Below are 57,671 nucleotides of genomic sequence, written 5' to 3'. Positions count from 1 at the left end.
GCGATGCATCCCTGCCTGGACGCGGCGGGCCCCTTCACGGGGATCGCTGCAGCACCATATGCGAACGATGCAACCGGCGCTGCCGGCCTACGGGACCGCAGCGCGCAGCACAATCCGGGTGTCGGGCGAGACAGGCTCCAGAACCGGCATACGAGTGAGCGGGCGGTTTCGTTCCGTGCGGATGCACCCGGACCCGCCGGAAACAGGGAGTACGGAATGCCGAACTACCGCATCGACTTCGCCAAGGAGATCCTCGGGGTGCCGTTCACGGTCGGCTCCGTCGAGATCGCGCGGGCCCGTGATCCCGAGCGCGCCCGCCGCGCCGCCGAGCTCCGCTTCGCCCGCCAGCACGGCGTCGGCGACTGGCGGGAACGGGCCGACCTCGCCACCGTCGCCGAACGCATCTGACCCCAGAGGCTTCGATCCGTCACACGACCTTTGCACCACTTTTGCAAGATCGCCCTTCGCACTCTGCAACCGGTCAAGCTCTGGTCGCGGCGGCCGCGCCGCCGTAAGATGTGGGGCAGGATCGGGGTGCCGGTCCGACCGCCCCGACGGGGCGGCTGCGCACGCATCCGATCGACGAGCCGGCGTCGCGGGGCGGGACGCGCGTCGTATTCGGGTCGACAGGGGTCAGTGCGAAGGTCATGGCGGCGATCTCCTTCTTCGGCGACCTGCTTCAGACCATCAGCGAGCGCGGCCGCGACCTGATCGGCATCGGCCGCGGCGACTTGGCGTCCCGGGCCAATGCGGGCGATCTCGTCAAGCTGTGTGAGGATCTGATCTCCCGGCGCGGCGAGGCCTCCGGCGTGGCTTTGGCCCGCCTGATCCTCGACCGCTACGCGAGCTTCGGGCAGGCCGAGCGCCACGCCTTCCTGCGCGCCATCGCCCTCGATTTCGACGCGGACCACGCTGCCGTCGACGAGGCGATCGCCGCCTATCGGGCCGCCCCGTCGCGGGCGCGGCTCGGCACCCTGCACGAGGCCGCCGAGCCGCGCAGCCAGGAGCTGATCCGCCGACTCAACCTCGCCCGGGGCGGGACGCTCAGCCTCGTGCGGATGCGCGAGGATCTGTTCGACCTGCGCCAGAGCCTGCGCTCCGGCGAGACGTCGGATCCCGCCCTGCTCGACGCGGTCGACAGCCTGGATTCCGACTTCGAGCACCTGTTCGCCTCGTGGTTCAACCGCGGCTTCCTGGTGCTGCGCCACATCGACTGGACCACGCCGGCCCACATCCTGGAAAAGATCATCCGCTACGAGGCGGTGCACGCCATCGCCGATTGGGACGACCTGCGCGCCCGGATCGAGCCGCCGGACCGGCGCTGCTTCGCGTTCTTCCACCCGGCGCTCGCCGACGAGCCGCTGATTTTCGTGGAGGTGGCGCTGACCGGAGAGATCGCACCCGCCATCGCGCCGATCCTGTCGCGGGAGCGCAAGCCGCTGCAGCCTCAGGCGGCGATGACCGCGATGTTCTACTCGATCTCGAACTGCCAGAAGGGGCTTGCCGGCGTCACCTTCGGCAACTTCCTGATCAAGCAGGTGGTCGAGGACCTGACCCGCGAGGTCCCGACCCTCAAGACCTTCGTGACGCTCTCGCCGGTGCCGGGCTTCGCCGCGTGGCTCGCCCGGGAGCGCCGGGCCGACAGCCCGCAGGGGCTGCTGCCCGAGGATGTCGAGACCCTGCGGGCGCTGGACGATCCCGACTGGCACACCGACAAGGCGAAGGCCGACGCGGTGCGCAAGGCGCTGATCCCGGCGGCCGCCGCCTATTTCCTGCGCGCCAAGAACGCGCGTGGGCGCCCCCTCGACCCGGTGGCCCGGTTCCACCTCGGCAACGGCGCACGGCTGGAGCGGATCAATTTCCTCGGCGACACGTCGAGGAAGGGCCTGTCCCAGGCCCATGGCCTGATGGTGAACTACCTCTACGATCTCGCTGCGATCGAGCGGAACCACGAGACCTACGCCAATCTCGGCACGGTGGTGGCATCCCCCGCGGTGAGTCGCGAGCTGCGCGCCAAGCTGCCGCCGCCGCGCGCGGTGGCGCTGGCCGAGGCGTAGCGTTCGGGCCAGCGCCACCGCAGGTCTTTGCGGTCGGCTCATGGGGCCTCCGCCGCCAGCCGGGCGAAGGCCAGGGTGATCCGCTGGGCCGTGTCCTGCGCGGCCTCGCCCTCCAGAGGCACCCGGCGGTCGAGGATCAGCGCGGCGAGCCCGTGCACCAGCGACCAAGCGGCGAGCGTCAGATCCGCGGCCGCCATCCCGGAGCCGGCCAGGGCGGCCGCCCGCCGCTCCAGGATCGCGTAGGCGCGGGACCGGTCCGGTGTGCAGCCAGCCCCCATGAACATGAGTCGGAACAGGGCTGGGTTCCGGCATGCAAAGGTCACGTAGGCCGCCCCCTGCGCGGCCAGGGCCTGGGCGCCCGCCGCCGAGGCGTCAGCCGTCTCCAGGGCGACCGCGAGCGCCTCGAAGCCGCTGGCCGCCACCGCCTCGAGAAGCTCCTCCTTGCCGGCGAAGTGGCGGTAAGGCGCCATCGCCGACACGCCGCAGGCCCGCGCCACCGCGCGCAAGGAGAGCGCCGCCGCGCCGCCGGATTCCAGCTGCTCCAGGGCCGTCGCCACCAGGGCCGCCCGCAGGTCGCCGTGGTGGTAGCTCCTGTCGGGCTCAGATGTTGACATTGTACACAATCCGCGGGATGTTTACACCGCACACAAAGCGCAGGAGACGGCGCTATGCAAGCTGCCCCGGTCCGCCACTCCGTGGATCTCTCCGCCTATCCCGACCTCGTGGTGGTCTATCTCGGCTTCCGGGTCACCCGCTGGCGCGGATTGCTCGCGCTGATGGGGCTCGGGCGGGGCATCGCCGCTTCGGTGCGGTCGCAGCCGGACGGGCTGCTGGCGCACGAAAACATGTTCTTCGGGCTGACTCATGTCGGCATGCGGCAGTATTGGCGCGATCTGAACAGCCTGGAGCGCTTCACCCGCTCCGAGCCGCACCGCACGTGGTGGCGGGATTTCTCCCGGGATTCCAGGGGCTCCGGGTTCTGGCACGAGGCCTATGGCCGGGGCGGCATGGAGGCGATCTATGTCGGCATGCCGGCGCCCACCGGCCTCGGCCTGTTCGCTCCCGAGCGGGCGCCGGACGGGGCCTTCCTGTCATCGCGGCAGCGCCTCGCCGCCTGAAAGGGCTCGCCGGGAGGCCCCTGAGGCGGCTATGGGTGCGGGAGACATGAAGGCCCGCGACAACTTAAGCCGTCCGATGACCAATCACCTCTTCTCCCTGATCCGGGACGGCGTCCCGGATCCCGCCAAGACCGTGATCGAGACACCGGAGGGCCGCCGCTACGCTTACGCGGACCTGATCGCCCGCGCCGGCGCCTACGCGGCGGCCCTGCGGGCGGCGGGCGTGGAGCCCGGCGACCGGGTGGCCGTGCAGGTCGAGAAGAGCCCGGAGGTCATTTTTCTCTACCTGGGCGTAGTCCGGGCCGGCGGCGTGTTCCTGCCGCTCAATACGGCCTACACCCCGGCCGAGATCGGCTACTTCCTGGGCGATGCCGAACCCACGGTGTTCGTCTGCGACCCGGGCCGGCGCGAGGCGCTCGCCGAGGCCGCGGCCGGTGTCCGCACGATCTGGACGCTGGACGCCACGGGCGGCGGCAGCGCCGCCGAGGCCGCGGACCGGCAGGACGGCGATGTCGCCGACGTGCCCCGGGGGCCGGAGGATCTCGCCGCGATCCTCTACACCTCGGGCACGACCGGGCGCTCCAAGGGTGCCATGCTGACCCACGACAACCTCGCCTCGAACGCCCGGACACTCGTCGACTCTTGGCGTTTTACCGCCGACGACGTGCTGATCCATGCCTTGCCGGTGTTCCACACCCACGGGCTGTTCGTGGCGACCAACACCGTGCTGGCGAGCGGCAGCTCCATGCTGTTCCTGCCGCGCCTCGATCCCAAGCTGATCCTGAGCCTGATGCCCCGGGCCACCGTGCTGATGGGCGTGCCGACCTTCTACACGCGCCTGCTCAAGGAGCCGGGCCTGACGCCGGACGTGGCGAAGGGCATGCGCCTGTTCGTGTCGGGCTCGGCGCCGCTGCTCGCCGAGACGCATCGCGAGTGGCAGGCCCGCACCGGCCACGCCATCCTCGAACGCTACGGCATGACCGAGACCAACATGAGCACCTCGAACCCCTATGACGGCGACCGGGTCGCCGGCACGGTCGGGTTCCCGCTGCCGGGCGTGTCCCTGCGGGTGGTCGAGCCGGAGGGCGGTTCGGCCCTCGGCCCCGATACGGTCGGCATGATCGAGGTGATGGGCCCGAACGTGTTCCAGGGCTACTGGCGCATGCCGGAGAAGACGGCGGCCGAGTTCCGGGCCGACGGCTTCTTCATCACAGGCGACCTCGGCAAGGTCGATCCGCGGGGCTACGTCCACATCGTCGGGCGCGGCAAGGACCTGATCATCTCGGGCGGCTTCAACGTTTATCCGAAGGAGGTCGAGACCGAGATCGACGCGCTTCCGGGCGTGGTCGAATCCGCGGTGATCGGCCTGAGCCATCCGGATTTCGGCGAGGCGGTGACGGCCGTGGTGGTGGGGGGCCCGGGCTGCCCGGACGAGGCCGGGGTGCAGGCCGCCCTGGAGGGCCGGCTCGCCCGGTTCAAATGCCCCAAGCGCGTCCTGTTCGTGGACGAGCTGCCGCGCAACACTATGGGCAAGGTGCAGAAGAACCTGCTCCGGGAGGCGCATGCGGAGCTGTATCGGAGCTGATTTCGGCTCGCGGCCGGACAAGCTCCGCGGTCGACGGAGCCTCCTTCGTCGTTGCGCGCGCAGCGAAGCAATTCAGAGTGGCACCCCGCCCTCCGACGTTGTGCGCCCCCTGAGTCACTTCGCTTCGCTCGCAATGACGATGGCCGGCGGCCCCCTGGGGCAACGCCGGCCTTAAATCAAAGATTGTGCTCTTTCCGCTCACCTTCCGGCGGCTCGTGCCCGTCCGGATCGACCACCTTGCGCGCGGCGGCGTTGAGGTTGTCCGGATCAAGGGCGGATTCGACGAACTCGCGGCCGATATTGGTCACCTCGCGGGCATAGCGCAGGCCCTGGTCGCGAACCTCGTCGGCCCAGGGTCCGATGTTCCGGTCCTCCTGGCGGGTCCGCGGCAGCAGGGCGCCGAGCAGCAGGCCGGCGGCGACGCCCACCACGCCCACGAGGAGCGGATTGTCGTCCACGAAGCGCTCGACCGCGGTCCGGCCGCGATGCAGCCCGTCGATGCCCTGGCTGGTCAGGTCGTCGAGCGCCCGCATGTTGCGCCGGTGAAGCCCCTCTGCACGACCCCGCACGTCGTCATAGGCCGCGGAGGCGCGGTCGCGGGCCTGATCGGCCGCGCCGCCCAGGCGGTTGCCGATATTGTCGGCGTAGCTGGAGACGGTCTGGCTGGCCTGACCGGCGAGGTCGGCGGCGCGGTCGCCCGCCGCGCGGACGCCGTCCTTCACGGTGGAGGCCGGATCGGAGGCATGCGAACCGCCGCCCGAGATCCCACCTGAGGAGAGCGGCGTGCCCCCCTTCGGCAGCGGGTCGTGCAGGCCGCGCGGATCGGGCCGCAGGGTGAAATCGCCTGCGGCCGTGCCGGGCGCGCCCGGATCGCCGAGGCCGGCCGGATCCGGGCGCAGGCCGGTACCGCCGGACCCGTGCGGCATGCCCGCCTCGGCGGCGATCTGCTCGGGGGTGCGGGAGGGGGTGGAGGGGGTGCCCGGCTTGTCTGTCATAGGGTTGTCCTCGGATGTCCGTCTCGGCTGCGCGGCCTCACGGGGCCGCGCCGTTCCCTCCGGCCTGCCGGCCGGCCTTATCGTTCGTGTCCGGCGCCGGCCTTCAGATCTCGGTCTTGTCCAGCGGGTCGCGCGCCGGGCGGACCGTTGGAAGGTCGGGATCGTAGCCGCGCGCCGCGCCGGTATTCAGGGCCGGCACGCGCGCGGCCGCGACCTCCGTGCGGCGACGCTGGGCATCCTTCGCCATCCGGTTGAACAGCAAGCCGACGCCGGCCGCGATCAGCAGCACCGGCACCGGGTTGCGACGCACCGCCTCCAGGGCCGAATCGTAGGTGGTGTTCAGGGCCGGCACACGCCGGGCATTGCCCAGCATCTCGTCCACGAGGTTGGGCACCGAGAGCCGCCCCTGGATGCGGTCGATCGTGTCGTCGAGCCGGGCACGGCTCTCCTCGATCTCCTTCTCGAGGTCGTTCATCGAACTCATCCGGACACGCGCTCCGACAGGGCCTGGGCATCCTGGCGGACCTGGCGCGTGGTGCGCTTCGGGGCCAGGGTGGAGAGGGAGAGGACGCTGCGTGCCCACAGGGCCATCCCGAGGGCGAGGGCCAGCAGCACGCCGCCGACGATCAGGGCCGAGAGCCACTCGGACCCCACGATCGTGGCGAGCCATTTCACGAAGGCGCCGATCAGCACCAGCAGGGCGACCACGGCGAACACCGCCGAGCCAACCATGCAGGCGAGGCCGACGACGAGCTGACGGATATTGCCCGCCATCTCGGCGCGGAACAGCGCGATCTCCTTCCGGGCGAGCTCATTGGTCTCGCGGAGCGCGTCGCCGATCAGGCTCTGGATGCTCGAAGCACCGGTGGCACCGTTCTGGCGCGGATCAGTCCCCTGGGCCATGGCGTCAGGCCCGGAAGCTGTCGCGGGCGTCGCCCTCCGGCGCCTCCGGCGGCAGGCTCGACGATTTGATGAACCGGGCGGCGATCAGGCCGGCCACGAAGGTCCCGACCGCCACCGCGACCGGCGCCCGGCGGGCGAGGGACTCGGCCTCGCTGTAGAAATCGCCGAGGCTGCGGCGCTCGATCGAGGAGCCGAGCTGCTCCAGCCCGTCGGCGGCGCTGTCGAAGAAGGCACGCACATTCGGCTTGTCGCCGAGGTCGCGGCCGGAATTGCGGATCGTCTGGGCCAAGTCGTGGACCGACTGCGCCGCGTCGCCCTTGCGCTGTTCGACATAGCTCTGCGCCTGGAGACGCGCCGCGTCGAGGAGGCCGCGGCCGCGCTCCGCCGCCACATCGGCCAGACCCTCGACATCGCCCTGAAGGGCGCGCCACTGCGCGCGCTCATCGGCCGCCGCGTGGGGGGCGCCCTGCGGCGCCTCATGTGCGGCCCCGTTAAGCGGGTCCTTGAGCGTATCCCGCGGTAACTCGTTGCCGGCCATCTCGAAAACACTCCTCGCGACGCGGGGTGGGACACCGCTCGCAGCAGCCGCGACCCCCGCGATGGCTGAGTAACCGACTCAGCTGTTGCCGGTTCCGGCGTCGCGTGCTGCGAACCCGATTCAGGTCGAACAGCCTCCCGCCCGGTGCGACGCGGCGCAGCGGTCAGTCTCCGTTCAGCCAAGGTCTGTCAGAACCGCCACGCTTCGACAACGACCCTTGCTCAGCCCTGGCCGACTCACCCGGCGCGGCGGGGCGCAAGGCCGGGACGGAGCGGCCGCCCTGTCCCGGAACGGTACGGGAACGACTTGACCCGCGCCCGGCTTCACGCTTGGGTCGTACCACCTTGGGTCGCCCCAACTTGGGGCACTCACGACCAACAAAGGATCGCGCAGGGTTCCCGCGCGTTCTGACATAGAGTTGATGTCCCGATGCAGGCGCGGCGAGATCCTCGACTCGACCTGCGCCCCTGATCCGGAGCCGACCCGCGTGGCACGCCTTGTGATCGTATCGAACCGCGTCGCCGTCCCGGAGGAGGGCGGGAAGGCGGTCGCGGCGGGCGGCTTGGCGGTCGCCGTGAAGGAGGCTTTCACCGCCTATGAAGGGCTGTGGTTCGGCTGGAGCGGCACCATCACCGAGGAGCCCTCGGAGGAGCCGACCCTGATCGACCGGGGCCGCGTCCAGTACGCGGTGGTCGACCTCTCGCCCCAGGACCACCTCGAATATTACGCCGGCTTCGCGAACCGGGCCCTGTGGCCGATCATGCATTACCGGCTCGGGCTCGGCGCCTTCTCGCGCTCGGATTACGCCGGCTACAGCCGTGTCAACCGCACCTTCGCCCGGGCGCTCGCCAAGCTGGTCGAGCCCGACGACATCATCTGGGTGCACGATTACCACCTGCTGCCGCTCGCCGCCGAGCTGCGCGGCCTCGGGCTCGACAACCCGATCGGCTATTTCCACCACATCCCCTGGCCCGCCGCCGATGTGTTCAACTCGCTGCCGGCGAGCACCGAATTGCTGCGCGCCATTGTCGATTACGACTTGATCGGCCTGCAGACCGAGGCGGATGTCCAGAATCTGCAGCGCAACCTCGTCGACACCCAGCGGGCGATCCCGCTCGGCGGCGGCTCGCTGATGGTCGATGGCCGCCGGACCCGGATCCGCGCCTTCCCGATCGGCATCGACGTCGCGGGCTTCAAGGAGGCGGCCGAGAAGGCCGGCGCCAACAAGGTGGTGCGCGAGACCATGGCGGGCCTGCGCACCCGCAAGCTGCTGATCGGCGTCGACCGGCTCGATTATTCCAAGGGCGTGCCCGAGCGGATGGAGGCGGTGGAGAGCTTCTTCGCCTCGAACCCCGACCAGCGCGGCAACGTCACCTACATCCAGATCACCCCGAAATCCCGCAGCGAGGTGCCGGAATACGAGCAGCTCGCCCGCGACGTGAACGAAAAGGTCGGCGAGATCAACGGCTCCCTCGGCGACCCGGCTTGGACGCCGATCCAGTACATCACCAAAGCCTATCCGCGGCCCGTGCTCGCCGGCCTCTATCGGGCGGCGCGGGTCGGCATCGTGACGCCGATGCGCGACGGCATGAACCTCGTCGCCAAGGAATACGTGGTCGCGCAGTCCGAGGACGATCCGGGGGTGCTGGTCCTGTCGAAATTCGCCGGCGCCGCCCGCCAGCTGCCCGAGGCGCTGCTGATCAACCCCTACGACAAGTTCGAGGTGGCGGAGGCGATCCGCGCGGCGCTCTACATGCCGAAGGCCGAGCGGCTGGCGCGCTGGAAGCCGATGGTCGAGCGCATGACCCGCGAGGATGTCGACTGGTGGGCGCGCAACTTCCTGGCGGAGCTTGAGAATTTCCGCACGATCGAGCGCGAGCCGCCCACCAAGACCGCCGCCGCGGCCGAATAACCGTCGATGTCCCGGGTTTCCAAAGGGATCATCCCTTTGGCGGGGTCTCGGGGCGGAGCCCCGATGTCGGGCGTTGCCCGGACCCAGCAGGGCGTTGCCCTGCACCCACAAAAGGTCGAAGACCTTTTGAAACCATGATGTTGCGCGGCGACTTTCTGTTCTCACAATCACAGCTGGACCCCACCCATGATCGCCGTCGATGACGGGGTGCCGGCGCCGCTCGGCGCGCATTTCGATGGACGCGGGGTCAACTTTGCCCTGTTCTCCGAGCACGCCACCGCGGTCGACATCTGCCTGTTCGAGCCCGGTGAGCGGCACGAGACCCGCACGGTGCGGCTGCCCTGCCGGACCGACGATGTCTGGCACGGCTACCTGCGCGGCGTGCTGCCGGGCCAGCTCTACGGCTACCGGGTGCACGGCCCCTGGGACCCGGCGAACGGCCACCGGTTCAACCCGTCGAAGCTGGTGCTCGACCCCTACGCCCGGGAAATCCGCGGGAAGATCCGCTGGCACGACGCGCTCTACGGGCACCGTCGCGGTGGGCGCGAGGACCGGATCGACCGGCGCGACAGCGCAGTCTACATGCCGCGCTGCGTCGTCACCGCCCCCGAGGTGCCGAACCTCGCCCTCGATCCGGTGCGCCGGCCGCTCGCCGACACGGTGGTGTACGAGGCGCACGTCAAGGCGCTGACCCGCACCCATCCCGCGATCCCCGAACCCGAGCGCGGCACCTACGCGGCGCTCGCCCATCCGGCGATCATCGAGCACCTCGTGAAGCTCGGCGTCACGGCGCTCGAACTCCTGCCGATCCAGGGCTTCGTCGATGACCGCTTCCTGGTGGACAAGGGCCTCGTCAATTTCTGGGGCTATCAGCCCCTGAGCTACTTCGCCCCAGATCCGCGCTACCTGGGGGAGGGTGGCCTGGGCAGCCTGAAGGCGGCGATCCGCGAGCTCAACGCCGCCGGGATCGAGACCTGGCTCGACGTGGTCTACAACCACACCGCGGAGGGCGATCACACCGGTCCGACGCTCGCGTTCCGCGGCATCGACAACGCCAGCTACTACAAGCTCGACCCCGCCGACCGGCACCGCAACATCGACTGCACCGGCTGCGGCAACACCTTCGACGTGAGCCATCCGCGGGTGATGCAGCTGGTGCTGGATTCCCTGCGCCACTGGGTGACCGCCTATGGGATCGCGGGCTTCCGCTTCGACCTCGCGTCGAGCCTCGGGCGGTCGCCCCTCGCCTTCAGCCCGCAGGCGGCCTTCTTCCAGGCGGTGGCGCAGGATCCGGTGCTCGCCCGGGTCAAGATGGTGGCCGAGCCCTGGGACATCGGAGAGGGGGGCTATCAGCTGGGCGGCTATCCACGTGGCTGGAGCGAGTGGAACGACCAGTTCCGCGACGCGACGCGCGGCTTCTGGAAGGGCGATTCCGGCACCCTCGCCAAGGTCACGCAGGGGCTGACCGGCTCCCGGGAGGTGTTCGCACCCTCCCGCCGCTCGCCGCTCGCCAGCGTCAACTTCATCGCCAGCCACGACGGCTTCACGCTCGCCGACACGGTGGCGTACGAGGCGAAGCACAACGCGGCCAACGGCGAGGACAACCGCGACGGCCACGGCCACAACGTCAGCCGGAATTACGGGGTCGAAGGCGACACCGACGATGCGGCCATCCTGGCGGTGCGCGCCCGGCAGAAGCGCAACATGCTGGCCACCGTGATGCTGGCCCAGGGCGTGCCGATGCTGCTGATGGGCGACGAGCGCTCGCGCAGCCAGGGCGGCAACAACAACGCCTACGCCCAGGACAACCCGACGAGCTGGATGGACTGGAGCGTCGATCCGGACCCCGCGTTGACGGGCTTCGTCGCCAACCTGCTCGCCCTGCGGCGGGCGCAACCGGCCCTGCGGCGGCGGCGCTTCTTCACCGGCGCCGTGATCGATCCGGACCAGCCCCTGCGGGACGTTCACTGGCTGGCGCCCGAGGGCACCGAGATGGGCGAAAGCCACTGGTCCGACGACGGGCTCCAGGCCTTCGGCATGCAGATCGGCAATGACGGTGAGCCGGGCGACCGCCTGCTGATGCTGTTCAACGCCGGGGAGGGGGGTTGCACGTTCCACCTCGCCCCGGTGATCGGAGGCCCGTGGCGGCCGGTCTTCGACACCGGCGAGCCGGAGGGGGCGCTTTCGCCGGATGCTGCGCCTTACGCGGCGGGCGGCGCGGTGCCGCTGGCAGGGCGAACGGTTCTGGTTCTCACCGCCCCGAGGGCAGAGACCGGGCGAGGGGCCGGGTGGGTGCCGGGACCGTAGGGGGCGAGGTCGTTCAAGAACAAGATCAGAGACGATCCCACGTCTCTCCTCCCCCCTCTGCGGGGAAGGGAGACGTGCACCCCTTGTCCCCCCATTGCCACACCCCCCGCCCGCCATAGCTGCGCTGCGGGAACCGGATCGACCCCGGGGCCTTCTCCCACGACAGCTCTTTCTGCCGCGCTTGCCCCGGCCTGCGCGGCCAATGACGAGGACGGTGGCCCGATGCGGCGCGCCCACAGCATGGATTTCGGGGCCGAGATGGTCGGGGGCGGCGTCCGCTTCGCCCTCTGGGCGCCCACTGCGCAGAGCGTCGACCTCGTCGTCGACGGCATCGATCACCCCCTGCCCGAATCCGGCGGCGGCTGGCGGCGCACCGCCCTGCCCGGCGTGAAGCCTGGCGCCCGCTACGGCTTCCGCATCGACGGCGACCTGATCGCCCCCGATCCCGCCTCGCGGTTCCAGCCCGACGACGTGTCGGGCCTCAGCGAGGTGATCGACCCGCGCGGCTTCGAATGGTCCGACGAGACCTGGACCGGGCGGCCGTTCGAGGAGGCGGTGATCTACGAGTGCCATGTCGGCACCGCGACGCCGGAGGGCACCTATGCCGGCCTTCAGGCCCGGCTGCCCGACCTCAAGGCGCTCGGCGTCACCGCCATCGAGCTGCTGCCGCTCGCCGACTTCAAGGGCTCGCGCAACTGGGGCTACGACGGCGTGCTGCCCTACGCCCCCGACGGCGCCTATGGCCGCCCCGACGACCTCAAGCGCCTGATCGACGCCGCCCATGGGCTCGGCCTGATGGTCTATCTCGACGCGGTCTACAACCATTTCGGCCCGGCCGGGAATTACCTCCACGCCTACGCCAAGACCTTCTTCACGGAGCGCCATCAGACGCCCTGGGGTGCGGGCATCAACTTCGACGGCAAGGAGAGCGGTGCCACGGTGCGCCAGTACTTCATCCAGAACGCCCTGTACTGGCTGGAGGAATACCATTTCGACGGCCTGCGCTTCGATGCCGTCCACGCAATCCTCGACGATTCGCCCCGCCACTTCCTGGCCGAGCTCGGCGAGACGATCCGGAAGTTTTTTCCGGATCGTCAGATCCACCTGATGCTGGAGAACGAGGCCAATCAGGCTCGCTGGCTGGAGCGCGACGCGGCCGGGCGCCCGAAGATGCACGACGCCCAGTGGGCCGACGACCTGCACCATTGCTGGCACGTCCTGCTCACCGGCGAGGATGCCGGCTACTATAAGAGCTTTGCCGACAAACCCGTCGCGCACCTCGCCCGCTGCCTCGCGGAGGGGTTTGCCTATCAGGGCGAGCCCTTCTCGACCCTCGACAACCACCCGCGCGGCGAGCCCTCCGGGCACCTGCCGCCCTCGGCCTTCGTAACCTTCCTCCAGAATCACGATCAGGTCGGCAACCGCGCCCTCGGCGAGCGGTTGAACCACCTCGCGGATCCCAAAAAACTCGATCTGGCCCGGGCCGGGCTCCTGCTGGCGCCGCAGATCCCGATGCTCTGGATGGGTGAGGAATGGTCGGCCTCCGCGCCGTTCCTGTTCTTCGTCGACTTCGCGCCGGACGAGGAATTGAACAAGGCGGTGCGCGACGGCCGCCGCCGCGAATTCAAGAGCTTTGCGGCGTTTGCGGACGACACCGGGAAGATCCCCGATCCCACGCAGCGCGAGACCTTCGAGGCCTCCAAGCTCGACTGGTCCGAGCGGGAGCGCGCGCCGCACCGCGAGGTGCTGGCCGAGACGACCCGGCTCCTGGGGCTGCGCCGCGACGTGGTCGTGCCGCTGGCGAAGTCCGGCTACGAGGGCGCCGCCGCCACGCTGCCGCGGGCTGACGTGGTCGACTGCACGTGGCGCTTCGGCACCGGCACCCTGCGGTTCGTCGCCAATGTCGGGACCGAGCCCTTCGCGCTGGATCCGGGCGGTGCCAAGCTGGTCTGGACCAACGCCCCGGACGGGGCCGGACGCGACCTACCCTCCTGGACCGGCGTGTTCTTGACGGAGTCCCACTCGTGAGCGCCTTGAACGTGGGGACCTTGGAACAGCTCGCCGACCTCGTCGGCGTCGCCGGCGGCTACACCGACGCCTTCGGCAAGCCCGTCGAGACGTCCTTAGAGGTGCGCCGGGGTCTGCTGGCGGCCCTGGGCTTCGCGGTGGACGACGACGATGCGGTCGCCGAAAGTCTCGCCGCAGTGGAGCGCCTGCGCCGCGGGCTGATTCCGCCGCTCCTGCCCGTGGAGGCCCGCCGGGCGGCGCGCGTTCCGGTGCGTCTGCAGGACGGCGTGCCCCACACCCTGGTCTGGCGCCTCGTGGACGAGCGCGGCACGGCCCGGGAGGGGCGTGCGAATCCGCAGGGGTCCGATCCCGGCTTCGAGCTGCCGCCGCTGACACCGGGCTATCACCGCCTCATCGTGCAGGCCGGGCAGAGCCGTACCGAGGCCTGGGTGATCGCCGCGCCGCAGCGCTGCTGGCGCCCGCGCCCCTACACGGAGGAGGGCGCCTCCGACTGGGGTCTGGCCGCCCAGCTCTACGGCCTGCGCTCGGCCACCAATATCGGCATCGGCACCTACGCGGATGCCGGCGAGGCCGCCCGCGAGGCGGCCCTGCGCGGGGCGGCCTTCCTGGGCCTCAGCCCGGTCCACGCCCTGTTCGCCTCCGACCGGACCAAGATCTCACCCTATTCGCCCTCGTCGCGCCTGTTCCTGGAGACCCTGTTCATCGCCCCGCGCAGCCTGCCGGGCCTCGCCGGGTCCCCGGCCGAGGCGCTGCTCGCCGAGCGGGAGGGCGCGATTACGGCGCTCCGGGAGGCCGCCCTCGTCGACCACCAGGGCGTGCACGACGTGCTGGATCCGGTGCTTCGCGCCCTTTGGGCGGACTCGCCGGCCCGCGCCGGCACCGATGCCGGCTTCGAGCGCTTCCGCCAGGAGGGCGGCGCGGATCTGGAATCCCACGCGATCTTCGAGGCCCTGTCGGAGCATTTCCGGGGGCAGGGGGCGCACTGGCTGGGCGACTGGCCGGAGGACTACCGCCGGGCCGGCACGGAGGCCGTGACGGCCTTCGCGGCGGAGAACGCGGAACGCGTCGGCTACCACGCGTGGCTGCAATACCTCGCCGATCAGCAACTGGAGGCCGCCTCCGCGGCGGCGCTCGGTGCGGGCATGCGGGTCGGGCTCTACCGGGACCTCGCGGTCGGCGCCGACCGGGGCGGCTCCGAGATCTGGTCCCATCCCGAGCGCTTCGCCGACAAGGTCTCGATCGGCGCGCCGCCGGACCTGCTGGCGCCCAAGGGCCAGAACTGGGGCCTGCCGGCCTTCGACCCGCTGGCGATGGAGCGCGACGGGCTCGCGGCCTTCCGCGCCCTGGTCCAGGCCAACATGCGCCACGCCGGCGCGATCCGGATCGACCACGCCTTCCAGCTCGCCCGGCTCTACCTGATCCCGCTCGGACAGGGCGCTCAGGCCGGCGCCTACGTGGCCATGCCGTTCGAGCCGATGCTGGCCGTGCTGCAGCTGGAGAGCCACCGCAACAAGTGCCTCGTCATCGCGGAAGACCTCGGCACCGCACCGGAGGGTTTCTCCGACGCGCTGATGCGGGCCGGCGTGCTGAGCTACCGGATCCTGGCCTTCGAGCGCGAGGCCGACGGACGGTTCAAGCCGCCCTCGGCCTATCCGCGCGACGCGCTGACCGCCATCACCACCCACGACCTGCCGACCTTCGTCGGCTGGTGGCGCGGGGTCGACACCGACACCCGCCAATCGCTCGGCCTCTACGATCAGGACCGGGCCGAGGCCGAGCGGGCCGAGCGGGTGGTGGAACGCCGCCGCCTCGCCGAGGCGCTGGCGTCCGAGCAGCTGATCCCCTCCGCCGAGCCGCCGGACGCCGCCCCCTTCGAGGCGGCCGCCCGCTACCTCGCCCGGGCGCCCTCGATGCTCACGGCCGTCCAGTACGAGGACGTGGTCTCGGAACTCGCCCAGGCCAACGTGCCGGGCTCGACCGAGGGCTATCCGAACTGGCGGCGCAAGCTCGACCGGGACCTCGCCGACATCGCCGCCCCGGGCGGCCCGCTGGCGAAGCTCGCCGCCGCCCTGTCGTCCGAGGCGCGGGGCCCGCGCTCGGGCACGGCCCGGCTCGCCGCGCCCCCGCCCCGCTCGACCTACCGGCTGCAGTTCCACAAGGACTTCACCTTCAAGGATGCCGGCCGGATCGTCCCGTATCTCAAAAACCTCGGGATCAGCCACGTCTACGCCTCGCCGCTCCAGAAGGCGCGGCCGGGCTCGACCCACGGCTACGACATCGTCGACCACGGCGCGATCAACCCGGAACTCGGCGGCGAAGAGGGCTTCATCCAACTCTCCGAGACGCTGCACGCCCACGGGATCAAGCTCCTCCTCGACATCGTCCCGAACCACATGGGCGTCGGCGGGTCCGACAATCCGTGGTGGCTCTCCGTCTTGGAGTGGGGCTCCCTGTCTCCGTTCGCCGACGCCTTCGACATCGACTGGCAGCGGCTCGGGGCCGGGCGCAACCTCGTGATCCCGTTCCTCGGCGACCGCTACGGCGAGGCCCTGGAGAAGGGCACGCTGGAGCTGAAGTTCGACCCCGAGAAGGGCGCCTTCAGCGTCTGGCACTACGAGCACCAGCTGCCGATCCGGCCGTTGAGCTACCCGACCATCCTCAACCGGGTGATCGCCGCCATCGGGGCCGTGGACGACGACACCACCGCGGAACTGCTCGCCATCTCCGAGCGGCTGCGGGCGATGTCGATCGACACCGACGAGGCGCGCCGAAAAACCTTCCCCGAGGAGGCCGAGGGGCTGAAGCGCCGGCTCGCCGAGATCTACGGGGTCTCGCCGCTGATCCAGGAGGCCACCGCCAGCACGCTGGCGCTGCTCAACGGCTTCAAGGGCCGCCCGGACAGTTTCGGGCCGCTGCACCGGCTGCTGGAGGCCCAGGCCTATCGGTTGGCCCATTGGCGGGTGGCGTCGAGCGACATCAACTACCGCCGCTTCTTCGACGTGAACTCGCTGGCCGGCCTGCGGGTGGAGCTGTCCGACATCTTCCACCGCTCGCACGAGACGGTGTTCCGGCACGTCCGCGAGGGCCGGATCGACGGCCTGCGCATCGACCATATCGACGGGCTCGCCGATCCGCTGGGCTACGCACGGGCGCTCCAGGCGGCGGTCGGGCCGGGCTTCTACGTGGTGGTGGAAAAAATCCTGGAGCCGGGGGAGCGGCTGCGGCCCTGGCCGGTGGCCGGGACCACGGGCTACGACGTGCTCAACCAGCTCGACGGGATCCTGGTCGACAAGTCCCGGCGGGGTAAGGTCGAGCGGCTCTACACCTGGGCCACGGGCTTCGACGAACCCTACGGTTTCCAGCTCCGCGCCGCCAAGGCCGAGATCCTGGAGATCAGCTTCGCGAGCGAATTGGAGGTGCTGACCTCCGACCTCAAGGAGGTCGCCGATGCCGACCGGCGGACCCGCGACTTCACCGTCAACGCCCTGCGCCGGGCGCTGATCGAGATCATCGCGCGCTTCCCGACCTACCGGAGCTACCTGCCGTCGGATCTGGAGGAGGGCGAGGTCGAGCCGGAGGATGTCCGCCTGATCGAGGGGGCGGTCGCCAAGGCCAAGCGTTGGTCGAGCCTGCCCGACCGCTCGGTCCACGACTTCGCCGCCGCGGTGCTGCTCGGGCGGATCGAGACGGCGGGCCCCGGCCGGCCGGATCCGCGGGTGGTGCTGCGCTTCCGCCGCCGGTTCCAGCAGCTCACCGGCCCGGTCATGGCCAAGAGCCTGGAGGACACGCTGTTCTACCGCTACGCGTGCCTGCTGGGCCTCAACGAGGTCGGCGGCGATCCGGGCGAGTACGGGATCGACTCGGAGCATTTCCACGACCTGCAGGTCGCCCGCGCCCGGGACTGGCCGAACGCCATGATCACCACGGCGACCCACGACACCAAGCGCGGCGAAGATGCCCGCACCCGGCTGCTGGCCCTCTCGGAGATCCCCGAGGAATGGGCCAAGGCCTGGGACCTGTGGCAGAAGACCGCCGGTCCGCACCTCGCCCGGATCGACGGCGAGCCGGCCCCCGACGCCAACGACCAGTGGATGTTCTTCCAGGCCATCCTGGGCGCTTGGCCCCTGGAGCTGCTGGAGCAGGATGAGGCGGGCGCGATCGAGGATTTCCGCGATCGGCTGATCGCCTACGGCGAGAAGGCCATGCGCGAGGGCAAGCGCCGGTCGAGCTGGGTCAATGTCGACGAGGTCTACGAAGGCGCGGTCCGGAAGCTGTTCACGGCGCTGATCGCCCCCGGCTCGGATTTCTTGGCACAACTCCGGCCCTTCGCCCGGCGTCTCGCCCATCTCGGCATGCTGGCGAGCCTCGGCCGGACGGTCCTGAAATGCACCCTGCCGGGCCTGCCCGACACTTATCAGGGCACGGAGATCTGGGACTTTTCGTTCGTTGATCCCGACAACCGGCGCCCGGTGGACTACCCGGCTCTGGAGCGGATGCTGGAGCAGGGTGGGGCACCTACGGAGTTGCTCGGACACTGGCCGGACGGGCGGGTCAAGCAAGCGACCCTCACGCGGCTCCTCGCCGAGCGGGCCGAGCGGCCCGACTTCTACGCCAGCGCCGCCCACGAGCCCGTCGACGCGACGGGTCCGCGGGCCGACCACGTCATTGCCTACCGGCGGACCGATCCCGGCCAGGAGGGCGGCGACCTGTTCGTGGCGGTGCCGCGGCTCTTCGCGGGCCTGGTCGGAGAGACCGGCTGGTCGGGCGAGGCCTTTGCCGGCACCCGGGTCGATCTCGGAGCGGGGACCCGCTGGCGGGATCTCGTGTCGGAGCGGATCGTTGAGAGTGGCGGGGAGGGGGCCGATCTCGGCGATCTCCTGCGCGATCTGCCCTACGCGGTGCTGCGGCGGGAGCCGTGAGGGGAGCCGACACATCCGCCACTCCCTCCCCCCTCTGCGGGGGGGGGTGGGGCCGCCGTCAGGGCCGGTCGGGAGAGGGGAGCGACGGAGCAGAATTGAACACGGGCCTTCATGCAGATCGCGCCCCGTCCTGTAGCCGGGTTCCCCTCTCCCGACCCCCTTCGGGGGCCACCCTCCCCCGCAGAGGGGGGAGGGAGTGCGCGGGTGGCAAACGCCTCCGCAGCCCTGTCACGCAAGTCTGCTGAGAGAACACAGGCGGGATCGCGCGGCACGCTGGTGCGGTTCGAGCGTTACGACACAGTGAACGGGAGCCGAAGGGCCGCATGAACGCACCGACCAAAGCCGCCGCAACGTCCGGAGCCGAGGCCGTCCTGCCGGCCTCGCTTGCGCCCCGGGCCGAGGGGCCGCGGATCTACAACCTGTTCCCGCTCCTGGTCGGGCGCGTCTCGGACTGGACCGCCGAGTTGCCGCGGATCGCGAGCCTCGGCTTCGACTGGGTCTACCTCAACCCGTTCCACCAGACCGGCGGCTCGCGCAGCCTCTACGCGGTGGCCGATCCCGAGCGCCTCGACGAGCGGTTCCGCGACCAGGATGGCACGCCCGACGACGAGCAGATCCGCCGCTTCTGCACCGCCGCGGAGGCTTTGGGCCTGTCGGTGATGACCGACCTCGTGATCAACCACACCGCCGACAACGCCCGGCTCGCCACTGAGCGGCCCGACCTGTTCATGAAGGAGCCGGACGGCTCGATCATGCACCCGGCCGCCGTCGATCCGGACGATCCGTCGATCCGCACCGTCTGGGGCGATCTGGCGGAGCTCGACTACCACACGCCGGCCGCCCGGGACGAGCTGACCCGGATCTGGGGTGCCTACGTGGCGCATCTCCAGGGGCTCGGCGTCGCGGGCTTCCGGTGCGACGCCGCCTACAAGGTGCCGCCGGAGACGTGGCGCGTCCTGATCGGGCAGGCCAAGGAGCGCGACCAGGCCTGCCTGTTCGCCGCCGAGACCCTGGGCTGCACCTTCGAGGAGGCCAAGGCCACGGCGGGCGCCGGCTTCGACTACCTGTTCAACTCCTTCGCGTGGTGGGACCTGAAGAAGCCCTGGGCGCTGGAGCAGTACGAGCGCCTGCGGGTGCTGGCGCCCTCCATCGCCTTCCCCGAGAACCACGACATGAAGCGGCTGGCCGCCGAGATCGGCGGCGGCCCGGAGGCGGTGGCGGCGCATCTGCGCACCCGCTACGCGCTCGCCGCCTTCTTCTCGGCCGGCGTGCTGATGCCGATCGGCTACGAATGGGGCTACCGGCGGGCGCTGCACGTGGTCGACACCACCCCGCGCGACCGCGAGAACGAGACCGGGATCGACATCTCCGGTTCCATCCGGGCGATCAACGCCCTGCGGGCGGAGCTGCCGGCCGCCAATGTCGAGGGCGCACAGATCCGGATCTCGGCGCCCGACAGCGATCTCGTGGCGCTCGCCCGCTTCGACACCGGCCACCCGGCCTCGGCGCAGCACGGGCTGATCGTGCTCTACAACCCGACCGACAAGCCCGTGCCGGTGGAGGCCGGGTCGCTCATCACCCGCACCGGCGGCATGCTCGGCACCTTCGTCGATCGGACGCCGGAGGCCGAGCCGATCGCCTTTCACCCCGGCAGCGCCATCGATCTGATGCCGGGCGAGCTGCGCATCCTCGCCGCCAGCGCGCAGGCGGTCGCCCGGCAGCCGACGCGCGGCACCCCGGACGGGGAGGGTCGCGTGGTGATCGAGGCGGTGACGCCCGAACTCGACGGCGGCCGCTCGGCGGTGAAGCGGGTGGTCGGTGAATCCCTGCGGGTCGAGGCCGACATCTTCTCCGACGGCCACGAGATCATCGACGCCGCGATCCTGTCGCGGGTCGCCGGCACCGAGGCGTGGCGTGAGGACCCGATGGTCTTCGTCGACAACGACCGCTGGGCCGGGCAATTCCCCCTGGAGCAGAACGCCCGCTACGAGTTCACCCTGATCGCGTGGCGCGACGCCTTCTCGTCCTGGGTGCGCGATACCCTGAAGAAGCGCGCCGCCGGCGTCGATGTCCGCCTGGAGACGATCGAGGGCGTGGCGCTCGTCGGGACCGCCGCCTCGCTCGCCCGTACCCGGGGCGGTCGTGACGCCGACCGGCTCGCCGCGCTCGTGGCCGCGCTCGTCGCCGAGGCGACGGGCTCGGCCGCCCAGCTCGACCGGATCCTCGCCCCCGACGCCGCGAGCCTCGTGCGCCGGAACGCCGAGCGGGTGAACCTGACCCGCTATCCCGTGACCCTGCCGGTGATCGCCGACCGCCTCGCGGCCCGGTTCTCGGCCTGGTACGAGATCTTCCCGCGGTCCCAGTCGATGGACGTGAACCGCCACGGCACCTTCGACGACGTGATCCGGCGCCTGCCCGAGATTCGCGAACTCGGCTTCGACGTCCTCTACTTCACGCCGATCCACCCCGTGGGCCGCACCAACCGCAAGGGCAAGAACAACACCCTGAAGGCCGAGCCCGGCGATGTCGGCTCGGTCTACGCGGTGGGCGCGGAGGAGGGCGGCCACGAGGCCGTGCATCCCGACCTCGGCACCCTTCAGGATTTCGAGCGGCTGGTCGCGGCGAGCCACGCCTACGGCATGGAGATCGCCCTCGACTTCGCGATCCAATGCTCGCCGGACCATCCCTGGATCAAGAACCACCCGGAATGGTTCGAGTGGCGCCCCGACGGCACGCTCAAATTCGCCGAGAACCCGCCCAAGAAGTACGAGGACATCTCGAACGTCCACTTCTACGGGGGCGCCCTGCCCTCGCTCTGGATCGAGCTGCGCGACATTTTGCTCGGCTGGTGCGCCCGGGGCGTGCGCATCTTCCGGGTCGACAACCCGCACACCAAGCCGATCCCGTTCTGGGAATGGGTGATCGGCGAAGTCAACGGCCAGTATCCGGATGCGATCTTCCTCGCCGAGGCCTTCACCCGGCCGAAGATGATGATGAAGCTCGCCAAAGCCGGCTACCAGCAGAGCTACACCTACTTCACGTGGCGCAACACGAAGCAGGAGCTCACCGACTACGCCCTGGAGCTGGCCGGCGAGATGGGCGAGTACTACCGCCCGAACTTCTTCGCGAACACGCCCGACATCAACCCGTATTTCCTCCAGACCAGCGGGCGCGCCGGCTTCATCATCCGGGGCACGCTCGCCGCGACGCTGTCGTCGGTCTACGGCATCTACAACGGCTTCGAGCTGTGCGAGGCCGCGCCGTACCCCGGCAAGGAGGAGTATCTCAACTCCGAAAAATACGAGTTGAAGGCCTGGGACTACGACCGGCCCGGCAATATCCGCGAGCACATCATCAAGCTCAACACCATCCGGCGCGAGAACCCTGCCCTCTGGGATTTCCGCAACGTCACCTTTACGGGGGCCTGGAACGACACCATCATCGCCTACGTCAAGGCGACGCCGGAGCGCGACAACTGCATCTTCACGATGGTCAACCTCGACCCGAAGAGCCGCCAGGAATGCACCTACGAGGTGCCGCTCTGGCTGTTCGGTCTGCCGGATGACGGGGCCGTGGAGGTCGAGGACCTGCTCCAGGGCTACACGTTCGAGTTGCGCGGCAAGACCCACCGGATCGCCCTCGATCCGGCCGAGCGATCCTGCATCATCTGGCGTCTTCGGGCGCCGCGGCGGGTTGCGGGTTGAGGCTGCCCGTGGCACTCGCTCATGACAGTTGAGGCTGGCGGCGGGCATCCCCGTCACCGGCCCTGGTACCCGCGCGACGGCCGCCAGCCCGCGCCCCGGCTGGTTCCCCCGCCGGTCCCGTCCGATTTGACCGATGAGGCAGCGACGCGATGATCGATCGCAGCGACCCGCAATGGTACCGTGACGCCATCATCTACCAGATCCACGTCAAGTCGTTCTTCGACTCGAACAACGATGGGATCGGGGATTTCGAGGGCCTGACCCAGCGCCTCGACTACGTGCGCGATCTCGGCGTCACGGCGATCTGGCTGATGCCGTTCTACCCCTCGCCGCTCCGCGACGATGGGTACGACATCGCCGATTACGAGGGCATCAATCCGTCCTACGGGACCATGGAGGATTTCAAGGCCTTCGTGGCGGCGGCGCACGAGCGCGGCCTGCGGGTGATCACCGAGCTCGTCATCAACCACACCTCGGACCAGCACCCCTGGTTCCAGGCCGCCCGGGAGGCGCCCCCCGGCTCACCCGAGCGCGACTTCTACGTCTGGTCGGATACCGACGAGCCGTACCGGGACACCCGGATCATCTTCCTCGACACCGAGGCGTCGAACTGGACCTGGGACCCGGTCGCCAAGCAGTATTTCTGGCACCGGTTCTACAGCCACCAGCCCGACCTGAACTTCGACAACCCGAAGGTGCTGGAAGCGGTCATCGCGACCATGCGCTACTGGCTCGACATGGGCGTCGACGGGCTGCGCCTCGACGCGATCCCCTACCTGATCGAGCGGGACGGCACGAACTGCGAGAACTTGGCCGAAACGCATGATGTGATCAAGAAAATCCGGGCGGCGCTGGATGCCAGCTACCCGGACCGGATGCTGCTGGCCGAAGCCAACCAGTGGCCGGAGGAGACCGCCCAGTATTTCGGCGACGGCGACGAATGCCACATGGCGTTCCACTTCCCGCTGATGCCGCGGATGTACATGGCGATCGCCCGGGAGGACCGGCACCCGATCACCGACATCATGCGCCAGACCCCGGAGATCCCCGAGGGCTGCCAGTGGGCGATCTTTCTGCGCAACCACGACGAGCTGACGCTCGAAATGGTCACCGCGGAGGAGCGTGACTACCTCTGGTCGTTCTACGCCGCCGAGCGGCGCGCCCGGATCAACCTCGGCATCCGCCGCCGCCTCGCGCCGCTGCTCGAGAACGACCGGCGCAAGATCGAGTTGATGAAGTCCCTCGTCCTGTCGATGCCCGGTACGCCGGTGCTCTACTACGGCGACGAGATCGGCATGGGCGACAACATCTATCTCGGCGACCGCGACGGCGTGCGCACGCCGATGCAATGGTCGCCCGACCGCAACGGCGGCTTCTCGCGCGCCAACCCGCAGCGCCTGTTCCTGCCGGCGATCCAGGACCCGATCTACGGCTTCGATGCGATCAACGTCGAGGCGCAGACCCAGGCCCAGACGAGCCTCCTGAACTGGACGCGGCGCATGATCGCGATCCGCAACAACAGCGTCGCCCTCGGGCGCGGCACGATCCAGTTCCTGTACCCGTCGAACCGCAAGGTGCTGGCCTGGATCCGCGAGCACGAGGACGAGCGGATCCTGTGCGTGGCGAACCTGTCGCGCGCGCCCCAGGCCGTGCAGCTCGACCTGTCGGAGCTGCGCACCGCGGTGCCGATCGAGCTGACCGGCGGCACCGAGTTCCCGCCGATCGGCGACCTGCCCTACCTGCTGACCCTGCCGTCCTACGGCTTCTACTGGTTCAGCCTGAGCGCCGCCCGGTCGGGGGTGATCGGCCCGCAGCAGGAGCCGCCGGAGCTGTTCACCCTGGTGCTCACCGGCGGCATCGAGACCCTGATGTCGGGCCGCGAGCGCGTCGCCTTCGAGCGCACCGTGGTGCCGCCCTTCCTGATGAGCCGGCGCTGGTTCGGCGCCAAGGGCTCGCGGATCAAGGGCGTGAAGGTGATCGACTGCGCCGCCGTCAAGGATGTCGACGGGAGCGCGCGCTTCCTGCTGCCGCGCCTCGACGTGCTGCTCGCCAACGGCGAGACCCACCAGTACTTCGTGCCGGTGGGCGTCGAGGAGGGCCGCGAGGACGAGACGCTGCTGCCCTTCGCGGTGGCGCGGGTGCGCCGGGGGCCGCGCACCGGCCTGCTCTACGGGGCGGCCGGCTCCAACGACTTCGCGGCCGGCCTGATCGACGCCATGCGCCAGGGCACCGAGCTGCCCACGGAGAGCGGGCGGCTCGTCTTCGCCACCACCTCGGCCTTCGATCCGGAGGTCACGGTCGACGTGGCCGACATCCGCCGGCTCTCGGCCGAGCAGAGCAACACCTCGATCGCCATCGGCTCGAAGATGATGCTCAAGCTGCTGCGCCGCCTGCAGCCGGGCACGCATCCCGAGATCGAGGTCGGGCGCTTCCTCACCGAGCAGGCGGGCTTTTCCAACACCCCCGCCCTGCTGGGCACCCTGGAGCACGTCGCCGAGGACGGCACCCGGACGGCGCTGGCGGTCCTGCAAAAGTTCGTCATGAACCAGGGCGACGCCTGGACGCTGATGCTGGAGGGGCTGCGCCGGGACTTCGAGACCGTGGTGCTCACCCCGGAGAGCGAGGCGGCCACCCCCGCGGAGGCGTTCCAGGCCCATGGGCCCTGGGCGGACCTGCTCGGCCGGCGCACGGCCGAGCTGCACGCGGCCCTCGCCATCGAGACCGACGATCCGGCCTTCGCGGCCGAGCCGTTCGAGGAAGGTGACCTCGCGGTGCTGGCACGCGACGCCCGCCATCAGGCCGAGCGCGCCTTCCGGGCGCTCAAGGGGCAGGCCGACCGCGGCCTCGATGCCGGCAAGCCGGCCTGCACCGAGCTGGCCCAGCGCCGCCGGGAGGTCGAGGCGCTGATCGAGCGGCTCTCCGCCGAGCCGCCGCGCGGCGCCCACAAGACCCGCATCCACGGCGATTACCACCTGGGTCAGGTGCTGGTCGCCGAGAACGATCTGATCATCGTCGATTTCGAGGGCGAGCCCTCGCGGCCGGCCGATGAGCGGCGGGCCAAGTCGATGCCCCTGCGGGACGTGGCCGGGCTGATGCGCTCCTTCGCGTACGGCGCCGAGACGGTGATCCGGGAGATCACCGCCCGGTTCGCCGATTCCGAGGAGCGGGCGCGCAATGCCGCCACGGCGTGGCGCGGCATGATCGAGGCGGCGTTCCTCGCTGGCTACGAGACCGCGATCGCGGAGTCGCGGGCGGCGGTCACCGACCCGGACACGCGGGACCGGCTGCTGCGCCTCTGCCTGCTGACAAAGGCGCTCTACGAAGTCGATTACGAGGCCAACAACCGGCCGGACTGGATCGAAATCCCCGCCCGTGGGGTTCTCACCATTCTGGACACGGACCGAAACGAGCCCGGAGCAACCGAATGACGGCGATCGACGAGACCTTCGCAGGACGGGCCGACCCGGAGGTTGGGACGGCGCGGAACGCGGATGTCCCGGGCTCCGGCGCCAGCGCGGCGGCCCCGAGCGTCCACCCGGACGCGATCGCGGCCCTGATGGGCGCGAGCCACGGCGACCCGTTCTCGGTGCTCGGCCCCCACCGGGTCGGGCCGGAGGCTTGGGAAGTCCGCGCCGTGCTGCCCGAGGCCCGGGCCGCCACCCTGGTGATGGACGGCCGCACCGCGCCGTTCGAGAAGCGCCATCCGGACGGGTTCTGGGTGGCGAGGGTCGAGGGCGAGGGCCGGCCGCTCTACGAGATCGAGGTCGAATCCTGGGATGGATCGAAGCGCCGCCGCTACGACCCCTACGGCTTCGGCTCGTCGATCGAGCAATACGACGTGGCGACTCTTCGCGAGGTCGGCACCAACCTGGTCTACCGGATCCTCGGCGCCCAATCGGGCCAGCTGGACGGGATCGACGGGTTCCGCTTCGCCGTCTGGGCGCCCAATGCCCGCAAGGTCAGTGTCGTCGGCGACTTCAACGACTGGGACGGGCGGCGCCACCCGATGCGCCTCTGGCAGGATGGCGGCGTCTGGGAGCTGTTCGTGCCGGGCCTGACGGCCGGGGTGCGCTACAAGTTCGAGATCCGCGGGCCCGACGGCTCCCTGATCCCGCTCAAGGCCGATCCGGTCGCCTTCGCGGCCCAGCACCCGCCGGAGACCGCCTCGATCACCTATGGGGCGAGCGAGTTCGAGTGGCGCGATTCCGGCTGGATGAGCACCCGTGGTGCCAAGGACCCGCGCCACACGGCGATCTCGATCTACGAGGTCCATCTCGGCTCCTGGGCGCGGGTGCCCGAGGAGGGCAACCGCTACCTCACCTACCGGGAGCTCGCCGAGCGGCTGATCCCCTACGTCAAGGATATGGGCTTCACCCATATCGAGATGCTGCCGATCACCGAATTCCCGTTTGACGGGTCCTGGGGCTACCAGCCGGTCTCGCTGTTCGCGCCGACCAGCCGCTTCGGCACACCGGACGATTTCGCGGCCTTCGTCGAGGCCGCCCACGAGGCCGGCATCGGCATCCTGCTCGACTGGGTGCCGGGCCACTTCCCCCTGGACGCCCACGGGCTCGGCCTGTTCGACGGCACGCATCTCTACGAGCACGCCGACCCGCGCCAGGGCTTCCACCAGGATTGGGGCACCTACATCTACAATTTCGGGCGCACCGAAGTGGCGACGTTCCTCGCCGCCAACGCCCGGTTCTGGCTGGAGCACTACCACCTCGACGGCCTGCGCGTGGATGCCGTCGCCTCGATGCTCTACCTCGACTATTCCCGCCGGCAGGGCGAGTGGATCCCGAACCGCTACGGCGGCAACGAGAACCTCGACGCCATCGAGTTCCTGCGCAAGACCAATGAGGCAACCTACAGCCACGCGCCGGGCACCATCACGGTGGCGGAGGAATCGACCTCCTGGCCGGGGGTCTCACACCCGACCTATACCGGGGGCCTGGGCTTCGGCTTCAAGTGGAACATGGGCTGGATGCACGACACCCTGCATTTCATGCAGGAGAACCCGATCCACCGCCGCTACCACCACCACAACCTGACCTTCGGGTTGCTCTACGCCTTCTCGGAGAATTTCATCCTGCCCCTGTCACACGACGAGGTGGTACACGGGAAGGGCTCGCTCCTCGGCAAGATGCCGGGCGACCGCTGGCAGAAATTCGCGAATCTCCGGGCCTATTTCGGCTTCATGTGGGGGCATCCCGGCAAGAAGCTGCTGTTCATGGGCGGCGAGTTCGGCCAGGAGCGCGAGTGGAACCACGACACCAGTCTGGACTGGCACCACCTCGACGACCCGCTGCACAAGGGCGTCAAGGACGTGGTCCGCGACCTCAACCGGCTCTACGTCTCGACGCCGGCCCTCTACAGCCGCGACGTGGAGCACACGGGCTTCCAGTGGCTGGTGGCGGATGATCAGGACAACAGCGTCATCGCCTGGGCCCGCAAGGGCGCCAAGCCCGGCGAGGTGGCGATCGTGGTGTCGAACTTCACGCCGGTGCCGCGGGAGGGCTACCGGATCGGCGTGCCGCAGGCGGGGTTCTACCGCGAGGCGTTCAACTCGGATGCCGGGATCTACGGCGGCTCGAACGTCGGCAACCAGGGCGGTTGCCACACGGACGATCAGGCGAGCCACGGCCAGGGGCAGAGTCTGTCGCTCACCCTGCCGCCGCTGGCGACGATGATCTTCCTGCTGGAGGGGTGAGACTCACGGGCGCCGCGCGTTTCCCTCCCCCCTTTGCGGGGGAGGGTGGCCCGCGAGGCGGGTGGGAGAGGGGAGCGACGATGCAGGACGGAGCGCCCGGCCTTCAGGTCTGCTGAGACGCATTCTGAACCCGGGTTCCCCTCTCCCGCCCCCTGCTGACGCAGGGGCCTCCCTCCCCCGCAGAGTGGAGAGGGCCGGATCCGCGGAACCGTCGTGCGCCCCTACGCCATCCGCCAGCGCAGCCCGACGCTGTTGCCGATCGCCCGGCCGTAGAGCCCGGCATAATTGTCGGCGGCCTGATCCCAGCCGAAGCGGGCTGACATCGCCCGCCGCCGCATGGCGTTCAGGCGCTTCTTCTGACCGAAGGCCTCCAGCGCCCGCCGGACCGCCGCCCCGAAGGACGAGGCCGAAGGCTCCGCGAAGGTGAAGCCCGTCACCCCGTCCTCGACCGTGTCGGCCAGGCCTCCGGTGCGCCGCACGATCGGCAGGGAGCCGAAGCGCTGCGCGTACATCTGGGCCAGCCCGCAGGGCTCGAAGCGCGAGGGCATCAGCAGGAAGTCGCTGCCCGCGAACATCCGCCGGGCCTGCGCCTCCTCGAAGCCGACATGGACGCCGACCGCGTCCGGGTGGCGCTTGGCCAGCCCCTGCAGCGCCTGCTCGAACCGGCCCTCGCCCTGGCCGATCACCACGAGCTGGCCGCCCCCGGCCACGATGGACTCGGCCGCCTGGAGGCTCAGGTCGATGCCCTTCTGGTGCACGAGACGCGACACGATCGCGAAGAGCGGGCCGCGGGAAACCGCCAGACCGAATTGCTGCCGCACCGCCTCGGCATTGGCGCGCTTGCCCTTCCAGTCGTCGACCTCGAACCGCGTGGCAAGGTGCGGATCGGTGCTCGGATCCCAGGTCTCGTCGATGCCGTTGAGGATGCCGGCGAGCCGGCCCTGCCCGGCGCGGGTGCGCAGCAGCCCGTCGAGGCCGCAGCCCATCTCGGGGGTCTGGATCTCCCGTGCGTAGGTCTCGCTCACTGTGGTGACCTGCGAGGCGTAGAAGATCCCGGCCTTCAGGAAGGAGAGCTGGCCGTAGAACTCGGCGCCGTCCACCTGGAAGGCGGAATCCGGCACGCCGAGCCGGGGCAGGGTGTCCCGGGGAAACAGGCCCTGGTAGGCGAGATTGTGGATCGTCAGCACGCTCGGCACCCGCCGGCCGCGCCACGCGAGATAGGCCGGGGCGAGCGCCGCCTGCCAGTCGTTGAGATGCAGGAGGTCGGCCGCCCAGTCGGGATCGGCGCCGGCCGCGAGGTCCGCCGCCGCGAGGCTGAGGCGGGCGAAGCGCAGATCGTTGTCGCCGAAATCCCCGTGCTGGTCGCCGTAGGGCGTGCCATCGCGCTCGTAGAGGTCGGGGCTCAGGAGGACGTAGATGCGCAGGCCGTCGGCCGCCTCGACGAGGCCCAGATCGCAGGCCGGCACGCCCGCGAAGCCCTCGAGGCGCGCCACGACCGGAATTTCGGGAAACGCCGCCCGCACCTGCCGGTAGCCGGGGATCAGCACGCGGATGTCGTAATGCGGCACCAGGGCCCGGGGCAGGGCGGCCGAGACCTCGCCGAGACCACCGGTCTTCACGAAATCGGCCATCTCGGGGGTGGCGTAGAGGATGCGGCGGCGCAGTGAGGCCGGTCGGGCCGCCTGGGTGAAGGGTCGCGCGTCATCGCCCCCGCCGGACGACCACTCCGCGAGGGATCCACCGCCGCGCGCATCGAGCATCGATCTTGATCCTGGCCGGGCGGGATGCCCCAGTCTGGCAGTCGATCGGGCAGACACGGCTGTCACGATCTCAACCACAGTCAATGCTCCTCCGCCGCGACGGTTCCGCTGCGACGCACAAAATAGGCCACCGGCACCCTTAAACTTTGGTTACGGCATAGTGCAATGCGGCATGAGTCGCACGCGGAAGGCGTCTTTTCGGATCACAAAGCTTCTATTCGGATCGCCGCGGGCGTTCAGGCGCGGCGCAGGATCAAGCCCTCGGCCGGCTCCAGAGCCAGGCTTGCGCGGACCGACTCGCCCGCGCGGCCCGCCCGCGTCGAGAGCAGCAGAATCCAGTCGCCCTCCGGCAGCGGCAGGGTCTGCGGCGTTGCAGCGAAATTCAGCACCACGCGCAGAACCTCATCACCCGCGAACCGCTCGTAGGCAAACACCTCCGCGACCCCGAGCGGCACGCCGCGGTAATCGCCGACGGCCAGCGCCGCATGGTCGCGGCGCAAAGCAAGCAGGCGCCGGTGCAGGGTGAGCATCGAGGCCGGGTCCGAGCGCTGGCCCTCGACATTGCGGGTCGGCCAATCCTCCGACAGGGGCAGCCAGGGCTCGGCCGCGGAGAAGCCGGCGTTCGGGCCATCGTCCCACTGCATGGGCGTGCGCTCCGGGTCGCGGCCGTGCCCGGGCTCGTTGCGCTCCCAGGGGTCCTGCGCGCGGCCCGGCGGGATCGGCACGTGGCCGAGGCCGATCTCGTCGCCGTAATAGAGGGTCGGTGTGCCCCGCAGGGTCAGGAGCAGCATCGCGGCGATGCGGGCCTGATCCGCGCCGACCCGGGCGGCGATGCGCGGCTGGTCGTGGTTGCCCAGCACCCAGTTCGGCCAGCCGCCCGGGGGCAGGGCCGCCTCGTAGCGCGCCACGAGGTCGGACACCGCCTCGGCGTGCCACGGCGTCTGGATCAGCTGGAAGTTGAAGGGCAGGTCGGCACCGGTGAGGTCCGGTCCGTAATAGGCGACCAGCCGCTCCACCGGCAGGTAGATCTCGCCGATCAGCACCCGCTCGCCGTAGGCCCGCAGGACATCCCGCATCCCGGCGATGACATCAAAAATTTCCGGCCGGTCGGCGGAGTAGACCTGCTGGAAGCGGGTGATCTCCGGCGCGCCCGGGGCGTAATCGGGGTTGGCCGGATTGTCGCGGAATCCCGCATCCTTCATCAGGTGCCAGATCACGTCGACCCGGAACCCGTCGACCCCGCGCTCCAGCCAGAAGCGGAGCACGTCGTGCATCGCCTCCCGCACCGCGGGATTGCGCCAGTTCAAGTCCGGCTGCTCGCGCAGGAAGGCGTGGTAGTAATACTGGCCGGTGGCCTCATCGAGCGTCCAGGCCGGGCCGCCGAAATTCGACACCCAGTTGTTGGGCGGCCCGCCCTCGGGGCCGGGATCGCGCCAGATATACCAGTCCCGCTTCGGATTCGTGCGCGACGACCGGCTCTCCGCGAACCAGGGATGCACGATCGACGAGTGGTTGGGCACGAAATCGAGGATCACCTTCAGCTTGCGCCGATGGGCCTCGGCGATCAGCGCGTCGAACTCGGCCAGCGTGCCGAACAGCGGATCGATCCCGCAGTAATCGGCCACGTCGTAGCCGAAATCCGCCATGGGGGAGGGGTAGACCGGCGAGATCCACACCGCGTCCACCCCGAGCCACGCGAGGTAATCGAGCCGCGCGGTGATGCCCGGCAGGTCGCCGACCCCGTCGCCGTTCGTGTCCTGAAAGGAGCGGGGATAGATCTGATAGACGGTCCCGCGCTTCCACCAGACGGTGTCGGTCATGCTGCGCCCCTCGCGTTGCCGCCTCGGACTTAGCGGCGAACCGCTCCGCTGGCGACCGGTGATCCGATCGCCCTATCGGGCCGGTGTGACTGGAATGTCACGAGCGCGCGCTATATCTCTCGTGTCGGGCCTGCCCGCCCTAGTGGAGCGGCGCTGCCACGACTTCGCCGGAAGCTGTCCGCACAGTCGGATGCTTCGGGGCCGGACTGCCTGACCGTTCATGCGGCGGCAATCCATCACAAGAGATAATCGGCCCACGATATCCCCGGCAACGATCCGGGACACAGACTTTGGGGGACCCGCACGTGTTGAATGACGTTCTGATCCGGCATGCGCCGCAGGATGCCGCCCGCGAGGAGCGCCCATCTGAGGTTTCGGCGCCCGCGTCTTGGACCGTCCCGACGCTCTCCGCAAGCGGAGACGCGGTGGTGGATCTGCGGGAATCGATCCGAGCCAAGCTCACCTTCGGGTTGGGGCGTTCCCCCGAGACGGCTCGGCCGCGCGACTGGTTCGCGGCGACCGCGCTGGCCCTACGCGACCGGATCATGGCGGCCTGCCTGGAGGCCCAGCGCGGCGTGCCGAACAAGCGCGTCTACTACCTGTCGTTGGAATTCCTGATCGGCCGGCTGATGTCGGACGCGCTGAACAATCTCGGCCTGACCGAGACCGCCCGGGCGGCGCTCAAGGAACTGGGGATCGATCTCGGCGCCGTGGAGGAGGCCGAGCCCGATGCGGCGCTCGGCAATGGCGGCCTTGGGCGGCTCGCCGCCTGCTTCATGGAGAGCATGGCCAGCATCGGCATCCCGGCGATGGGCTACGGCATCCGCTACGACCACGGCCTGTTCCGCCAATCCTTCGAGGATGGCTGGCAGCGCGAGGCGCCGGAGACGTGGCTCGCCGAGGGCAATCCCTGGGAGTTCGCCCGGCCCGAGGCGGTCTACGCAATCGGCTTCGGCGGTGCCGTCACGATGTCGTCCTCGGAGGAGGGGGTGATCCGGCGTCACTGGCAGCCGGCCGAGATCGTGCGGGCGGTGGCCCATGACGTGCCGGTGCCCGGCTGGCGCGGGCGCCACGTCAATGCGCTCCGCCTGTGGAAGGCCGAGGCCGGCGAGCCGCTCGACCTCGCCCGGTTCAACGGCGGCGACCATGTCGGGGCGGTCGCGGCGCGGATGCGCGCCGAGGCGATCTCCCGGGTGCTCTACCCGAGCGACAGCTCGGCCGAGGGCCAGGAGCTGCGCCTGCGCCAGGAATACTTCTTCACCTCGGCCTCGCTCCAGGATCTGCTCGCCCGCCACGTGGCCGAGCGCGGCGACGTCCGCTCGCTGCCGGATCACGCGGCGATCCAGCTCAACGACACGCACCCGGCCATCGCGGTGCCGGAGCTGATGCGCCTCCTCATCGACGAGCACGGCCTCTCCTGGGAGGATGCGTGGCACGTCACCACCAACACGCTGCACTACACCAACCACACCCTCCTGCCCGAGGCGCTGGAGACCTGGCCGGTGGAGCTGATGGAGCGGCTGCTGCCGCGCCACATGCAGATCATCTACCTGATCAACTGGATGCACCTGGAGGAGCAGTCGAAGCACGGCCGCCAGGGATCGTCGGATGATGCCGCCTACCTCGCCTCGATCTCGCTGATCGACGAGTCGAACGGCCGTCGGGTCCGCATGGGGCACCTCGCCTTCCACGGCGCCCGCCGGGTCAACGGCGTCTCGGCCCTGCACACCGACCTGATGCGCTCCACGGTCTTCTCCGACCTGCACGCGCTCGACACGGACAAGATCGTCAACAAGACCAACGGCATCACCTTCCGCCGCTGGTTCCACAACGCCAATCCGGGCCTCACCCGGCTCGCCGTCGAGACGGTGGGGGCGGGCGTCCTCGACGATCCGGAGCTGCTGCGCGGCCTGGAGGCCCATGCCGAGGATCCGGCCTTCGTGGCGCGCTACGCGGCGGTGCGCCGGGAGCGCAAGGAGGCCCTGGCCAAGATCGTGGCCGAGCGCACCGGCATCGCCATCGATCCGGCCGCCCTGTTCGACGTGCAGGTAAAGCGCATCCACGAGTACAAGCGCCAGCTGCTCAACGTGGTCGAGACGGTGGCGCTCTATCAGGCGATCAAGGCCGAGCCGCACCGGGACTGGACGCCCCGGGTGAAGATCTTCGCCGGCAAGGCGGCGCCGAGTTACGTGCGGGCCAAGCTGATCATCAAGCTCGCCTGTGACATCGCCAAGACGGTCAACGACGACCCCGAGGTCGCCGACCGGCTGAAGGTGGTGTTCCTGCCGAATTACTCGGTGAGCCTCGCCGAGGCGATCATCCCGGCCGCCGACCTGTCGGAGCAGATCTCCACCGCCGGCCTGGAGGCCTCGGGCACCGGCAACATGAAGTTCGCCCTCAACGGCGCGCTCACGGTGGGGACGCTCGACGGCGCCAACATCGAGATCCGCGACCATGTCGGGGCGGAGAACATCTTCATCTTCGGCCTGGAAGCCGACGGGGTCCGCGCCCGGCAGGCCGAGCCGGACTACGCGGCCCGGGCGATCCAGGCCTCGCCGCGGCTCGCGGCGGCGCTCGACATGATCGCCTCGGGGCGGTTCTCGCCGGAGGAGCCGGGCCGGTTCCGGCCGCTGACCGACGACCTGCGCCGGCGCGACCAGTACCTGCTCACCGCCGATTTCGACGATTACTGGCGGGTGCAGCGGTCGATCGACGCCGCGTGGCGCGATCCCCGCGGCTGGTGGGCCAAGGCGATCCGCAACACCGCCCGGATGGCGTGGTTCTCGTCGGATCGGGCGATGCGGGAATATGCCGAGGAGATCTGGCGGGTGCGCCTGGGCTGACCGCATCGGGGCGCGGCGCGCTTAAAGCCGGATTTCCGGTTTGCGCGCAGGGTTCTCCCTCCCCCCTCCGCGGGGGAGGGCGAGAAGCGGCGGCACCTGCGCCCACTCTCCAGCCAAAGCCTAAACCCCGGCGGCGCCGTAGATCGCCCCCGCCAGACCCTCGAGCTTCACGCGGTCGACCACCGTGATCCGCCCCCGCCGCGCCCGGATCATGCCGGCCCCCTCCAGCGTGTGGGTCGCCATCGTCACGGTGGGTCGGCGCACGCCGAGCATCTTCGAGAGCACCTCGTGCGTCAGGGGCAGTTCGTCCTGGTCCAGGCGGTCATGGGTCATGAGGATCCACCGGGCGAGCCGTGCTTCGACCGTGAGGTCGGCATTGGCGTAGACGGTCTGGCCCACCTGCACGATCAGGCTCTGCACGTAGCGCCCCAGCACCCGGCGCAGGTCGGCGCTCGCGTCCAGGGCCTCGTGCAGGGCGTCCGCCGAAATGCGCAAAGCCTCGCCGCCAGCCTGCACGATCGCCGTGTGGGGCGTAGTCTCGGCCCCGAGCACCAGTGGCACGCCGACGAAGCCCTCGCGGCCCGTGAGGCCGATCTCGATCCGCCCCTCGCGGGTATCGGCCACCAGGGAGACGATCCCCTCCTCGACGAAATAGGCCTGCGTGATCGGCTCCTGCGGGGCGATCAGCACCGCATGCAGGGCGAGCGGCACCGGCTCCAGGGCCGGCGCGAGGCGGCTGAACGCCTCCGGCTCCAGCGCGGTGAGCAGGCGGTTTCGAATGGCGGATTGCAGCAGCACCATGAGGATCCTCCGGATCCGGGCAGGAGCACGGGCCATCTCCCGTCACCCGCGACCCGGGACCCCGGCGGATGATCGCCACTGTCTCACACCGCACCGCGGCGCAGTATCGACCAGGTTAGTTTTCGCGGGCGAATTTGTTCAGATCCGTACACAGGGTTCACCTGCGCGCGATTCGCGCGGCCAGCGCCGTGTGGACAGGCAGGCATAGCCCGGGAAACGGCCACGCGACAGCCGTTGCCTAAATATGTGGCACATGATTTGCGAGCCTTCGCGCCGTCTCAACGAAGACGACGAAGGGGACCGCCGTGAAAGCATTTGGAAGCTGGGCCTCAGCCGCCGCACTGGCCGCCGGGCTCGCGATCAGCGCCGTGGGCGCGGGGGCCGCCCGGGCGCAGGAGACCATCAAGGTCGGCATCCTGCACTCGCTCTCGGGCACGATGGCGATCTCCGAGACCACCCTCAAGGACGTGATGCTGATGCTCATCGCCGAGCAGAACGCCAAGGGCGGTGTGCTCGGTAAGAAGCTGGAGCCGGTGGTGGTCGATCCGGCCTCGAACTGGCCGCTCTTCGCCGAGAAGGCCCGGGAGCTGATCAGCAAGGACAAGGTCGCGGCCGTATTCGGCTGCTGGACCAGCGTCTCGCGCAAATCCGTGCTGCCGGTGTTCAAGGAACTCGACAACATCCTGTTCTACCCCGTCCAGTACGAGGGCGAGGAGAGCGAGCGGAACGTGTTCTATACCGGCGCCGCCCCGAACCAGCAGGCGATCCCGGCGGTCGATTACCTGATGTCGGAGGATGGCGGCGGTGCCAAGCGCTGGGTGCTGGAGGGGACCGACTACGTCTACCCGCGCACCACCAACAAGATCCTCGAAGCCTATCTGAAGTCCAAGGGCGTCAAGGACGAGGACATCCTGATCAACTACACGCCGTTCGGCTTCTCGGACTGGCAGACCGAGGTGTCGAAGATCAAGGCGTTCGGCTCGGCCGGCAAGAAGACCGCCGTGGTCTCGACCATCAACGGCGATGCCAACGTGCCGTTCTACAAGGAGCTCGGCAACCAGGGCATCAAGGCCACCGATATCCCGGTCGTGGCCTTCTCGGTGGGCGAGGAGGAACTCGCCGGCATCGACACCAAGCCGCTCACCGGCCACCTCGCCGCCTGGAACTACTTCGAGTCGATCAAGACGCCGGAGAACGAGGCCTTCATCAAGAAGTGGCAGGCCTTCAAGAAGAACCCGAAGGCCGTCACCAACGACCCGATGGAGGCCAGCTATATCGGCTTCAACATGTGGGTGAAGGCGGTCGAGAAGGCCGGCACCACCGACCCCGACAAGGTGATCGACGCGCTGCCGGGCATCGAGCAGAAGAACCTCACGGGCGGCACCGCCACGATGCTGCCGAACCACCACATCACCAAGCCGGTCTTCATCGGCGAGATCGAGGCGAACGGCCAGTTCGACGTGGTGTGGAAGACCGACAAGCTGATCCCCGGCGAGGCGTGGTCGAAGCAGCTCGAGGGCTCGAAGGACCTCGAGGCCGACTGGGTCAAGCTCAAGTGCGGCAACTACAACACCAAGACCAAGAGCTGTGGCGGCGCGTAAGCCCTGCCCCCTCTTCCCGCCCGCGAGGAGAGGGCTTCCTGCCCCCATGTCGGGGTAGGAATCGAGGCGGCAGCCGAAAGTGAGGGGGCTTCGACGGATGAGACGCATCCGGAACCGCCCCCTCACCTTCGCTCCGGCTTCGCCTCCGCTCCCCGCACGCGGGGAGAGGGGATACGCGCCTCACACGTGATGAACGCACCGCTCTCGGCTCGCAGAACGGCCCCGATGCTCCGTCTCCTCTGCCTCCTCTTCCTGCTCCTCGCCGCCCCGGCGCTGGCGCAGACCGCCGACCCCTACGGCCAGCTCGCCGGCGACGGCTATGCCGAGATCGAAGCCGGCGTCTCCGGCCTTGCCGCCTCGGGCGACCCGCGCGCCGACGCGATTCTCGCGGCCCTGTCGGACGGCCGGCTGCTGGCGAGCCCGGACAAGACCCTGCTGATCCGGCAGGGCAACGCCGTCGTGGATGCGAAGACCGGTGCCCCGGCCGCCGACAGCCCGGACCTCAAGCCCGTGCGCGCCAACAACCGGGTCCGCCGGGCGATCGAGGCCGCCCGCGGGCAGCTCGACCTCGCAAACGCCGATCCGGCCAAGCGCCGCGCCGCGGCCGACGCGGTATTCAAGGCCCGCGACGCGGCGGCGCTGCCGGCCCTCGACGCGGCTTTGGCCCGCGAGACCAATCCGGGCGTCCGGCAGGCGCTGACCGAAGCTCGCGCCGCCGTGCTGCTCGCCAAGCCCGGGACCGCGGAGGCCGACCGGATTGCCGCCATTCCCGCCATCCAGGCCCGGGGCGATGGCGACGCGATGGGCATCCTGCGCGGTCTCGCGGCGGATCCGAGCGACGCGGTCCGCGCAGCGTCCGCCCGGGGCATCGCGGCGATCGAGACGCGGCTCGCGATCCTCGGTGCCCTCCAGAACGTCTGGTACGGCATCTCGCTCGGCTCGGTCCTGCTGCTCGCCGCCATCGGGCTCGCCATCACCTTCGGGGTGATGGGCGTGATCAACATGGCGCACGGCGAGATGGTGATGCTCGGCGCCTACACGACATACCTCGTGCAGGAGCTGATCCGCACAAAGGCACCGGCCCTGTTCGGCTGGTCGCTCGCGATCAGCATCCCCTGCGCGTTCCTGGTGGCGGGGCTGATGGGCGTGCTGATCGAGCGGTTCATCATCCGCTTCCTGTACGGGCGCCCGCTGGAGACGCTGCTCGCCACCTTCGGGGTCAGCCTCGCGCTGCAGCAGGGCGTGCGCTCGATCTTCGGCCCGACCAACCGCGAGGTCGGCGCGCCGGCCTTCATGAGCGGTGCCTTCGATTTCTACGGCCTGTCGATCACCTGGGGCCGGATGTGGATCATCGCGTTCGCGATGGCGGTGTTCCTGGGCCTCCTCTTCGTGCTCAGAAAGACGTCGTTCGGCCTGAAGACCCGGGCGGTCACCCAGAACCGGCGCATGGCCGCCGCCATGGGCATCCGCACGCCCTACGTCGACGCCCTGACCTTCGGGCTCGGCTCCGGCATCGCGGGGATCGCCGGAGTGGCGCTGTCGCAGATCGACAACGTCTCGCCCAATCTCGGCCAGGGCTACATCATCGACTCGTTCCTCGTGGTGGTGTTCGGCGGCGTCGGCAACCTCTGGGGGACGCTGGTGGCGGCGCTGACGCTCGGCATCGTGAACAAGCTCGCCGAGCCGTATATCGGCGCGGTTCTGGCCAAGATCGGGCTCCTGATCTTCATCATCCTGTTCATCCAGAAGCGCCCGCGCGGCCTGTTCGCGCTCAAGGGCCGGGCGGTGGAATCGTGAGGGACTGGCGTCCGTCCCTCCCCCTTGCGGGGAGGGACCGAGGGTGGGGGTGGTGCAGAAGGCACCGCCGCGCTCGAGCCGGAACCACCCCCACCCCTCCCCGCAAGGGGGAGGGGACACGCGTTGCGTCCTCGGGATCCGCCGCATGACCCCCCGCACCCCCCTGATCGACCTGAAGGGCTGGATCTTCCTCGCCGTCCTGGCCGCCTTCTGCCTCGCCGTGCCGGTGCTGAACCTCGCGGTGCCGGAGGGCTCCGGCCTGCACGTGCCGACCTACCTCGTCTCCCTGTTCGGCAAATACCTCGCCTACGCGCTGCTCGCGGTCAGCCTCGACCTCGTCTGGGGCTATTGCGGCATCCTCTCGCTCGGCCACGGGGCGTTCTTCGCGCTCGGCGGCTACGCGATGGGCCTATACCTGATGCGCCAGATCGGATCCCGGGGCGTCTACGGCAACCCGGTCCTGCCCGACTTCATGGTGTTCCTGAACTACAAGGCCCTGCCCTGGTACTGGTACGGCTTCGACCACTTCGCCTTCGCGGCCCTGATGGTGCTGCTGGTGCCGGGGCTGCTGGCCTTCGTGTTCGGCTGGCTCGCCTTCCGGTCGCGGGTTACGGGCGTCTACCTGTCGATCATCACCCAGGCGCTGACCTACGCGCTGATGCTCGCCTTCTTCCGCAACGACATGGGGCTCGGCGGCAACAACGGGCTGACCGACTTCAAGGACCTTCTGGGATTTTCCGTCCAGGCCCAGGGTTTTCGCGTCGGCATCTTCGTGGCGACCGGCGTGGCGCTGGCGCTCGGCTACCTGATCGCCCGGATCATGACCGTGTCGGCCTATGGAAAGATCCTGATCGCCGTGCGCGATGCCGAGAGCCGCACGCGCTTCCTCGGCTACCGGCCGGAGCACTTCAAGACGCTGGCCTTCACGGTCTCGGCCATGATGGCGGGCGTGGCCGGCGCCCTCTACGTGCCGCAGGTCGGCATCATCAACCCGGGGGAGTTCGCCCCCACCAACTCCATCGAGACGGTGATCTGGGTGGCGGTGGGCGGCCGCGGCACCCTGGTCGGCGCGGCGCTGGGCGCCGTGCTGGTCAACTACGCCAAGACCGTGCTCACCGGCGCGATGCCCGACGCGTGGCTGTTCGCGCTCGGCGCCCTGTTCGTGGTCGTGACGCTGTTCCTGCCGCGCGGCCTCGTCGGCACCGCGATCGAGCGCCTCGGCTCCCGGCGCGCCGCCGCCAAGCTGCCGCCGGAGCCCGAGATCGCCCCGGAACGCGTCGAACAAGGGCAGGGCGCATGACCACCGACCTCCTCGAACGCCCGGATGCCAGCGGCCCCGCCAACCGGAAGCGCGAGACGGGCGCGCTCCTCTACCTCGACGACCTGCGGGTGACCTTCGACGGCTACAAGGCCCTGCGCGGCCTGTCGCTGACGCTGGCCCGCGGCGAGCTGCGGGCGATCATCGGCCCGAACGGCGCCGGCAAGACCACCATGATGGATTGCATCACCGGCAAGACCCGGCCGGACAGCGGCATCGCCGTGTTCGACGGCACCCATGACCTGCTCAGGAGCGACGAGCCGGCGATCGCCGACCTCGGCATCGGCCGCAAGTTCCAGAAGCCGACCGTGTTCGAGAGCCACACGGTCGCCGACAACATCCTGCTGGCGCTCAAAGGTCCGCGGGCCGCCTTCGCGTCCCTGTTCGGCTGGCGCAACGGGGTGGAGGCCGCGCGGATCGACACCCTCTTGGAGACCGTCGGCCTGCTGGCCCACCGGAACCGTCCGGCGGCCGATCTGAGCCACGGCCAGAAGCAATGGCTGGAGATCGGCATGCTGCTCGCCCAGGACCCCAAGCTCCTGCTGGTCGACGAGCCGGTGGCCGGCATGACCGACGCCGAGACCGCGCAGACCGCCCGCCTGCTCCGGCGGATCGCGGGCGAGCACGCCGTGCTGGTGGTCGAGCACGACATGCACTTCGTCCGCGACCTCGGCTGCCGGGTCACCTGCCTGCACGAGGGCGCGGTGCTGGCCGAGGGCTCGATCGACGCAGTCTCGGCCGACCCGCGGGTGGTCGAGGTCTATCTGGGACGATGACCACAATCATGGTTTCAAAAGGTCGAGACCTTTTGCGGGTGCAGGGCAGAGCCCTGCAAAACAGCTCTCCGGCCCCGGAAGGGACCGGAGAGCTGTTGGCCGGGGTTTCACCCCGACACCCCACCAAAGGGCTGAGCCCTTTGGAATCCCTGTGTTTGCCCGCGCAATCCGATGGTGAATCCCCATGCTGAGCGTCGAGGGGATCGATCTCTATTACGGCGCCGCCCAGGCGCTCCGCGGCGTCTCCCTCACGGCCGAGGCCGGGCGGGTGACGACGGTTCTGGGCCGCAACGGCGTCGGCAAGACCTCGCTGCTGCGGGCGATCGTCGGCCAGCAGCCGGTGCGCTCCGGCGCGATCCGCCTCGACGGCCGCCCGCTCCAGGGGCTTGCCCCCTACGACCGGGCGCGCGCCGGGATCGCCTTCGTGCCCCAGGGCCGCGAGATCTTTCCGCTGCTCACCGTCAAGGAGAACCTGGAGACCGGCTTCGCTCCATTGAAGCGCCGCGATCGCCACATCCCGGGGGAGATCTACGACCTGTTCCCGGTGCTCAAGGACATGCTGCACCGGCGCGGCGGCGATCTCTCGGGCGGCCAGCAGCAGCAGCTCGCCATCGCCCGGGCGCTGGTGACCCGGCCCAAGCTCCTCGTGCTCGATGAGCCCACCGAAGGCATCCAGCCCTCGATCATCAAGGATATCGGCCGGGCGATCGCCTACCTGCGCGGCAAGGGCGAGATGGGAATCGTGCTGGTGGAGCAGTATTTCGAATGGGCCCGCGACCTCTGCGATTCCTACGCGGTGATGGATCGCGGGCAGGTGGTCCTGGCCGGGGCCCGGGCCGACATGGTCGAGGCCGACGTGCTCCGGTGGATGTCGGTCTAGGCGGCGATCGCCCCGCGAGGCGCTCGGCCACCGCGCGCAGCGTCTCGCCGGCGATGTCGGGCTAACCCAGCACCGGCGTGTCGGGCCGTCCGTCGGCGAGGCAGGCCCCGACGAGGCCGGCGCTCCGGGCACCGTGCACGTCCCAGGGATGCGTGGCGACCAGGGCCATCGCGCCGGGTGCCACGCCGCTCGCCTCGGCCGCGGAGCGGGTGACCTCCGGACGCCGCTTGGCGAGCCCGATATCCTCGATTGGCAGGACCCGGGCCGCGAACCTCTCGAGCCCCGCCTTGGCGAGCAGTGCCTGCGTGGCCTGCGCCCCGCCATTGTCGAAGGCAACGATCCGGATCCCGGCTTGGGCCCGGATCCGGAAGGCCGCCCCGGCATCATGGTGCGGCGGCAGATCGGCCATCGATCCCAGGACGGCCGGCCTCCGGTCCGGATCGGCCTCGACGCCCTGCAGGGCCAGAAGCTCGTCGAGACAACCTCCCAGAACGGCCTCGAGCGGTGCGAAGCGCCGGTCGCGGCGCGCGAACGTGTCCCGCAGGGTGGCGGTGTAGAGCCAGTCGAGGGCCATCGCGGGAAGCCCGAGCCGTGTCAGCGCGGGCCGCAGGGGTTCGAGGCTGGAGGCCGTACCGATGATGTCGAAGGCAACGACCGTCGGGCGCGGCGCCATGCGATCCCCGGGGCGAAGGGGGTGACCGCCCGAACCCGGGGCCAGCATCCTGTTCCCCGCGACTGGAGCGGAACGCGCAGACGGAGACGCCGGCAGGGCCTCGTCCAGCCCGTTCGATCGCGCCTGAATAGGAGTCTAAAGACGCCTATTCAGAATTCGCAGACCGTCTCTCAGCTACATATGCCGTGAAAACTGTGAATACGCCCCCCGGCTGGCCAAGGTTAAACCACAATTCGGGCCTGCCATAGCGGACTGCCGCAGGAGCGCCCCATGACGATCCTCGATCCAACGACCGGCGAGCTGGTCACGATCCCCGTGCCAAGGCCCCGTCCCCAGCCCGGTCCCCGCTGACGTGCGCGGCCGCCTCATGACGACCGCGGTCGGACCGGGGAGGGGCCGACGGAAGGCGCGCGACGAGCGGCCTCGGATCCGGACGTCCCCGCCCGGCCTCTGGCTGGTGAGGGACGACCCGGCGTCGAACGACGCGCCGCTGGCCCCCGACCATCTGATCGCCATGGCCCGGGCGGCGCGCCTTCGGAGCAGCCTTGAATCGGCTCCGGATGTGAGGGACCGGTAGGGTTTCGCAGGTCCGGAGGGGGATCGCCTCGGGCTGCTGAGCGCCGTGTTTCAACCCGTTCCTTGCGCCGAACCGGCATCCGCTTCGGCGGAGAACGCTCTAGCAGCCCGAGCAGATCGGCTTGCCGGCGCGGCGGCCTTCCTTCTCCAGGCGCGCCATCATCGCCGCGCGGTCGTACGAAGACGTCTCGACCTTCGCGGGAGGCTCGCCGGCACCGATCGCCCCCGTTTCATCGATGGAATGCGCGAAGGCGTCTCTGCGCCCCCCGAAGGCCGGCCGCATCAGCTCTGTCGGATGCAGGGTCTGCCAAGCCAGCCGCGCGCGCGCCGAGGCCGCCAGGACGTCCGTGGGGTTCACCCGCGGTCCCTGGGGCTCGGCCGGGCTCTCGGCGCCGTGCGCCAGGGCCGTGCCCGGGATGCGGATCACCGGCAGGGCGGCCACCGGGACGGCCGGCGCCACCGGGCTCGGGACGGCCTTCAGGACGGCATCATGCCCGGGCGTGAGGGCCGGCAGGGAGCTGTACGCGGTGGGCACGTTCGGCAGCCGCGAACAGGCGCTTGTCGTGAGCAGGAGGAGCCCGAGAACCGCGATCCGCGACACCATATTGCCACCAGAAACCAATACTCGGCCGTTCTGGCCAAGCTTGTTCGTAGTGATATAGGACCGCATCGGCAGTGTCCAATGGCCGAAATCGCTGTCCCCTGTCCTACGCGGCTCGCGCTCCGGATGTGGCTTTCGGGCCGGGCTGTCGATCGTGGTCCGGCTGCCGGAGGATCGCGGGCGCCCCATGCGGACGATCCCCATGCGCCCTTCGGCCATCAGCCATCAGCCATCAGCCATGCAAAGCTCAAGTTGGGTCGTCCCGGCAGGTGATGACGCATCAACACCTCTAATACATCGAGACGATCACAGCCTAGAGATCAGTGAAATCCACCATAATTCGAATCATAAACAGACACCATCGGAAGGTTACCTGCGCTTAAACCATCAGATTGCCAACGAAATTCGCACGCTTCACCGTGCCGAATTTAGCACATCGCTCATCACGGAATCGTGTAGTCTGCCCGGAAGCTATGCGACTGGCAGATCGATGGACGAAAAAGCTGACACCGCGGACAACCGCAACCTGACTTGGCAGACGTTGCAACCGCGTGAGAAGCGGTGGCGCATTCTCGGACAGCGCCCGGTGATCGCTTGGTTCACGGGCCTGTCCGGGGCCGGCAAGTCGAGCATTGCCAATGCCGTTGACCGCGCGCTGATCGAGGCCGGGCGCCACACCGTGGTCCTCGACGGCGACAACCTGCGTCACGGCCTCAGCAGCGACCTAGGCTTCACCGACGCTGACCGCGTCGAGAACATTCGTCGGGCGGCCGAGACCGCTCGCCTCATGGCTGACGCCGGCTTGATCGTCATCGTCTCGCTGATTTCTCCCTTCCGCAAGGAGCGCGCCATGGCGCGCCGCATTGCAGGCGACACGACGTTCCTCGAAACCTTCATCGATACGCCACTCCAAGTTTGCGAGAGGCGCGATCCGAAAGGACTTTATCTCAAAGCCCGAGCCGGAAAGATTCCACACTTCACCGGCATCTCAGCACCCTACGAGGCTCCTGAAGCCCCTGATCTGGTGGTTTCGACCGAAGGATGCACGATCGAACAATCGGCAACATCAATCATCTCCCAGTTGATGAAGCGTTCAGCGGCGATGGCATCGCCTCAATTCAGAGCCGCGCCCGGTCGTGTTGCAATCGCGCGCAGCGCTTAGCCTTTGTTGTGGCGCGCTTTCGTGTGCAGAAGCGGCATCACCTTCGGCGAAGAACGCTCGCCATGCCCACTCACGAAACCTTGGTCGCGATCCAGCTTCGGAGGCTGCTCGACTCTGAAGGACGACCGTCGTGGAGACATCAGGATAGATTGAAGCGTTGCCTGGACCGCGCGGACACGCGCCGCATCAGGCAACACCGATGAAGTCCGTGCGGAAACACCGCGAGGCCGGGCAGGATTATCGCTCAGATGACAGCAGCATCGCGGGCGTCGTCATTCAGCTCTTGCCGGGCGAGACCAGCTCGGAAGCCTTGATCCCACTGCATTCCACCTCCGACATTGTGCGCCTGTTGATCCCTGGCGAGGATCATCCCTAGAGGCGATAAATCGCGACGTCGCACACGTGCCCCATACCGATCTGCCCATGGGCCAGATCCAACCACCGTGCGGACCGCGTCGATCGGCAGCGCAGCGCGAAAACAGAACGCACTCCCAGAGGGCCGTACTCGACCGCGTTGCAATCGTGCGGCCCGGAGCCTTCGTTGTGACGCACTCCCCGCCGAACCGGTACCCACGTCGGCGGAGAGCGCCCCGGCGGCGGGGAAATCAGCCGCCGCCCGATTTTACGCAGACATCTCGAAGCCTCTCCCGATGCAACGCAAGCGGCAGGGTTGAGCCCGCTCTCAGTAGCGTCCCGCCTGAATGTCAGAGAACAGACACCTCGTGTAGTTTGAATCCAAGCTCTCTGTTGTCGCCCGTGGCCTCATATCGCGCCGGCACGAAGATCTTATCAATCGATATCGTCACATGGTACAAAGGCGACGATATGTGCCCGACCGGAATGCTCAGCAAGAACCTTCCTGCAGCGTCGAGCGCGACAAATCGATCGTCGGTTTTCAGCTGCGGAACTCTTATAGCCGTGTTCGAATGAACGACATGCGTCCGATGCGCGAATTTCTCATTCAGGGTAACGGTAATATTTTTGACCGGCGCCCTGTCCTGTCGCGGAACTTCGATTTCCAAAACAATCAGATTTGCATCCCCACTATGGGACAAGATCAATGCCGCGGTTGTCCCTTTCGACCACACCCCATCTTCGACATCGTGCCACCCGTCATACAAGATACTTGAGAACGACTCGACGACACCCTTGAATTTGAATTTGCGCCCGACTTCAGCGCGGGGGAAATCACCAAGGCCATAATTTGGCGAACCCAGTCTTCCGTCAAAACCACGCGCTCGAATATTCCGATATAGCGCCACATCATCCAAATTAAGATCCATAATTTTTGCCGAAAGAGATTTAATCTCTTCATCGTCGGCAGATTTTCCTTGTCCTTCTAGAATGTATTGAATACTTTTCTCTCTGTATATTTTTCTCGGTCGGCTCAACCCTAGAAATTTTATCAAATTTATGATGGACGATTCAAAATCTTCCTGGAATCCGAAAAAATCGATTTTGTTAATGACAGACCAAGCTTTCTCTGTGAACGACCCCTCTTCGGAGAAGACGTCGCTCCGGACATAGTCGCGCCCAAAAAAGTTTTTGCAATAACAGTTCGAAACGTCATACAAAATATCCTGATCCGTGCTGTCCAAGCATGCTTCGAGCGTCAATGGGTGCATGCCGATCGCTCCAGCATCGCCGTTGCGGATTAATTCCTCCTTCGAGAACGTCTGTACGTAATTATAGAGTGAAATGAACCGCTCGACGGGATCACGCAGGAAGCATATCTTCACGGCATCGATGCTGATTATATCTTGAAATTCATAGTGTCCGCCAATAACGCTATAATGCTTGGCCTGATCAAATTCCAAGCTCCAGCTTGCGCACAACTCTGGCCTGACCGCGTCCCGAAGATGCCGGTATACAGATGTTCCAGCCGTCTTTTTCAGATGAAAAAACGCAATTTTGTTATACACAGCCCCGAAACCTTGTATCTTGGTATTTGCGACGACCAACGGACGATACGCAAAACTATCTGAAGTTGATAAATTGCCCGCACCCTTGTGCGAAGCACAGGGAAGAGGCCGGCGGCAGTCGAGGATCCCCAGGCCGCCTTCGAGGACGCTTATATCCAAACCGTGGCCGTCATGACTAGGCTGTCGCAGATCAAGCGCATGGTCATGACCGGTGTCATATCGCTTCGGATCTCCATTTTGTATTTTTATATTAGCTAAATATACAAATAACGTAACTTCAATTCCCGGAAGCAACGCGATGATCGGCTTTAACAGCCAAATACTGCGCACGATAACAGCCTTTGGCCATCCGTTATGCTGCGACGGTCAGCGCTGAACCTTCGGCTTTCGGAGACCAGGGCGTTTGGCTCGACCCCTGCTCTTATCGACAGCTTGGACGCGGGCAGCACCCGAAAGCAGCGACGGCACCGATCAACGCCCGGCACCGGGCAACGCCCGGCGCCAGGGCGCTCCCCTGGACCCGCAGAAGGGCTCGCCCTTTTGAAACCATGGCCTTCGCTGGGTCGGTCAAGCCCGCAGCTGCGCCACGAAGGCCCGGATGAAGGGCGGCAGCCCGTCGAGGTCCCGCAGGCACAGGGTGAGGTCGCGCCGTGCCCACGTGTCGGCCAGCGGCACCACCGCCAGGGCAAGGCCCTGGGCGGCCCGGGCGGCCGCGCTCTCCGGCAGGACGGCGAGACCGACCCGGGCCTCGACCAGCCGACAGACGGCGTCGAAGCCGCGCAGCTGCGCCCGCAGGCGCATCGGACGCCCCTCCCGCGCCGCCTGGGCGACGAGGAACCGGCTGATGGCGCTGCGCCTGTCGAGGCCGACGAGGTCGTGGCCGAGAACCTCGGCGAAGGGAATCGCCCCCCGCCCCGCCAGGGGATGATCCCGGGCGGCGACGAGCACGAACCGGTCCTCCCGGAACGGGAAGGTCTGGAGCGAGCCGGTATCCACCGTGCCGGACAGGATGCCGAGATCGGCCGCCCCCTCGGCCACCAGCCCGACAATCTCCTCGGAGGTGCGCTCGTCGATCTCGACGCCGATCCCGGGATGGTCGGCCAGGAAGGCCGAGAGTGCCTCCGGCAGGAATTCGGTGAGGGCGTTGGTGTTGGCCAGCACCCGGATCTGGCCGAAGGCGCCCCCCGAATAGGCCGACATCTCCTCGCGCAGGCGCTCGACCGCGGCCAGAACCTCCCGGGCATGGACGAGGAGCGCGCGCCCGGCCGGGGTCGGGCTGATGCCCTGGCGCCCCCGGGTCAGCAGCGCCGCCCCGAGGGATTCCTCCATCAGCCGGATTCGTGTGGAGGCCGCCGCGAGGGCGAGGTTCGCCCGCGCCGCCCCATGGGTGATCGAGCCGGCCTCGACCACATGCCGGAACAGGCCGAGATCCGTGAGATCGAACCGCATCATCGTCCCGGCTTCTCCCGACGGGCCTCCGGTGCCGGCCTGCCGGACACGATGTCCGCAGGCGCGCGACGGTAGCCGCGGCCCGGTCCCGTGTCAGCGCTTCCGATCGGCGCCCCCACAGGGAGAAGCCGGTCCGCGCCACGCGCGATCCTGTTCATGACCGCCGTTCAGGGCTGTGCCTCGGCAAAAGTGCAATGTGTACTATCGTTCGAAGTTTCAATTTCTGATCTCCTTAGGTCAACTGATCGATACGCCTCTGTCCTTCTCATCGTTTCAAGATTTCGTACGGATACAGAGTTATTTCTACTCGGCTCAGCAGAATAATTATTTACCTACTTTTAACGCGTTGCGATCCAAATCTATCATACAGCCGCCGTCCCGAGCGCATCAATGATAGATCTCCCGCCCGTGCCCGCCCCGGAACTGAGTCCGATACGTCCGCGGCAGCAGAGGTTCGGACCGGGGCAGGCGACGAAGTTCCGGATGAACCACCCTCGCCCCTATCCGGCGGGCGTCGCCGCGCCGGTCGCACCGACACCGCCGCCCGGGAGCCCCTGATGGACGCACTCCTGGTTGACGACAGCGCCACCATGCGCCAGCGGCTGCGCCGGCTGCTGGAGGCCAAGCCCGATGTGAGCGTGACCGACTACGCCGATCCGGCCACCGCGCTCATCGAGGCGCAGATCCGGGCCTTCGACCTCATCCTGGTCGATTGCCACCTGCGCGCCATGGACGGGATCGCCTTCATCCGGTGCATGCGGACCATCCCGCACTATGCCCAGGTGCCGATCGTGATGCTGGCCGACGACATCTCGGACGCGGTGCGGCTCTCCGCCCTGGAGGCCGGGGCGACCGACTTTCTCGACACCTCCATGCAGGGCGTCGAGCTGACCGTACGGCTGCGCAACGTGATCCGCCTCGCCAAGGCCGTGCGGCGGCTGGCCGAGCAGGCGGCCTGGCTCGACGGCGAGGTCGAGGCTGCCCTGCGCCACATGCGCGAGCGCGAGGAGGAGATCATCTTCCGCCTCGCCCTCGCGGTCGAGTACCGCGACAACGACACGGGCGACCATACCTGGCGGGTCGCCCGTTACAGCCAGATCATCGCCGAGGGGCTCGGGCTCGGCGCCGATTTCTGCCGCAACCTCTACCTCGCGGCACCGCTGCACGATGTCGGCAAGGTCGGCGTCCCGGACGGCATCCTGCTGAAGCCCGGGCGGCTGGATCTGGACGAGTTCGCCGTGGTCCAGACCCATACCACCATCGGCCAGCGCATCCTGGGCGGGAGCGAATCCGAGCTGATCCGTCTCGCGGCCGAGATCGCCGAAGCCCATCACGAGCGCTGGGACGGCAGCGGCTACCCGAACGGGCTCGCCGGGACCGCGATCCCGCTCGCCGCCCGGATCGTCGCGGTGGCGGACGTGTTCGACGCCCTGACCACGCAGCGCCCCTACAAGGCGGCGATGCCCTTCGCGGCGGCCCTGGACAGCCTGCGCGCCGAGAGCGGGCGCCATTTCGACCCGGATTGCGTCGCGGCCTTCTGTGCCCGCTGGGCCGATATCCGCATCGCCGGCGGGCAGGAGCGGGCCGCGATCCGGCCGGTCACCGAGCCCTGGGCGCGGGTCCCGACCCTGCTGCGCGAGATCGCCGCCGCGCCGCCGGCGCCGTCCGGCTGGCTCGTGGGCAACCCGCAGGACCTCATCGCCCCGGACGACGCGCCCGTGAACCCGCCGCCGGCTCTGCCGTTGACCCGGGATCCGCACAAACTACGGAGGGAGCCTCGCCATGAATGCGCGCTGGATGACGTTGCCGGAGATCGCCCAGGCCCGCCACATCTCCCTGGACGCGGCCCGGCGCCTGGTCGACGCGACGGACTGCCCCAAGGTGTTCCGCACCGACGGAACGGTCTACCTCATCTGATCACCGTGCGGCCGGACGATCCATCGCTCGGGCGGTCGTGAGACGGCGCATTCCGGTTTTCGGGCTCATGCCCTAACCTCCCGGGATGCGCGTCTTCCACAGCCCCGACTCACCCCGGCACGACCCCGAACGCTACTGGCGGCGCGGTACGCCGATCCCGCATCCCGAGCAGGCCACGCGCTACGCGATCCTGCGCGATGCGGCCGTACAGGGCGGCCACGCCCTCGCGGAGCCCGGCGATCACGGCCTGGACCCGGTCCGGGCGGTGCACGACCCCGCCTACGTGGCGTTCCTGGCCGGGGCCTGGGATCGAAGGGGGGAGATGCCGGGCCTCGGCGACGAGATCCTCAGCGGCGTCTTCGCCCGGCCGCACATGCACCGGAGGCCCACCGGCCTCCTCGGTCTCGCCGGCCTCTACATGGCCGACACCTCGACGCCGATCCGCGCCGGAACATGGCCTGCCATCTACGGTGCGGCGCAATGCGCCGTCGCGGCCGCCGACGCCGCGCTGGCGGAGGGCCACGCCTACGCCCTCTGCCGGCCGCCCGGCCACCACGCCTACGCGGATTCGGCCGGCGGCTTCTGCTTCCTCAACAACAGCGCGATCGCTGCCGCCCGGATGCTGGCCGCCACCGGCGGCCCGGTGGCGATCCTCGACATCGACGTCCACCACGGCAATGGCACGCAGGGGATTTTCTACGCCCGCGCGGATGTCCTGACCGTCTCGGTCCATGCCGATCCGTCGGATTACTTCCCGTTCTACGCGGGCTATGCCGACGAGACCGGCGTGGGGGAGGGGGTTGGCTGCAACCGCAACCTGGCGCTGCCGCCGGGCGCGAGCGACGCCCCCTGGCTCGAAGTCGTGGAGGCGGGGCTGGCGGCGATCGCCGCGCATCACCCGCGGGGGCTGGTGGTGGCTTTGGGCCTCGACGCTTCGGCGGACGATCCGATCGGCGCCCTCACGGTGACCCGGGCGGGCTTCGCCGGGGCGGCGGAGCGGATCGCCCGGGCCGGGCTGCCCACCGCCCTCGTCCAGGAGGGCGGCTATCTCTGCGCCGCCCTGCCGGAGAACCTGACGGCGTTCCTAGCCGCCTTCGACGCGGCCCGGTGAGGCCTACTCCTCGTCGTCCTCATCCTGGTGCCGGCCCTTGAGCTTGGCGAAGACCGAATCCGCGTCGAGCCGCTCCTCGCGGCCGCCATGCTCGTCCTCCTGCCCACCCTCGTGCCCATCCTGAGCCGTGGAGATCTCGGCCGGGAGCAGCGAGGCGCCGGATTCGGCCGCCACCGCGGCCGGGCGGTCGGCCGCGGCGCGCTGAACCTCGAAATCGAGGTTGATCTGGGTGGTCAGACCCAGGGTCACCGGGTCCATCGGCTGGAGCGAGCCCGAATTCCAGTGGGTGCGCTCGCGGATCTGCTGGATCGTCGACTTGGTGGTGCCCACCAGACGGATGATCTGCGAATCCTTCAGCTCCGGGTGGTTGCGCAGCAGCCACAGGATGGCGTTCGGCCGGTCCTGGCGACGGGAGAGGGGGGTGTAGCGCGGGCCCTTGGTGGTGCGCTTCACCTCCGGCAGCTTCACCTTGGAGACGGCGGGCTTCAGCTTGTAGTGCGGCGCCTTCTGGGCCTTCTCGATCTCGTCCCGGGTGAGCTGGCCGGTGGAGACCGGATCGAGCCCCTTGATGCCGGCCGCGACCTCGCCGTCGGCGATGCCCTTCACCTCCAGCGGGTGCAGCTTGCAGAAATCGGCGATCTGCTCGAAGGCGAGCGAGGTGTTCTCGACCAGCCAGACGGCGGTCGCCTTGGGCATCAGCGGACCCTGGGACATGCTTTTCGTGCTCCGGCCTGGCGGGACGGGGGCCGGGCATCGGGCCGCGGGCTCCGGATGGTCGATCCGGATGTCCCGTCTCACGCTGTTGAATGGGGGATGTCTGTATATAGGCCGGTGCCGAGGGGGGCGCAATCGCGGGTTCGCGGTGCCGGAGGCGGATTCTTCAAGTCCCGGGGATACGGCTAAGCTTGTGCCGTGAGCCCGACCGACTCACCCGCGAAGGCCGCACGCGGCCGGTTGCGGCCGGGAGTGTGGAGAGATGGTCTTCTCTCTGGCATGGTCCGAAAAAGCGAATGGCGAGTGGAGGTTCACGCTCCGCCTCGCCATTCCTCTCTGGAAGCGGCAACACCTGAGAAGGTGAATGCCAGGGACCGGCGGTAGCCGCCGCCGGTCCCACTCCCGAACATATCGCAGCTTCAGCCACCCAACAATCTTCCGGCCGCCCCTCAGCGCGGGCGCACGCCATCCAGGAACAGCCGCACCGCCGCCTGCCGGCGCCGTTCCTGCGCCTCCGGGTCGGTGGCGATGCCGTAGAGGCTCGCCTGCGACGACCGGCCGAGCACGAGGCTGAGGAACAGATCGGCCGCGATCTCGGGGTCGGAGACCGTGATCCGGCCACGCCGGGCCAGCGCGTCGAGCAGTTGCGCCACGGCGCGCACGCCCCGCAGCCATCCCTCCTCGTGGGCGAGGCGGGCGAGTTCCGGGAATTGCAGCGCCTGGGCTACGAGGTTGCGCTTGAGCATCGCGGCCCCCGGCGATTGCCCATGGGCCAGCAGGGTGCGGCTCAGGTCGTGCAGGGTCGCCTCGACGTCGTCGGTCCCGGCCTGCGCGGCCTGCGCCTCCGCGGCGGCCGAGAGCGGGGCCAGCCATGCCGCGATCCGCTCGCGCAGGACCGCCTCGAACAGCGCCCGCTTGTCCCGGTAGCGGGCGTAGACGGTCGGCTTGCTCATCCCGGCGGCCTCGGCCACCGCGTCGATGGAAGTCGCATCGAAGCCACGTTCCAGGAACAGGCTCGTCGCGACGGCGATCAGGTGCGCCTCGCGCCGGACCGCCTCGGCGCGGGTCGGCCGACCGCCGCGCCGCGGCCCCGCCTCCACCGCATCGATCTCCGTGCCCGCCACGCGCGATCCTCCTTGCTCAAAACCGCCATTCGGATTATCAAAACGATACCGTACCGTTTTGATTTTGGCCAGACACCATGGACGCACGTCGCAGCGACAGCTTCAAGAGCGCCGAGCCCGTCGTAGGTGGAACGGCAGGCGCCGCACCGCCGGCCCCCGGGGCGAAGCCGCGCCGCGGCCGGGCGCGCATCGTCCTGCCGCTCGTCGGGCTCCTCGCGCTCGGCGGGGCCGGGACCTATGGCTGGCACTGGTGGACGATCGGGCGCTTCCTTGAGGTCACCGACGACGCCTATCTCCAGTCCGACAAGGTGACGGTGGCGCCACGCATCGCCGGCATCGTCGCGGAGGTGAGGGTCGGCGACAACCAGCCGGTGAAGGCCGGCGCCGTGATCGCCCGCCTCGACGACCGGTCCTACCGGGTCCAGCTCAAGCAGGCCGAGGCCGAGGTCGACAAGGACAAGGCGCAGATCCTCGGCGTCGCCGCCGCGATCGTCCAGCAGCAGGCGCAGGTCGCCTCGGCGCGGGCCGACCTCGCCAATGCCGAGGCCGCGCTCACGTTCTCGCAGCAGGAATACACCCGCTACCAGAACCTGCTGCAGACCGGCTCGGGCACGGTGCAGCGCCAGCAGCAGGCGGATGCCGACCTGCGCCAGCGCCATGCCGCCCGCGACAAGTCCGCCGCCTCACTGGACGCGGCCCAGAAGCAGATCGACAGCCTGAAGGCCCTCGAAGCCAGCACCCGGGCAAGCCTGGAGGGGGCGCAGGCCAAGGTCGAGGGCGCGAAGCTCGATCTCAGCTACACCACCATCCTGGCGCCGATCGACGGCGTGGCGGGCGACCGGGCGCTGCGGGTCGGCCAGGTGGTCGCGCCCGGCACCGGGCTCCTGACCCTCGTGCCGATGGGCCGCGACATCTACCTGGTGGCGAACTTCAAGGAGACCCAGACCGGCCACATGATCGAGGGCCAGCACGTCACCTTCACGGTGGACGCCTTCGGTGACCACGCATTCCAGGGCCGGATCGAGAGCTTCTCGCCGGGTACGGGCTCGCAATTCGCGCTGCTGCCGCCGGAGAACGCCACCGGCAACTTCACCAAGGTGGTGCAGCGCGTGCCCGTGCGCGTCGCCCTCGATCCGGCGGACCCGCTGGTCGCCCGCCTGCGCCCCGGCCTGTCGGTGGAGGCGACCGTCCACACCCAGGATCCGGTGGAGCCGGTGCGCCCCGCCCGGCCGAAGCCCGCCCCGGCCCTCGTCAGCGAGGCCCTGCCCCGATGAGCCCCGTGCCGGCCGTGCCCAAGGCCGCCGTGCCTTTGCCCGCAAAGGCGAGCGCCCGGGACTGGCTCGCCGTGTTCGGCGCGATCCTCGGCGCCTTCACGGCGATCCTCGACATCCAGATCACCAACGCCTCGCTCGCCGACATCCAGGGGGCGCTCGGCGCCTCCACCGAGGAGGGGAGCTGGATCTCGACCGCCTATCTGATGGCCGAGATCATCGTGATCCCGCTCACCGGCTGGCTCGCCTCGGTGATCGGCCTGCGCCGCTACCTCGCGGTGAACACGATGCTGTTCACCGCCTTCTCGCTGGCCTGCGCGCTCTCGACGTCGCTCACCCAGATGATCCTGTTCCGCGCCGGCCAGGGCTTTACCGGCGGCGTGCTGATCCCCACCGCGATCGTCATCGTGCGCACGCGGCTGCCGAAGAGTCAGCAGCCGGTCGGCATCGCGCTGTTCGGGCTCACCGCGACCTTCGCGCCGGCAATCGGGCCCACGGTCGGCGGCTGGCTCACCGACAACCTGTCCTGGCACTACATCTTCTACCTGAACCTGATCTTCGGTCCGATCGCGGCCGCGATCCAGCTCGGCGCCTTCGAGAAGGCCCCCGCGCGCTGGGGCGAACTGTTGAAGGGTGACTGGATCGGGATCGGCCTGATGGCGACCGGCCTGCCGGCCCTGACCTTCGTGCTGGAGGAGGGGCAGCGCAAGGACTGGTTCGGCTCCCCCGTGATCGTCGAGGCGAGCTGGCTGGCGGCCGCCGGCATCGCCGGGTTCATCGTGCGGGAACTGACCGCTGCCAAGCCCTTCATCAACCTGCGGGTGCTGGCCAACCGCTCGGTCGGCGGCGCCTGCGTGCTGATGACCGTGCTCGGCGCGGTCTCGTACGGGTCGATCTACATCATCCCGGTCTATTGCGCGCAGATCCAGGGCTACAACGCCGAGCAGATCGGCACCGTGGTGATGTGGTCGGGCCTGCCGCAACTGCTGCTGTTCCCGATGATGCCGTTCATCATGCGCGCCGTGGACGCGCGGCTGCTCGTGGTCACCGGCACGCTGTTCTTCATCGCGAGTTGCTGGATCAATGTCGGCCTGACCCACGATGTCGGCACCGACCAGCTGATCCTGCCGCAGATCATGCGGGCGATCGGCCAGCCGCTGTTCACCATCCCGCTCTCGCAGCTCTCCACCGTGGGCCTGAACCCGCGCGACACCGCCGACGCCTCGGCGCTGTCGAACATGATGCGCAACCTCGGCGGCTCGATCGGCATCGCGCTCCTGTCGACCATGATCGACCGGCGGGAGCATTTCCACTTCTCGGTGCTGGCCGAGGCGATCACCGTCAACGCGACACGCACCCAGGAGCGGCTCGCCGCGCTGGCGGCCGGGATGCACGCCCATATCGCCGACCCCATCGCCGCCAAGGGCGTGGCACTCGGGATGCTGGCCGCCCAGGTCCGCCGGGAGGCCACCGTGATGGCCTACGCGGACGGATTCTGGCTGGTGGGCGCGAGCCTCGTGGCGAGCCTCGCCGTGGTGGCGATCCTCAAGAAGCCCCAGCGCGGGGCCGGACCCGTCGAGGCGCACTGAGCGTTCGCTCGCGTCGGCCGAGCCCGAAGGCGACGGGGGCGCGGCAGCCCCGGCGGCATGGCGTTCCGCCGAAGGCCCAGCCACCGCCGTCCCCCCGCGAAGCGGTTGAGATCCTCCAACGGTGATCGCCCGGTTTCCCGCGGCACCGGATCTGATCGGCGAGGAACGCGTCGGACCGCATCGACGTGAACGCCGCCAGATCATGGGCGACCGCGCCAAGCACTCTGTTGCTGCCGCCAAATGATCGCCCGTGCCCGATCACCCCATTCACCGTGCTCCTAAGACGAGCCAAGGTTCAGCGCTGACTCATGCGCGCGCAATCTGCATGAATGACCCCGAACGCTGGGGCGCATTCTTTCGGGATCCGCCTTGATTAGGCGCGCAAATTCCCTAAATCACACATCAGATACTTCCATCATGAAGTTCGATAAATCATATTTCAGAGATATACTCAAACCCTATGCAGGATACGTCGAGCAATCCGCACAGAGGCTGCGAACACTCCTCGACACGGACGAACCCACGCCTTCGGTCAGCCGAAAAATCCTGGTCGATGGTCCGGTAGCCGGGACATACAGCCTCGCCCTGGTCAATCGCCATTTTGCACTGGCGCTGATGCGACTGGGCTTTGATGTCTATCTCACGCAACGCGAGGGCCCCGATCCCAAGACGGATGTTTATTTTCAGTCCCATCCGGAACTTTCGGAAAAATACATCGACCGCGATGAGGTGCTTTCGCTTTCTTTCGACGTCCATACGAAAAACGATTGGCCCATTCAGGAGAGTCCGCGCCTCGCCCCTATCCTGACGGCGCATTGCTACGCCTGGGAGGAAAGCGTATTTCCGGTATCGGTTACTTCGGAATTGGCGAAATTTGACGCCATCTTCTGCACTTCTCAATATGCAATCGATGCGTTGCGCTGCAGCGGCTACATAGGCCCAACATACTACATGGGAAACGGGGTCGAACACATCGAACCCGAACGCACCGGCGCGGACAGAAAGAAGCCCCGCGCTAGCCGTGGGGTCCACTTCGTCCATGTCTCCTCGGGCATGCCGAGAAAGGGCATGCGCGAGGGCCTCGCTGCCTTTTTCGAAGAATTCCGCGACGATAAGGATGTCCATCTCACAATCAAGACACATTACAGTTTCGACAATGAGCTTTATGAACTCGTCCGAAATCTGGGACCGGAAGAACGCAGCAAGATTACCTTCGACGACAGTTACATGTCCCCTGGGGCGATCCGGGATCTGATTGCGTCCGCGGATTGCTGCTTCCTTCCGAGCCACGGGGAGGGCTTCTGCCTGCCCGCCGCTGAAGCGATGCGCCTGAGAACCTTGGTGTGTACGACCGATTCAGGCGGGAACAGGGAGTTCTGCACACCGGATACCTGCATCCTGATACCGACCCGTTTTGCGCCTTCGAAGACGGCGATCGGGCAGGGCAGATCCGCTTGGCTGCAGGCGAGCCGCAGCGACCTCCGGGCCGGTCTCCGGAGGGCGTACACAGTGTGCAAGAGCTCAGATCAGAGCCTGCAGCGCAGGGCCTATCACCGCATTCGAAAATTCACTTGGACGCGGGCGACGCAAAATTTCATCGCGGGCATCGATACCCTCCTGATGGAACGTCCGCCTGTAACGGACCAGACCTCCAAGAAGCGCATCTGCCTCATCAGCACGTTCAATCAACGCTGCGGTATCGCCGCTTATTCTGAAGATCTCTACGCGACCATGAAGAAGGCGGACGTGGCGTCAACCCTTATTATTTCGGAAAACATCGCTCAGGAACTCATAACCAAGCCTGATGACAGCAATGTGTTACGATTGTGGGAACGAACGGGCGAAGGCATCGACCGGTTGGTGAACTACACGTCCAACAACGAAATGGGCTCGCACTTTATTATCCAGCACCACCCGGCGATTTTCAGCTGGCGGGAACTGACGAGATTGTGCGAAGGGCTCAAATCCGGCTCAGGTATCGTGGTGGTCGAGCTTCATTCGACCGACGGCGACGCCCACCAATTGTCCGAGTTCATCGAAAAAACGTCCCGCTATGCTCGGATTATTGTGCATAGCGGCATCGATTAGGCAAAAATTTCCACCGGGCTGTCGGATGTAAAAAACATTTATTTCCTGCCCCTCTCAACGTCGATCCAGCCAAGCCATCCCATCAAGCCGAAGCACGATTTC

General features: G+C 68.6%; 37 protein-coding genes and 1 pseudogene. 24 read left to right on the top strand and 14 right to left on the bottom strand.

All coding sequences use genetic code 11. The features are described 5' to 3' along the window. Nucleotides 1-216 precede the first annotated feature (216 nt). Together MKK88_RS23225 and MKK88_RS23220 are read left to right on the top strand one after the other, a co-directional pair. A complete protein-coding gene (locus tag MKK88_RS23225) occupies nucleotides 217-408 on the top strand; it encodes a hypothetical protein (protein WP_244003935.1) in 192 nt (63 codons plus the stop codon). A gap of 239 nt (nucleotides 409-647) precedes the next feature. Further along, complete coding sequence (locus MKK88_RS23220; protein WP_244003933.1) at nucleotides 648-2,057, top strand: malonyl-CoA decarboxylase; 1,410 nt, start codon at nucleotides 648-650, stop codon at nucleotides 2,055-2,057. A 38-nt stretch (nucleotides 2,058-2,095) separates the two neighbouring features. Here MKK88_RS23220 and MKK88_RS23215 read toward each other — a convergent pair whose 3' ends face one another. Further along, the gene (locus tag MKK88_RS23215; protein WP_244003932.1) at nucleotides 2,096-2,671 is read right to left on the bottom strand and encodes a TetR/AcrR family transcriptional regulator; all 576 of its coding nucleotides are present in this window, start codon (nucleotides 2,669-2,671) and stop codon (nucleotides 2,096-2,098) included. 54 nt (nucleotides 2,672-2,725) lie between these two features. Here MKK88_RS23215 and MKK88_RS23210 point away from each other — a divergent pair, with 54 nt between their 5' ends. After that, entirely contained in the window at nucleotides 2,726-3,175 is a 450-nt protein-coding gene (locus MKK88_RS23210; protein WP_244003930.1) for a monooxygenase family protein, read from the top strand. A 76-nt stretch (nucleotides 3,176-3,251) separates the two neighbouring features. Then, nucleotides 3,252-4,760, top strand: a complete 1,509-nt coding sequence (locus MKK88_RS23205; RefSeq protein ID WP_244003927.1) for a malonate--CoA ligase — start codon at nucleotides 3,252-3,254, stop codon at nucleotides 4,758-4,760. 176 nt (nucleotides 4,761-4,936) lie between these two features. Here MKK88_RS23205 and MKK88_RS23200 read toward each other — a convergent pair whose 3' ends face one another. The 4 genes from MKK88_RS23200 to MKK88_RS23185 all read right to left on the bottom strand — a co-directional run bounded on the left by MKK88_RS23200 (nucleotide 4,937) and on the right by MKK88_RS23185 (nucleotide 7,196). Beyond that, nucleotides 4,937-5,755, bottom strand: a complete 819-nt coding sequence (locus tag MKK88_RS23200) for a hypothetical protein (protein ID WP_244003925.1) — start codon at nucleotides 5,753-5,755, stop codon at nucleotides 4,937-4,939. A gap of 103 nt (nucleotides 5,756-5,858) precedes the next feature. Next, a complete protein-coding gene (locus MKK88_RS23195; RefSeq protein WP_244003923.1) occupies nucleotides 5,859-6,230 on the bottom strand; it encodes a DUF3618 domain-containing protein in 372 nt (123 codons plus the stop codon). A 5-nt stretch (nucleotides 6,231-6,235) separates the two neighbouring features. Continuing rightward, nucleotides 6,236-6,658 (bottom strand): phage holin family protein, encoded by a 423-nt coding sequence (locus MKK88_RS23190; RefSeq protein ID WP_244003921.1) that lies wholly within the window; start codon nucleotides 6,656-6,658, stop codon nucleotides 6,236-6,238. A gap of 4 nt (nucleotides 6,659-6,662) precedes the next feature. Next, the gene (locus MKK88_RS23185) at nucleotides 6,663-7,196 is read right to left on the bottom strand and encodes a hypothetical protein (protein WP_244003919.1); all 534 of its coding nucleotides are present in this window, start codon (nucleotides 7,194-7,196) and stop codon (nucleotides 6,663-6,665) included. A 487-nt stretch (nucleotides 7,197-7,683) separates the two neighbouring features. Here MKK88_RS23185 and MKK88_RS23180 point away from each other — a divergent pair, with 487 nt between their 5' ends. The 7 genes from MKK88_RS23180 (at nucleotide 7,684) to glgB (ending at nucleotide 27,776) form a co-directional block, all read left to right on the top strand. Further along, nucleotides 7,684-9,108, top strand: coding sequence for a trehalose-6-phosphate synthase (locus tag MKK88_RS23180; protein ID WP_244003917.1), 1,425 nt, complete (start codon nucleotides 7,684-7,686; stop codon nucleotides 9,106-9,108). A gap of 186 nt (nucleotides 9,109-9,294) precedes the next feature. Further along, complete coding sequence (glgX, locus tag MKK88_RS23175; RefSeq protein ID WP_244003915.1) at nucleotides 9,295-11,415, top strand: glycogen debranching protein GlgX; 2,121 nt, start codon at nucleotides 9,295-9,297, stop codon at nucleotides 11,413-11,415. 222 nt (nucleotides 11,416-11,637) lie between these two features. Further along, the gene (gene treZ, locus MKK88_RS23170) at nucleotides 11,638-13,443 is read left to right on the top strand and encodes a malto-oligosyltrehalose trehalohydrolase (RefSeq protein ID WP_244003913.1); all 1,806 of its coding nucleotides are present in this window, start codon (nucleotides 11,638-11,640) and stop codon (nucleotides 13,441-13,443) included. 11 nt (nucleotides 13,444-13,454) lie between these two features. Beyond that, entirely contained in the window at nucleotides 13,455-18,362 is a 4,908-nt protein-coding gene (locus MKK88_RS23165; protein WP_244003945.1) for a malto-oligosyltrehalose synthase, read from the top strand. Nucleotides 18,363-18,685: 323 nt separating this feature from the next. After that, entirely contained in the window at nucleotides 18,686-22,066 is a 3,381-nt protein-coding gene (locus MKK88_RS23160; RefSeq protein ID WP_244003911.1) for a maltotransferase domain-containing protein, read from the top strand. Nucleotides 22,067-22,215: 149 nt separating this feature from the next. Continuing rightward, a complete protein-coding gene (gene treS, locus MKK88_RS23155) occupies nucleotides 22,216-25,494 on the top strand; it encodes a maltose alpha-D-glucosyltransferase (protein WP_244003909.1) in 3,279 nt (1,092 codons plus the stop codon). Beyond that, on the top strand, nucleotides 25,491-27,776 hold the full coding sequence (gene glgB, locus MKK88_RS23150) for a 1,4-alpha-glucan branching protein GlgB (protein WP_244003907.1): 2,286 nt from the start codon (nucleotides 25,491-25,493) through the stop codon (nucleotides 27,774-27,776). Before treS ends, glgB begins: the two co-directional genes overlap by 4 nt. A gap of 221 nt (nucleotides 27,777-27,997) precedes the next feature. On the opposite strand, the gene glgA is transcribed toward glgB, so the two are convergent. Together glgA and MKK88_RS23140 are read right to left on the bottom strand one after the other, a co-directional pair. Beyond that, entirely contained in the window at nucleotides 27,998-29,536 is a 1,539-nt protein-coding gene (gene glgA / locus MKK88_RS23145; RefSeq protein ID WP_244003905.1) for a glycogen synthase GlgA, read from the bottom strand. Between the two features lie 236 nt (nucleotides 29,537-29,772). Further along, a complete protein-coding gene (locus tag MKK88_RS23140; RefSeq protein WP_244003903.1) occupies nucleotides 29,773-31,356 on the bottom strand; it encodes an alpha-amylase family glycosyl hydrolase in 1,584 nt (527 codons plus the stop codon). A 305-nt stretch (nucleotides 31,357-31,661) separates the two neighbouring features. Here MKK88_RS23140 and MKK88_RS23135 point away from each other — a divergent pair, with 305 nt between their 5' ends. Beyond that, a complete protein-coding gene (locus MKK88_RS23135) occupies nucleotides 31,662-34,199 on the top strand; it encodes a glycogen/starch/alpha-glucan phosphorylase (RefSeq protein WP_244003901.1) in 2,538 nt (845 codons plus the stop codon). Between the two features lie 120 nt (nucleotides 34,200-34,319). Here MKK88_RS23135 and MKK88_RS23130 read toward each other — a convergent pair whose 3' ends face one another. Then, entirely contained in the window at nucleotides 34,320-35,036 is a 717-nt protein-coding gene (locus MKK88_RS23130; RefSeq protein WP_244003899.1) for a Crp/Fnr family transcriptional regulator, read from the bottom strand. A 269-nt stretch (nucleotides 35,037-35,305) separates the two neighbouring features. Between MKK88_RS23130 and urtA the strand changes: the two genes are divergently transcribed. The 5 genes from urtA (at nucleotide 35,306) to urtE (ending at nucleotide 41,372) form a co-directional block, all read left to right on the top strand. Continuing rightward, nucleotides 35,306-36,601, top strand: coding sequence for an urea ABC transporter substrate-binding protein (gene urtA / locus MKK88_RS23125; RefSeq protein ID WP_244003897.1), 1,296 nt, complete (start codon nucleotides 35,306-35,308; stop codon nucleotides 36,599-36,601). A 225-nt stretch (nucleotides 36,602-36,826) separates the two neighbouring features. Further along, on the top strand, nucleotides 36,827-38,398 hold the full coding sequence (gene urtB, locus MKK88_RS23120; protein WP_244003895.1) for an urea ABC transporter permease subunit UrtB: 1,572 nt from the start codon (nucleotides 36,827-36,829) through the stop codon (nucleotides 38,396-38,398). Between the two features lie 145 nt (nucleotides 38,399-38,543). Further along, complete coding sequence (gene urtC / locus MKK88_RS23115) at nucleotides 38,544-39,698, top strand: urea ABC transporter permease subunit UrtC (protein ID WP_244003893.1); 1,155 nt, start codon at nucleotides 38,544-38,546, stop codon at nucleotides 39,696-39,698. Beyond that, nucleotides 39,695-40,492: an urea ABC transporter ATP-binding protein UrtD gene (gene urtD, locus MKK88_RS23110; protein ID WP_244003892.1), complete on the top strand. Its 798-nt coding sequence runs from the start codon at nucleotides 39,695-39,697 to the stop codon at nucleotides 40,490-40,492. Before urtC ends, urtD begins: the two co-directional genes overlap by 4 nt. A gap of 184 nt (nucleotides 40,493-40,676) precedes the next feature. Beyond that, nucleotides 40,677-41,372 carry an urea ABC transporter ATP-binding subunit UrtE gene (gene urtE / locus MKK88_RS23105; RefSeq protein ID WP_244003890.1) on the top strand — a complete coding sequence of 232 codons (696 nt, stop codon included), beginning with the start codon at nucleotides 40,677-40,679 and terminating at the stop codon, nucleotides 41,370-41,372. 61 nt (nucleotides 41,373-41,433) lie between these two features. Here the strand turns inward: urtE and MKK88_RS23100 are convergent, their stop codons facing one another. Both MKK88_RS23100 and MKK88_RS23095 read right to left on the bottom strand, forming a co-directional pair. After that, a complete protein-coding gene (locus tag MKK88_RS23100) occupies nucleotides 41,434-42,045 on the bottom strand; it encodes a hypothetical protein (protein ID WP_244003888.1) in 612 nt (203 codons plus the stop codon). A 676-nt stretch (nucleotides 42,046-42,721) separates the two neighbouring features. Then, entirely contained in the window at nucleotides 42,722-43,291 is a 570-nt protein-coding gene (locus MKK88_RS23095; RefSeq protein WP_244003887.1) for a hypothetical protein, read from the bottom strand. 118 nt (nucleotides 43,292-43,409) lie between these two features. Here MKK88_RS23095 and cysC point away from each other — a divergent pair, with 118 nt between their 5' ends. Next, the gene (gene cysC, locus MKK88_RS23090; RefSeq protein ID WP_313902343.1) at nucleotides 43,410-44,384 is read left to right on the top strand and encodes an adenylyl-sulfate kinase; all 975 of its coding nucleotides are present in this window, start codon (nucleotides 43,410-43,412) and stop codon (nucleotides 44,382-44,384) included. A gap of 199 nt (nucleotides 44,385-44,583) precedes the next feature. Then, nucleotides 44,584-44,760 (top strand): hypothetical protein, encoded by a 177-nt coding sequence (locus tag MKK88_RS23085; RefSeq protein WP_244003885.1) that lies wholly within the window; start codon nucleotides 44,584-44,586, stop codon nucleotides 44,758-44,760. 328 nt (nucleotides 44,761-45,088) lie between these two features. Here the strand turns inward: MKK88_RS23085 and MKK88_RS23080 are convergent, their stop codons facing one another. Next, nucleotides 45,089-46,636: a sulfotransferase family 2 domain-containing protein gene (locus MKK88_RS23080; protein WP_244003883.1), complete on the bottom strand. Its 1,548-nt coding sequence runs from the start codon at nucleotides 46,634-46,636 to the stop codon at nucleotides 45,089-45,091. 237 nt (nucleotides 46,637-46,873) lie between these two features. Then, nucleotides 46,874-47,758 carry a LysR substrate-binding domain-containing protein gene (locus tag MKK88_RS23075; protein ID WP_244003881.1) on the bottom strand — a complete coding sequence of 295 codons (885 nt, stop codon included), beginning with the start codon at nucleotides 47,756-47,758 and terminating at the stop codon, nucleotides 46,874-46,876. Nucleotides 47,759-48,312: 554 nt separating this feature from the next. Here MKK88_RS23075 and MKK88_RS23070 point away from each other — a divergent pair. Together MKK88_RS23070 and MKK88_RS23065 are read left to right on the top strand one after the other, a co-directional pair. Next, a pseudogene (locus MKK88_RS23070) lies at nucleotides 48,313-49,401 on the top strand (HD domain-containing phosphohydrolase); the annotation flags it as partial. A gap of 356 nt (nucleotides 49,402-49,757) precedes the next feature. Continuing rightward, nucleotides 49,758-50,783: a histone deacetylase family protein gene (locus MKK88_RS23065; protein ID WP_244003877.1), complete on the top strand. Its 1,026-nt coding sequence runs from the start codon at nucleotides 49,758-49,760 to the stop codon at nucleotides 50,781-50,783. A 3-nt stretch (nucleotides 50,784-50,786) separates the two neighbouring features. Here the strand turns inward: MKK88_RS23065 and MKK88_RS23060 are convergent, their stop codons facing one another. Beyond that, nucleotides 50,787-51,497, bottom strand: a complete 711-nt coding sequence (locus MKK88_RS23060) for a DUF1013 domain-containing protein (protein ID WP_244003875.1) — start codon at nucleotides 51,495-51,497, stop codon at nucleotides 50,787-50,789. A 449-nt stretch (nucleotides 51,498-51,946) separates the two neighbouring features. Beyond that, nucleotides 51,947-52,621, bottom strand: coding sequence for a TetR/AcrR family transcriptional regulator (locus MKK88_RS23055; RefSeq protein ID WP_244003873.1), 675 nt, complete (start codon nucleotides 52,619-52,621; stop codon nucleotides 51,947-51,949). Between the two features lie 77 nt (nucleotides 52,622-52,698). On the opposite strand from MKK88_RS23055, the gene MKK88_RS23050 reads away from it, so the two are divergent. From MKK88_RS23050 to MKK88_RS23040, 3 genes are all read left to right on the top strand, one after another. After that, nucleotides 52,699-53,895: an HlyD family secretion protein gene (locus MKK88_RS23050; RefSeq protein WP_244003871.1), complete on the top strand. Its 1,197-nt coding sequence runs from the start codon at nucleotides 52,699-52,701 to the stop codon at nucleotides 53,893-53,895. Beyond that, complete coding sequence (locus MKK88_RS23045) at nucleotides 53,892-55,481, top strand: DHA2 family efflux MFS transporter permease subunit (RefSeq protein ID WP_244003869.1); 1,590 nt, start codon at nucleotides 53,892-53,894, stop codon at nucleotides 55,479-55,481. The genes MKK88_RS23050 and MKK88_RS23045 overlap by 4 nt, the downstream gene beginning before the upstream one ends. Before the next feature lie 417 nt (nucleotides 55,482-55,898). After that, complete coding sequence (locus MKK88_RS23040) at nucleotides 55,899-57,569, top strand: glycosyltransferase family 4 protein (RefSeq protein ID WP_244003867.1); 1,671 nt, start codon at nucleotides 55,899-55,901, stop codon at nucleotides 57,567-57,569. Nucleotides 57,570-57,671 lie beyond the last annotated feature (102 nt).

The organism is Methylobacterium sp. E-005 (assembly GCF_022829725.1).
Lineage (GTDB): Bacteria > Pseudomonadota > Alphaproteobacteria > Rhizobiales > Beijerinckiaceae > Methylobacterium.
Note: the sequence above shows the minus strand (reverse complement) of the source record. Positions and strands in the feature narration are given on the sequence as shown.

Excerpts from the sequence above, each read along its gene's own strand:
- MKK88_RS23225 (WP_244003935.1), top strand. The coding sequence starts at position 217 with ATGCCGAACTACCGCATCGACTTCGCCAAGGAGATCCTCGGGGTGCCG.
- MKK88_RS23220 (WP_244003933.1), top strand. The coding sequence starts at position 648 with ATGGCGGCGATCTCCTTCTTCGGCGACCTGCTTCAGACCATCAGCGAG.
- MKK88_RS23215 (WP_244003932.1), bottom strand. The coding sequence starts at position 2,671 with ATGTCAACATCTGAGCCCGACAGGAGCTACCACCACGGCGACCTGCGG.
- MKK88_RS23210 (WP_244003930.1), top strand. The coding sequence starts at position 2,726 with ATGCAAGCTGCCCCGGTCCGCCACTCCGTGGATCTCTCCGCCTATCCC.
- MKK88_RS23205 (WP_244003927.1), top strand. The coding sequence starts at position 3,252 with ATGACCAATCACCTCTTCTCCCTGATCCGGGACGGCGTCCCGGATCCC.
- MKK88_RS23200 (WP_244003925.1), bottom strand. The coding sequence starts at position 5,755 with ATGACAGACAAGCCGGGCACCCCCTCCACCCCCTCCCGCACCCCCGAG.
- MKK88_RS23195 (WP_244003923.1), bottom strand. The coding sequence starts at position 6,230 with ATGAACGACCTCGAGAAGGAGATCGAGGAGAGCCGTGCCCGGCTCGAC.
- MKK88_RS23190 (WP_244003921.1), bottom strand. The coding sequence starts at position 6,658 with ATGGCCCAGGGGACTGATCCGCGCCAGAACGGTGCCACCGGTGCTTCG.
- MKK88_RS23185 (WP_244003919.1), bottom strand. The coding sequence starts at position 7,196 with ATGGCCGGCAACGAGTTACCGCGGGATACGCTCAAGGACCCGCTTAAC.
- glgX (WP_244003915.1), top strand. The coding sequence starts at position 9,295 with ATGATCGCCGTCGATGACGGGGTGCCGGCGCCGCTCGGCGCGCATTTC.
- treZ (WP_244003913.1), top strand. The coding sequence starts at position 11,638 with ATGCGGCGCGCCCACAGCATGGATTTCGGGGCCGAGATGGTCGGGGGC.
- MKK88_RS23160 (WP_244003911.1), top strand. The coding sequence starts at position 18,686 with ATGAACGCACCGACCAAAGCCGCCGCAACGTCCGGAGCCGAGGCCGTC.
- treS (WP_244003909.1), top strand. The coding sequence starts at position 22,216 with ATGATCGATCGCAGCGACCCGCAATGGTACCGTGACGCCATCATCTAC.
- glgB (WP_244003907.1), top strand. The coding sequence starts at position 25,491 with ATGACGGCGATCGACGAGACCTTCGCAGGACGGGCCGACCCGGAGGTT.
- glgA (WP_244003905.1), bottom strand. The coding sequence starts at position 29,536 with ATGCTCGATGCGCGCGGCGGTGGATCCCTCGCGGAGTGGTCGTCCGGC.
- MKK88_RS23140 (WP_244003903.1), bottom strand. The coding sequence starts at position 31,356 with ATGACCGACACCGTCTGGTGGAAGCGCGGGACCGTCTATCAGATCTAT.
- MKK88_RS23130 (WP_244003899.1), bottom strand. The coding sequence starts at position 35,036 with ATGGCCCGTGCTCCTGCCCGGATCCGGAGGATCCTCATGGTGCTGCTG.
- urtB (WP_244003895.1), top strand. The coding sequence starts at position 36,827 with ATGCTCCGTCTCCTCTGCCTCCTCTTCCTGCTCCTCGCCGCCCCGGCG.
- urtC (WP_244003893.1), top strand. The coding sequence starts at position 38,544 with ATGACCCCCCGCACCCCCCTGATCGACCTGAAGGGCTGGATCTTCCTC.
- urtD (WP_244003892.1), top strand. The coding sequence starts at position 39,695 with ATGACCACCGACCTCCTCGAACGCCCGGATGCCAGCGGCCCCGCCAAC.
- urtE (WP_244003890.1), top strand. The coding sequence starts at position 40,677 with ATGCTGAGCGTCGAGGGGATCGATCTCTATTACGGCGCCGCCCAGGCG.
- MKK88_RS23100 (WP_244003888.1), bottom strand. The coding sequence starts at position 42,045 with ATGGCGCCGCGCCCGACGGTCGTTGCCTTCGACATCATCGGTACGGCC.
- MKK88_RS23095 (WP_244003887.1), bottom strand. The coding sequence starts at position 43,291 with ATGCGGTCCTATATCACTACGAACAAGCTTGGCCAGAACGGCCGAGTA.
- cysC (WP_313902343.1), top strand. The coding sequence starts at position 43,410 with ATGCGGACGATCCCCATGCGCCCTTCGGCCATCAGCCATCAGCCATCA.
- MKK88_RS23085 (WP_244003885.1), top strand. The coding sequence starts at position 44,584 with ATGAAGTCCGTGCGGAAACACCGCGAGGCCGGGCAGGATTATCGCTCA.
- MKK88_RS23075 (WP_244003881.1), bottom strand. The coding sequence starts at position 47,758 with ATGATGCGGTTCGATCTCACGGATCTCGGCCTGTTCCGGCATGTGGTC.
- MKK88_RS23065 (WP_244003877.1), top strand. The coding sequence starts at position 49,758 with ATGCGCGTCTTCCACAGCCCCGACTCACCCCGGCACGACCCCGAACGC.
- MKK88_RS23060 (WP_244003875.1), bottom strand. The coding sequence starts at position 51,497 with ATGTCCCAGGGTCCGCTGATGCCCAAGGCGACCGCCGTCTGGCTGGTC.
- MKK88_RS23050 (WP_244003871.1), top strand. The coding sequence starts at position 52,699 with ATGGACGCACGTCGCAGCGACAGCTTCAAGAGCGCCGAGCCCGTCGTA.
- MKK88_RS23045 (WP_244003869.1), top strand. The coding sequence starts at position 53,892 with ATGAGCCCCGTGCCGGCCGTGCCCAAGGCCGCCGTGCCTTTGCCCGCA.
- MKK88_RS23040 (WP_244003867.1), top strand. The coding sequence starts at position 55,899 with ATGAAGTTCGATAAATCATATTTCAGAGATATACTCAAACCCTATGCA.